General features: G+C 57.5%; 44 protein-coding genes and 1 riboswitch. Of the genes, 21 read left to right on the forward strand and 23 right to left on the reverse strand.

Going from position 1 to position 50094, the window contains the following annotated elements:
- The first annotated feature begins 716 nt into the window (after positions 1-716).
- Positions 717-6923 (forward strand): PAS domain S-box protein, encoded by a 6207-nt coding sequence (locus ACQ4N7_RS25010; RefSeq protein ID WP_430714162.1) that lies wholly within the window; start codon positions 717-719, stop codon positions 6921-6923.
- Here ACQ4N7_RS25010 and ACQ4N7_RS25015 read toward each other — a convergent pair.
- Positions 6920-7912 carry an SDR family NAD(P)-dependent oxidoreductase gene (locus ACQ4N7_RS25015; protein ID WP_430714163.1) on the reverse strand — a complete coding sequence of 331 codons (993 nt, stop codon included), beginning with the start codon at positions 7910-7912 and terminating at the stop codon, positions 6920-6922. The genes ACQ4N7_RS25010 and ACQ4N7_RS25015 overlap by 4 nt on opposite strands.
- An 86-nt stretch (positions 7913-7998) precedes the next feature.
- On the opposite strand from ACQ4N7_RS25015, the gene ACQ4N7_RS25020 reads away from it, so the two are divergent.
- The 5 genes from ACQ4N7_RS25020 to ACQ4N7_RS25040 all read left to right on the forward strand — a co-directional run bounded on the left by ACQ4N7_RS25020 (position 7999) and on the right by ACQ4N7_RS25040 (position 15220).
- The gene (locus ACQ4N7_RS25020) at positions 7999-8700 is read left to right on the forward strand and encodes an SOS response-associated peptidase (RefSeq protein WP_430714164.1); all 702 of its coding nucleotides are present in this window, start codon (positions 7999-8001) and stop codon (positions 8698-8700) included.
- Positions 8701-9083: 383 nt separating this feature from the next.
- Positions 9084-10436: a FecR domain-containing protein gene (locus ACQ4N7_RS25025; protein WP_430714165.1), complete on the forward strand. Its 1353-nt coding sequence runs from the start codon at positions 9084-9086 to the stop codon at positions 10434-10436.
- A 137-nt stretch (positions 10437-10573) separates the two neighbouring features.
- Positions 10574-11758, forward strand: coding sequence for a M20 family metallopeptidase (locus ACQ4N7_RS25030; protein WP_430714166.1), 1185 nt, complete (start codon positions 10574-10576; stop codon positions 11756-11758).
- Between the two features lie 119 nt (positions 11759-11877).
- Positions 11878-13266: a leucyl aminopeptidase family protein gene (locus tag ACQ4N7_RS25035; protein WP_430714167.1), complete on the forward strand. Its 1389-nt coding sequence runs from the start codon at positions 11878-11880 to the stop codon at positions 13264-13266.
- Positions 13267-13915: 649 nt separating this feature from the next.
- The gene (locus ACQ4N7_RS25040; protein ID WP_430714168.1) at positions 13916-15220 is read left to right on the forward strand and encodes a glycosyltransferase family 4 protein; all 1305 of its coding nucleotides are present in this window, start codon (positions 13916-13918) and stop codon (positions 15218-15220) included.
- 73 nt (positions 15221-15293) lie between these two features.
- Here ACQ4N7_RS25040 and ACQ4N7_RS25045 read toward each other — a convergent pair whose 3' ends face one another.
- The 8 genes from ACQ4N7_RS25045 to ACQ4N7_RS25080 all read right to left on the reverse strand — a co-directional run bounded on the left by ACQ4N7_RS25045 (position 15294) and on the right by ACQ4N7_RS25080 (position 19701).
- Positions 15294-15917: a GNAT family N-acetyltransferase gene (locus ACQ4N7_RS25045; RefSeq protein WP_430714169.1), complete on the reverse strand. Its 624-nt coding sequence runs from the start codon at positions 15915-15917 to the stop codon at positions 15294-15296.
- 4 nt (positions 15918-15921) lie between these two features.
- Positions 15922-16128 carry a hypothetical protein gene (locus ACQ4N7_RS25050; protein ID WP_430714170.1) on the reverse strand — a complete coding sequence of 69 codons (207 nt, stop codon included), beginning with the start codon at positions 16126-16128 and terminating at the stop codon, positions 15922-15924.
- The gene (locus tag ACQ4N7_RS25055; protein ID WP_430714171.1) at positions 16125-16709 is read right to left on the reverse strand and encodes a TetR/AcrR family transcriptional regulator; all 585 of its coding nucleotides are present in this window, start codon (positions 16707-16709) and stop codon (positions 16125-16127) included. Before ACQ4N7_RS25055 ends, ACQ4N7_RS25050 begins: the two co-directional genes overlap by 4 nt.
- An 89-nt stretch (positions 16710-16798) precedes the next feature.
- A complete protein-coding gene (locus ACQ4N7_RS25060) occupies positions 16799-17470 on the reverse strand; it encodes a type I restriction endonuclease subunit R (protein ID WP_430714172.1) in 672 nt (223 codons plus the stop codon).
- Positions 17471-17489: 19 nt separating this feature from the next.
- Positions 17490-18305 carry a tetratricopeptide repeat protein gene (locus tag ACQ4N7_RS25065; RefSeq protein WP_430714173.1) on the reverse strand — a complete coding sequence of 272 codons (816 nt, stop codon included), beginning with the start codon at positions 18303-18305 and terminating at the stop codon, positions 17490-17492.
- Complete coding sequence (locus ACQ4N7_RS25070) at positions 18305-18712, reverse strand: helix-turn-helix domain-containing protein (RefSeq protein ID WP_430714174.1); 408 nt, start codon at positions 18710-18712, stop codon at positions 18305-18307. The genes ACQ4N7_RS25065 and ACQ4N7_RS25070 overlap by 1 nt, the downstream gene beginning before the upstream one ends.
- Before the next feature lie 82 nt (positions 18713-18794).
- Positions 18795-19097, reverse strand: coding sequence for a type II toxin-antitoxin system HigB family toxin (locus ACQ4N7_RS25075; RefSeq protein ID WP_430714175.1), 303 nt, complete (start codon positions 19095-19097; stop codon positions 18795-18797).
- A gap of 76 nt (positions 19098-19173) precedes the next feature.
- Complete coding sequence (locus tag ACQ4N7_RS25080) at positions 19174-19701, reverse strand: gamma carbonic anhydrase family protein (protein ID WP_430714176.1); 528 nt, start codon at positions 19699-19701, stop codon at positions 19174-19176.
- A 178-nt stretch (positions 19702-19879) separates the two neighbouring features.
- On the opposite strand from ACQ4N7_RS25080, the gene ACQ4N7_RS25085 reads away from it, so the two are divergent.
- Genes ACQ4N7_RS25085 through ACQ4N7_RS25095 form a run of 3 tightly spaced genes read left to right on the forward strand, consistent with a single transcriptional unit; the run spans position 19880 to position 22302 of the window.
- The gene (locus ACQ4N7_RS25085) at positions 19880-20392 is read left to right on the forward strand and encodes a TIGR02652 family protein (protein WP_106873192.1); all 513 of its coding nucleotides are present in this window, start codon (positions 19880-19882) and stop codon (positions 20390-20392) included.
- A gap of 16 nt (positions 20393-20408) precedes the next feature.
- On the forward strand, positions 20409-20861 hold the full coding sequence (locus ACQ4N7_RS25090) for a VOC family protein (RefSeq protein WP_430714177.1): 453 nt from the start codon (positions 20409-20411) through the stop codon (positions 20859-20861).
- Complete coding sequence (locus tag ACQ4N7_RS25095) at positions 20848-22302, forward strand: AAA family ATPase (protein ID WP_430714178.1); 1455 nt, start codon at positions 20848-20850, stop codon at positions 22300-22302. Before ACQ4N7_RS25090 ends, ACQ4N7_RS25095 begins: the two co-directional genes overlap by 14 nt.
- A gap of 14 nt (positions 22303-22316) precedes the next feature.
- Here ACQ4N7_RS25095 and ACQ4N7_RS25100 read toward each other — a convergent pair whose 3' ends face one another.
- The 3 genes from ACQ4N7_RS25100 to pstB all read right to left on the reverse strand — a co-directional run bounded on the left by ACQ4N7_RS25100 (position 22317) and on the right by pstB (position 25577).
- On the reverse strand, positions 22317-23135 hold the full coding sequence (locus ACQ4N7_RS25100) for an inositol monophosphatase family protein (RefSeq protein ID WP_430714179.1): 819 nt from the start codon (positions 23133-23135) through the stop codon (positions 22317-22319).
- Positions 23136-23137: 2 nt separating this feature from the next.
- Positions 23138-24601: a BCD family MFS transporter gene (locus ACQ4N7_RS25105; RefSeq protein ID WP_430714180.1), complete on the reverse strand. Its 1464-nt coding sequence runs from the start codon at positions 24599-24601 to the stop codon at positions 23138-23140.
- A 172-nt stretch (positions 24602-24773) separates the two neighbouring features.
- Positions 24774-25577 (reverse strand): phosphate ABC transporter ATP-binding protein PstB, encoded by an 804-nt coding sequence (gene pstB, locus ACQ4N7_RS25110; RefSeq protein WP_430714181.1) that lies wholly within the window; start codon positions 25575-25577, stop codon positions 24774-24776.
- A 621-nt stretch (positions 25578-26198) separates the two neighbouring features.
- Here pstB and ACQ4N7_RS25115 point away from each other — a divergent pair.
- A complete protein-coding gene (locus ACQ4N7_RS25115; RefSeq protein WP_430714182.1) occupies positions 26199-28289 on the forward strand; it encodes a diguanylate cyclase domain-containing protein in 2091 nt (696 codons plus the stop codon).
- Between the two features lie 111 nt (positions 28290-28400).
- On the forward strand, positions 28401-29660 hold the full coding sequence (locus ACQ4N7_RS25120) for a glycosyltransferase family 4 protein (protein WP_430714183.1): 1260 nt from the start codon (positions 28401-28403) through the stop codon (positions 29658-29660).
- A 153-nt stretch (positions 29661-29813) separates the two neighbouring features.
- On the opposite strand, the gene ACQ4N7_RS25125 is transcribed toward ACQ4N7_RS25120, so the two are convergent.
- The gene (locus ACQ4N7_RS25125) at positions 29814-30056 is read right to left on the reverse strand and encodes a 2Fe-2S iron-sulfur cluster-binding protein (protein ID WP_430714184.1); all 243 of its coding nucleotides are present in this window, start codon (positions 30054-30056) and stop codon (positions 29814-29816) included.
- Positions 30057-30075: 19 nt separating this feature from the next.
- Complete coding sequence (locus ACQ4N7_RS25130) at positions 30076-30351, reverse strand: DUF2470 domain-containing protein (protein WP_430714185.1); 276 nt, start codon at positions 30349-30351, stop codon at positions 30076-30078.
- A gap of 49 nt (positions 30352-30400) precedes the next feature.
- On the opposite strand from ACQ4N7_RS25130, the gene ACQ4N7_RS25135 reads away from it, so the two are divergent.
- Genes ACQ4N7_RS25135 through ACQ4N7_RS25145 form a run of 3 tightly spaced genes read left to right on the forward strand, consistent with a single transcriptional unit; the run spans position 30401 to position 32481 of the window.
- A complete protein-coding gene (locus ACQ4N7_RS25135; protein WP_430714186.1) occupies positions 30401-30829 on the forward strand; it encodes a hypothetical protein in 429 nt (142 codons plus the stop codon).
- 42 nt (positions 30830-30871) lie between these two features.
- Complete coding sequence (gene psaI / locus ACQ4N7_RS25140; RefSeq protein ID WP_430714187.1) at positions 30872-30982, forward strand: photosystem I reaction center subunit VIII; 111 nt, start codon at positions 30872-30874, stop codon at positions 30980-30982.
- 29 nt (positions 30983-31011) lie between these two features.
- Positions 31012-32481: a glycosyltransferase gene (locus tag ACQ4N7_RS25145; protein WP_430714204.1), complete on the forward strand. Its 1470-nt coding sequence runs from the start codon at positions 31012-31014 to the stop codon at positions 32479-32481.
- Positions 32482-32512: 31 nt separating this feature from the next.
- Here the strand turns inward: ACQ4N7_RS25145 and ACQ4N7_RS25150 are convergent, their stop codons facing one another.
- Positions 32513-33433 (reverse strand): tetratricopeptide repeat protein, encoded by a 921-nt coding sequence (locus tag ACQ4N7_RS25150; protein WP_430714188.1) that lies wholly within the window; start codon positions 33431-33433, stop codon positions 32513-32515.
- A 422-nt stretch (positions 33434-33855) separates the two neighbouring features.
- On the opposite strand from ACQ4N7_RS25150, the gene ACQ4N7_RS25155 reads away from it, so the two are divergent.
- Positions 33856-34464 carry a helix-turn-helix transcriptional regulator gene (locus ACQ4N7_RS25155; protein WP_430714189.1) on the forward strand — a complete coding sequence of 203 codons (609 nt, stop codon included), beginning with the start codon at positions 33856-33858 and terminating at the stop codon, positions 34462-34464.
- Positions 34465-34653: 189 nt separating this feature from the next.
- Positions 34654-35433: a photosystem II S4 domain protein gene (locus ACQ4N7_RS25160; RefSeq protein ID WP_430714190.1), complete on the forward strand. Its 780-nt coding sequence runs from the start codon at positions 34654-34656 to the stop codon at positions 35431-35433.
- Positions 35434-35635: 202 nt separating this feature from the next.
- On the opposite strand, the gene ACQ4N7_RS25165 is transcribed toward ACQ4N7_RS25160, so the two are convergent.
- The 8 genes from ACQ4N7_RS25165 to ACQ4N7_RS25200 all read right to left on the reverse strand — a co-directional run bounded on the left by ACQ4N7_RS25165 (position 35636) and on the right by ACQ4N7_RS25200 (position 44616).
- Positions 35636-36994, reverse strand: a complete 1359-nt coding sequence (locus ACQ4N7_RS25165; RefSeq protein ID WP_430714191.1) for an NAD(P)H-dependent oxidoreductase — start codon at positions 36992-36994, stop codon at positions 35636-35638.
- Positions 36995-37092: 98 nt separating this feature from the next.
- Entirely contained in the window at positions 37093-37623 is a 531-nt protein-coding gene (rfbC, locus tag ACQ4N7_RS25170; RefSeq protein ID WP_430714192.1) for a dTDP-4-dehydrorhamnose 3,5-epimerase, read from the reverse strand.
- A gap of 2 nt (positions 37624-37625) precedes the next feature.
- Positions 37626-38651 (reverse strand): NAD-dependent epimerase/dehydratase family protein, encoded by a 1026-nt coding sequence (locus ACQ4N7_RS25175; RefSeq protein ID WP_430714193.1) that lies wholly within the window; start codon positions 38649-38651, stop codon positions 37626-37628.
- A 39-nt stretch (positions 38652-38690) separates the two neighbouring features.
- Positions 38691-39911: an L-2-hydroxyglutarate oxidase gene (gene lhgO / locus ACQ4N7_RS25180; RefSeq protein WP_430714194.1), complete on the reverse strand. Its 1221-nt coding sequence runs from the start codon at positions 39909-39911 to the stop codon at positions 38691-38693.
- Positions 39912-39960: 49 nt separating this feature from the next.
- Entirely contained in the window at positions 39961-40734 is a 774-nt protein-coding gene (gene rfbF / locus ACQ4N7_RS25185; RefSeq protein ID WP_430714195.1) for a glucose-1-phosphate cytidylyltransferase, read from the reverse strand.
- A 630-nt stretch (positions 40735-41364) separates the two neighbouring features.
- Complete coding sequence (gene lepB, locus ACQ4N7_RS25190) at positions 41365-42435, reverse strand: signal peptidase I (protein ID WP_430714196.1); 1071 nt, start codon at positions 42433-42435, stop codon at positions 41365-41367.
- Positions 42436-42447: 12 nt separating this feature from the next.
- Entirely contained in the window at positions 42448-43239 is a 792-nt protein-coding gene (locus ACQ4N7_RS25195; protein WP_430714197.1) for a type 1 glutamine amidotransferase, read from the reverse strand.
- 60 nt (positions 43240-43299) lie between these two features.
- On the reverse strand, positions 43300-44616 hold the full coding sequence (locus ACQ4N7_RS25200; protein ID WP_430714198.1) for a MurT ligase domain-containing protein: 1317 nt from the start codon (positions 44614-44616) through the stop codon (positions 43300-43302).
- 219 nt (positions 44617-44835) lie between these two features.
- Between ACQ4N7_RS25200 and ACQ4N7_RS25205 the strand changes: the two genes are divergently transcribed.
- From ACQ4N7_RS25205 to ACQ4N7_RS25225, 5 genes are all read left to right on the forward strand, one after another.
- Positions 44836-45633, forward strand: a complete 798-nt coding sequence (locus ACQ4N7_RS25205) for a cobalt-precorrin-6A reductase (protein ID WP_430714199.1) — start codon at positions 44836-44838, stop codon at positions 45631-45633.
- Positions 45634-46017: 384 nt separating this feature from the next.
- A complete protein-coding gene (locus ACQ4N7_RS25210; RefSeq protein ID WP_430714200.1) occupies positions 46018-47472 on the forward strand; it encodes a PP2C family protein-serine/threonine phosphatase in 1455 nt (484 codons plus the stop codon).
- Between the two features lie 158 nt (positions 47473-47630).
- Positions 47631-48215, forward strand: coding sequence for a DUF2808 domain-containing protein (locus ACQ4N7_RS25215; RefSeq protein WP_430714201.1), 585 nt, complete (start codon positions 47631-47633; stop codon positions 48213-48215).
- 45 nt (positions 48216-48260) lie between these two features.
- Positions 48261-48827, forward strand: a complete 567-nt coding sequence (locus tag ACQ4N7_RS25220; RefSeq protein WP_430714202.1) for a 2'-5' RNA ligase family protein — start codon at positions 48261-48263, stop codon at positions 48825-48827.
- A gap of 98 nt (positions 48828-48925) precedes the next feature.
- A riboswitch (Glutamine riboswitch) is annotated at positions 48926-49000 on the forward strand.
- 43 nt (positions 49001-49043) lie between these two features.
- Positions 49044-49514: a DUF4278 domain-containing protein gene (locus ACQ4N7_RS25225; RefSeq protein ID WP_430714203.1), complete on the forward strand. Its 471-nt coding sequence runs from the start codon at positions 49044-49046 to the stop codon at positions 49512-49514.
- Positions 49515-50094: the final 580 nt, after the last annotated feature.

Consider the following 50094-nt stretch of genomic DNA (forward strand, 5'->3'; position numbering starts at 1 on the left):
AGCGTTCATGGTTTTGAGTGGTATCTAAGCTTAGAACGCTGGCTCCCCCTTCTCCCTTCCAATCTCCGAAACTACCGCACAGTAGGGCACCCAGCGACCTGGACTCAGCTTTTGTCAGTCAACCAGGATGCAGCGTGGTGCAGGTGTCTTGCCAATCATCGAGCGATAGTTCTGGCCATCGGTTGGGCATAGCGTTTCCAAAACACGATTAGGGCAGCGATAGTGTCTCTACTCATACTCACTAAAGCCCGCCCTAATACTTAGTTTATGCGCTGCTTGTGACCTTGCTGAGGCGCAATTACTTGCTAAGGCGCAATTAAATGACAACGGGCAGACAGCTACTTTATTTCTCTCCAGGCTTATCTCTCTCCAGGCAGATTCCTGTTTTTTTAGTTAGGTTGAAAATTGTTTCGGTACAATAAGCATCCTCATCAATTGAAGGATATTGAGATGACGTGCTGCGAGCCGTTTTGCGCCTAGAGCAACTGGAGGTAGAGTTGGGCCAGCTCTACCTTTGCTTTCTTAGCTAGACCTGGCCTAGACACTGGCTTCAAAACCTATCTGGGTCTTTGCCGCTCCCGGCAAATCAGTCAGGAAAAGCATTTAGTTAGCTATGGCCTATTGATAGTTTTGCCTCTATTCTTCAAGTCGATTAACTATTAATAAACTTTATGCTTAGAGCTCATAGGTGGGTGAAGAAGGGAGAAAGCAGATAGATGACGCAGCATCAGGTGGCTGACCCGCTGTTTGGCGGCGGGGGCGAGATGGGGGCGCTGATGCGTGCCTACGATTGGTCAAAAACACCCTTTGGTGCGGTTGAGCAATGGCCTCAAAGTCTGCGATCGACCCTGAGTATTTGCCTAAACTCTCGCTTCCCCATGGCAATTTACTGGGGGCCAGACTGCCTGCTGCTCTACAACGATGCCTGGCGACCGATCGTGGGCGACAAGCACCCCTGGTCGCTGGGGCGAGCTGGGCAGGAGGTCTGGCCCGAAATTTGGGACGACATTGGGCCTGAGTTTGCCCATGTTTTTGCCACTGGAGACGGCATTTTTCACAGCGACGAGCTGCTGGCCATGCATCGGTTTGGCTATACCGAAGAGTGCTTTTTTGACTACACGTTTAACCCCATTCAGGGGGAGAGCGGGCGGGTGGAGGGGATCTTAAACGTCGTCAGTGAGACCACATACCGAGTATTGAATGATCGCCGCGCCCAGCTGCTGCGCGAGCTTGCCGCCAAGACCGCCGCCGCCAAAACCGTCGAGGAAACCTGCGCCCTGGTAGCCGAAACCCTGAGCTTCGATCCGGCGGATATTCCCCTGGCGCTGCTCTATATGGTCAATGCTGACGAAAAAACGGCCTGCCTCTGCAAGGGCACTGCCTCTGCCTCAGCGGTGCCTTTTGTCCCCAGCCGGGTCAGCCTGGAGCCATCCAGCGCCGCCGATGACTCGGGTGGCTGGCCGATCGCCGTGGCAATTCGCACAGGGCAGCCCCAGGTTATTGATCATTTGGCCAGCCGCTTTGGCCATATTCCTGGTAGTCCCTGGCCCGAGCCCCCCCAGGAGGCGATGATTTTGCCGATTGTTGTGCCTGGGCAGGCCAGCGTGTCTGGGGTGCTGGTGGCGGTGGCCAGCCCTCGTCGTCGCCTAGACAACAACTACAGCGACTTTTTCAAGCAGGTGGCGGCCCAGTTGTCGACCGCGATCGCCAACGCCCGCGCCCACGAAGAAGAGCGCCAGCGGGCGGAGCAACTGGCCGAACTCGATCGCGCCAAAACAGTCTTTTTCTCCAACGTCAGCCACGAGTTTCGCACCCCGCTGACCCTGATGCTGGGGCCGGTGGAAGACGCCATTGCCGCCGCCCAGGACAACGAACAGCGCGATCGCCTAGAGATGGTGCACCGCAACGCCCTGCGCCTGCAAAAGCTGGTCAACACCCTGCTCGACTTCTCCCGCATTGAGGCGGGGCGCATTGAGGCCGTCTACGAACCTACCGACCTGGCCCTGCTGACGACCGATCTGGCCGGGGGCTTTCGGGCCGCAATCGAGCAGGCCGGGCTGCGGCTGGTGGTCAACTGTGCCCCCCTGGGTGCACCCGCCTACGTCGATCGGGGCATGTGGGAGAAAATTGTGCTGAATTTGCTCTCCAACGCCTTTAAGTTCACCTTTGAGGGCGAGATCGAAGTCGCCCTGCGCCCAGAACAGGACCACGTTTTGCTGACGGTGCGCGATACCGGCATTGGCATTGCCGCCGCCGAGCTGCCCCACATTTTTGAGCGCTTTCACCAGGTGCAGGGAGCCCCAGGCCGCACCCACGAGGGCTCAGGCATTGGCCTGTCGCTGGTGCAGGAACTCGTCAGCCTGCACGGCGGCACCCTGGAAGTGACCAGCGCCGTCGGCCAGGGCACCCAGTTCACGGTCACGTTGCCCCTGGGCTCGGCCCATCTCCCCGCCGAGCGCATTGGCGCGCCCCGCACCCAAATCTCCACCGCGACTGGCCCTACACCCTACCTAGAAGACGCCCTCACCTGGCCCCAGCTCTCACCTCCCTCACCCGCTTCACCCTCCTCACCCGCTTCCCCTTCCCCCCCACTCCCCGCCGCCGCCCGCATTCTCCTCGTCGATGACAACGCCGACATGCTCGACTACGTCAGGCGGCTGCTGAGCCAGCAGTATGGGGTCGAAACCGTGCGCGATGGCGAAGCGGCGCTGGCGGCCATTCGACAGCAGCCCCCCGATCTGGTGCTCAGCGATGTCATGATGCCCAAGCTCGATGGCTTTGAGCTGCTGCGACGGCTGCGGGCCGACCCGCGCACCCGAGAGTTGCCGATTATTTTGCTGTCGGCGCGGGCCGGAGAAGAAGCTCGCCTGGAGGGGCTGGCGGCGGGTGCCGACGACTACTTAACCAAGCCCTTTTCGGCCCGCGAGCTGCTGGCTCGGGTAGAGGCCACCCTCAAGCTGGCAGCGCTGCGGCAGGAAACCAAGATTGCCCTACAGCGCAGCGAAGAGCGATCGCGCCTGGCGGTGCAGGTGGCTCAGCTGGGCACCTGGCGCTACAACCTGCGCACCAATCTAGTCGAACTAGATCAGCGCATGCAGGATATTTGGGGCCAGACAGCGGCCCAGTTGGCCCTGCACCAGCTGGTCGAACACATTCACCCCGACGATCGCGCCCGGGTGGCCAGCGCGGTGAGTGCGGCCCTGGAGCCGGGGGCGTCAGGAGCCTACGTGATTGAATACAGAATTCGACGCAGCGATGGCACCGAACGATGGATCGCGGCCAATGGGCAAGCCTTCTTTGCGGCTAGGGGTGGCGGGGCACGCCGCACCATGGAGCTGCTCGGCACCGTCCACGATATTACCGAGCGCAAGCATACCGAACTTCTGCTGGCCGAGCAGACGCGCCTGCTAGAGCTAATTGCTTCAGGCTATTCGCTAGATGACTGCCTGACGGCCATCTGCACCACTATCGCTCAGCTCAATCCCCACATTCGGGCCAGCTTTCTGCTGTGTGATGCCGAACGTCAGCAGTTCTCGCGAGCGATTACGCCGGACTGGCCCCCCGCCTTTGGGGCCGGCCTCAAAGAGGCTCCCATCAATGAACCCTGCATAGGCACCTGTGGCGAGGCCGCATATTCGGCTCAGCCCGTCACCTGTGTCGATATAGCCAACGACGATCGTTGGTCGCCCGAGTGGCGTGAGCTGTTGCTGGCCCACGGCGTTTTGGCCTGCCACTCTGTACCGATTGTGGGGATAGAGGGGCTGCCCTTTGCCTCGCTAATGCTGTGCTTTGACCAGGCCCGACGGCCTACCCCCTGGGAGTATCAGCTGGCCGATTTTGGGGCTCAGGTGGCCAGCATTGCCTTTGAGCGCGATCGCGCCACCCGAGCCCTGCGCGACAGCGAGCACCGCTACCGCACTCTGTTTGAGTCGATGGAAGAGGGCTTTGGCATCTGTGAAATGCTGTTTGATGCCAGCGGCGCGCCGGTTGACTACCGCTTTTTGGAGATTAACCCGGCCTTTGAGACCCTCAGCGGTATGCAGCAGATGGCGGGCAAAACGGCCAAAGAACTGGTGCCCAATCTGGAAGAGGTTTGGGTCGAGACCTATAGCCGAGTGCTGGCAACCGGGGAGCCCTATCGGTTTGAGCATGAGGCGGCGGCTCTGGGCCGCTGGTTTAGCGTCAGCGCCTTTGCGCTCAACGATCCTCAGCATCGCAGGTTTGCGATTCTGTTTACCGATATTACCGATCGCCGCCGAGCGGAGCGCGATCGCGAGCGGTTTCTGGCGGTGGGCTCAGACTTGCAGGTGGTCAGCGGCAGCGATGGCTACTTTAAGTGGGTCAGCCCGACTCTAGAGCGCATTCTGGGCTGGACCCCGGCTGAGATGATCGCCCGACCCTGGATTGAGTTTGTCCACCCCGACGATCTGTCTAAAACCATAACCGAAGACGCCAGCCTGTTCTCGGCGGGCCGCGAAACGCTTTCCTTCGAAAACCGCTACCGCCACAAAGACGGCTCCTACCGCTGGTTTCTCTGGAATGCCCAACCCTACCCCGACGAGCAGCTGCTCTACGCTGCGGCCATTGACATCACCGAACTCAAGCGCACCGAGTCTAACCTGCGCGAGAGCGAGACCCGCTTTCGGCAGATGACCGATGCCGCCCCGATGATGGTGTGGCTTTCTGGCCTCGACCGGCGCTGTACCTATTTCAACCAGTCGTGGCTGGCCTTTACGGGCCGCACCCTGGAGCAAGAAATCGGCGACGGCTGGACGGAGGGCATTCACCCTGACGATTTTCAGCACTGCCTGAGCACCTACACCAATGCCTTTAACGCCCGCACCCCATTTCAGATGGAGTATCGGCTCAGGCACGTTAGCGGTGAGTACCGCTGGATTTTTGACGTCGGCGAACCCCGCTTTGCGCCCGATGGCACTTTTTTGGGCTATATCGGCTCCGGTTTTGATGTGCACGATCGCAAGCAGGCCGAAGAAGCCCTGCGCCAGCGCGAAACCGAGCTGCGGCTGGTCACCAACGCCGTGCCCGCCCTGATTGCCTTTGTCGATGCTGAGCAGCGCTACCGCTACAACAACCAGGGCTACGAGGACTGGTTTGGCCAGTCGGCCGCCGAGCTTTACGGCAAGCCCATTCGAGATGTGGTGGGTGACGCCGATTATGAACGGATTCGCCCCTATGTGGAGCAGGTTTTGACCGGGCAGCAGGTTACCTTCGAGCGCTCCGTCGAGTTTCAAAATGGCCGTATTCACTACCTGACCGCCACCTACGTGCCCCGCGTGAACGATTGGGGAGAGGTGGAGGGGTTTGTGGCGCTAATCACCGATTTGAGCGATCGCAAACAGGCCGAAATAGCCCTTCGCCAGAGCGAAGAGCGCTACCGCTACCTGGTCGAGTCGATTCCGCAGCTGGTGTGGACGGCCAGTACCGAGGGGGTGATTGTCGATGCCAACCAGCGCTGGTTGACCTTCACCGGGCTGAGCCTGGAGCAGGTGCGCACCGAGGGCTGGCAGACGGCGGTTCACCCCGACGATGTGCCGGTGCTGGCGCAAAACTGGGCGATCGCCCAGCAGCTGGGCACCAACTACCAGGCCGAAGGCCGCATGCGCCGAGCCGACGGGGTCTATCGCTGGCACCTGCACCAGGCCGTACCCATGAAAGACAGCCAGGGGCAGGTGATCAAGTGGTTTGGCACCGCCACCGATATCGAAGACCAAAAACAGCTCGAAAACCAGCGCAGCCAGCTGCTTCTGCAGGAAAAAGCGGCCCGCGCCGCCGCCGAGGCCGCCAGCCGCACCAAGGACGAGTTTTTGGCCGTCGTCTCCCACGAGCTGAGGTCACCGCTCAACCCCATTTTGGGCTGGGCTACCCTGCTGCAAAACGGCACCCTGAGCGAAGCCAAAACCAAGCAGGCCCTCGCCGTCATTGAGCGCAATGCCAAGCTGCAAACCGAGCTGATCGACGACCTGCTCGACGTGTCGCGCATGCTGCGGGGCAAGCTTGAGATCAACGCCACCACGGTCAATCTGGCCGCCACCATTCGCGCCGCCATTGAGACCGTGCGGCTGGCGGCAGAGGCCAAGTCAATTCACATAGACGTTCACCTCGATGACCAGATTGGCCTGGTCTCGGGCGACGCCACTCGCCTGCAGCAGGTGGTGTGGAATTTGCTGTCTAACGCGGTCAAGTTCACCCCCGCCGGGGGGCAGATTGTGGTGCGGCTGGCCCGAGATGACGCCAACCAGGCCGAAATTACCGTCACCGACACCGGCAAGGGCATCGCGCCCGACTTTTTGCCCCTCATTTTTGACTACTTTCGCCAGGCCGACAGCGCTACGACGCGGCAGTTTGGCGGACTGGGCCTGGGGCTTGCGATCGTGCGTCACCTGGTCGAACTGCACGGCGGCACCATTCGGGCCGATAGCGCTGGCGAAGGGCTGGGGGCAACCTTTACCGTCACCCTGCCGACTCTGGTCAGCCAGCCCGATGCCGACCGCAGTGCCCGATTTAGCGAACCCGCGCTAGATCTGCGCGGCAGCCAGATTTTGGTGGTTGATGATGATGCCGATACGCGCAATTTTGTTGTCTTTCTGCTGGAGCAGGCTGGGGCCACGGTGAGCTCAGCCACTAGCGCCAGTGCCGCCCTCGATGCTTTCAAGCAGGCTCAGCCCCAGATTTTGATCAGCGATATTGGTATGCCCGAGATGGATGGCTACATGCTGATGCGCCAAATCCGGGCGCTACCCGCCAGTCAGGGCGGTCAGGTTCCGGCGATCGCCCTGACCGCCTACGCCCGCGAGTCAGATCAAGAGCAGGCCCTGGCCGCCGGATTTCAGCGCCACATTCCCAAGCCGGTGCAGCCCGCCGCCCTGATTCAGGCGCTGGTGGAGCTGCTGCGGTCAGCTTAGACTTTTGGCGAACCCAGCGGCCCCAGCAGCAAAAACGGCCAGGGCAGTTCGACATCGGGCACCAGGTCGGCGTGAGGTTGCAGCCCCGGCACCGCCGAGGGCAGCACAAACCGCAGCGATCGCAGCGAGGCCGGTCGGTGCCCGTCGGCATCAACTACGCCGTACTCGCGGGCCAGTTCAGCCACGATCTGCACCTGCCCGGTGCGGCGCATCACCTCAGGGTCTGCCGCCAGGGCGGCAATCACGCGGCCCGTCAGCAGGGGCGTTTCCCAGTTGTAGTTAGTCTTGTTCGAGTCGGCCTGAGGCCCGCCGCCAGAGTTTGCCCCCAGGCCCATCTCGGCGGCAAACTGGGTCATCAGCTCGGTGCCGACAATGCCGGGCCAGACCGAGAGCGAGGTGACCTGATATTTTTTTAGCTCTACGGCCATATCGGCGGCCATGCGATCGCAGGCGGCCTTGCCCATCCCATAGGGCACGCCAAAAATGTACGACAGCCCGCCCCACGACGACAGCGTGCAGATCAGCCCCCGCCGCTGCGGCACCATCAGGCGGGCTGCGTAGACGCTGGCGACGTAGTGGCTGCGCAACCCCACCTGGTTGCAGGCATCCCAAAAGTCGGGCTCAGACTCCCAGAAAGGTTTGCCGTAGGCGGCTTTGAGCGCCGATACCCCAGCGTAGGCATTGTTGACCAGCAGGTCGAGCCGCCCCGCCTGCTCGGTTTCAATGCGCTCAAACAGAGCGCGCACCTGGTCATCGTCGCTGTGGTCAACCTGCACTGGTCGGGCTACCCCACCCGCCTCGGTGACCGCCGCTGCGGTTTCTTCTAGCGAGCCCACCGACTCAGCCGTGGCCGTGGCGGTGCGCCCGGTCAGATAGACCGTGGCTCCGGCCTCTGCCAGGCCGATGGCAATTCCCTTGCCCAGACCTCGGGTGGCCCCGGTAACCAGGGCAATGGTTCCCGTCAGCGGTTTCTCAAAGTGGTTTCTCAAGATAGTCTCCCCCAGGGGGTTTCCCAGAGACGCTTGCTACACTTTGATAATAAGGAGATGGTCGGGGTTTGTGGAGGGAAAAGCCCATGTGTGGACGGTTTAGCCTCAATCAAACCGGGGAAGATCTGGCGGCGGCCTTTCACCTCAAGGCCGTTCCACCGGTGGCTCCTCGCTACAATGTCGCCCCCACCCAGCCCGTGGCCACGGTGGTTGCCACCCCAGAGCAGCCAGAGCCGCATTTTCACCTCTTGCAGTGGGGTCTGGTGCCAAGCTGGGCCAAAGATGCGGCGATCGGCAGTCGAATGATCAACGCTCGGGCCGAAACCGTGGCCGAAAAGCCCTCGTTCAGGGCGGCGTTTAAGCGGCGGCGCTGTCTGATCTTGGCCGATGGCTTCTACGAGTGGCAGCGACAGGGCGACGGGCAACCCAAGCAGCCCCACTATATTTTTCTCAAAGATCACCAGCCCTTTGCCTTTGCCGGGCTTTGGGAGCACTGGCATGACCCAGTCAGCGGTGGTGAGCTGCAAACCTGCACCATCTTAACCACCGACCCCAACGAACTGATGGAGCCCATCCACAACCGCATGCCGGTTATTTTGCCCGCCGAAGACTATGCGACCTGGCTAGACCCTAGCTACTACCAGCCCCAAACCCTCCAGGCCATGCTGCGCCCCTACGAGGCCGAGGCCATGGAGCGCTATCCGGTATCAAAAGCAGTCAACAAACCGCAGCACGACGCCCCAGACTGCATCGAACCCCTTGCGGCTGAGGACAGCGATTTAGGTTGAGAACCATCGGCTGAATCGCGCTGCCACAGAAGGCGATCGGCTTCTCTACCCAAGCTCTAGCGGCCCAGCTTCAGCCGACCGAGGTTAAGCCACCCTGCTGAATTTCACGGGCCAGACTGGCCAGAAAAAGTGTAAATAGTTACATACAACCACTGAGCGGCATGTATATGAAGATGAAGTAAAATTCTGATCAGGAACTTTATGCCATTCTTACGGATCTGTTATTAATGCACTAGTAGATATACGTAGAGTTTCTACTAATAAAGGCCGAAGGGGTTGTGTCTCTAGCGTCGTCCACAGCGATTTTCTCCGGTGCGATCGCGTCTAAATCAGATCCGGCAGAGGGCGCTGAGAATTTAACAAGCTGTTACTGCGGGTATGCCATGCTGAACATCAGCCAATTTGTCCGACGAGGCCCCAACCACCTTGCCTCTAGCGTGACTGGGTTAGCCTCCCTCTTGGCGCTGGTGCTGGTTAGCCTGCCCGCCCAGGCTAGCGTCACCCTAACTCGGGCCGATGTTGAGGCGCTGCGCAACCGAGTCGAGTTTATTCCCCGCGGTCGGCAGCCCCGCTCGGCCAGAATGTCAGATGTTCTAGCGGTAGGCGATGCCCTGCGTACCGCCTCCGCATCCCAGGCCGACCTGCGCTTCAACGATGGCTCCCTGGCCCGCGTGGGCGAACGAGCCACCTTTCGCTTTGTGCCCAACACCCGCAATTTTCGGCTCAGCAACGGCACCGTACTGCTGCTGATTCCGCCCGGACGGGGCCGCACCAACATTCAAACTCCCAGTGCTGTAACCGGCATTCAGGGTTCAGCGGTGGTCGTGCGCTACATTCCAGACAGCGATTTGACCGTTGTCATGGCCCTCACCAATAACCCCGCCGGGCCAATGACCATTACGGCCAACAGCTGCGGCGGCGACAGCACCGCCTGCGGCGCTACTGAATACTCCCTCTATGGCGGGCAGATGGCCCTGATTCAAAACAATCAGGTGCAGGTGGTCGAGTTCGACCTCCCCATGTTCTACCAGACCAGCCCCTTGGTAGAAGGGCTGGAGTTAGACAACCCCGACGCCGACTCTCCCCTCGGCCCTGACCTTGAAGCCGTGCGTCAAGAAACTTTGGAAGCGCTAGAAACGCAGTCTCCCTTTACCGACGCCGTTACCCTCAACCCTGCTCTGATTGGCATCGACAGCACCAATCAAATCGCCGGTGAACAGCCCTGGGTCCTGTCTCCCGCCAACTCAGGTGTTGCTCCTGTCTCTATTCTGCGGGGGTTGCTCACCCCTGGGGATGGTCTGATTACAACTGCTCCTACCCAGCCAGTGATCTCATCGCCTGGTCCTGTTGGCAATCCTGGCCCTGTTGGCAATCCTGGTCCCGTGACTGGCAATCCTGGCCCTGTTGGCAATCCTGGTCCCGTGACTGGTAACCCTGGTCCCGTTGGCAATCCTGGTCCCGTGACTGGTAACCCTGGTCCCGTTGGCAATCCTGGTCCTGTGACTGGTAATCCTGGCCCTGTTGGCAATCCTGGTCCCGTGACTGGTAACCCTGGCCCTGTTGGCAATCCTGGTCCCGTGACTGGCAATCCTGGTACCGGTCCTGGCAACGCCAATCCGCCGCCGTTTAACGGTGAGGTACCTGCTAATCCACCCGCTGAGCCGCCGCCGTTTAACGGTGGAGTACCCGTTGGCCCACCTACCGAACCGGCTCCCTTTATCCCCCCTGATAAGTAGAGGCTAGCTGAGCTGGGTTAGTGGTTAAGCTAGGAGTCTGGGCTAATAGGCCGTCGGCAAACCAGGTTGGTGTGGTGTTATACATCAACTCTGGTCTGCTTTAGGCTAAACGTGGCCATTACTGACAGTACTAACCCATGCTGAGCCAGATAAAGTCTATTGTTGAGGCAATTTCGCCTCGCCTAGTTGAGATTCGTCGCCACATTCATAGCCACCCCGAACTCAGCGGGCAGGAGTATAAAACGGCGGCCTACGTAGCGGGGGTGCTTTCCTCCTGCGGGCTGCGGGTGCAAGAACTGGTGGGCAAAACCGGCGTGGTGGCCGAGCTGCCGGGGGGTGAAGATCCTAGAATTTTAGCCATTCGGGCCGATATGGATGGGTTGCCCATTGCCGAGCGGGTAGACCTGCCGTTTGCCTCAAGCCAGTCGGGCATTATGCACGCCTGCGGCCACGACGTGCACACCACCGTCGGGCTGGGTGTGGCCATGGTGCTGGCCCAGCTAAATCTGCCGCTGCCGGGCACCACGCGTTTTTTGTTTCAGCCCGCCGAAGAAACCGCCCAGGGCGCTCGCTGGATGATTGAAGATGGCGTGATGGAGGGGGTTTCGGCGGTGCTGGGGCTGCACGTCTACCCCTCAGTACCCGCCCGCGCCATTGGCATTCGCTACGGCGCGCTCACCGCTGCCGCCGATGATTTGGAAATTTTAATTGTGGGTGAGTCGGGCCACGGAGCCCGTCCCCACGAGGCCATTGACGCCATCTGGATTGCGTCTCAGGTGGTTACCACCCTTCAGCAAGCCATTAGCCGCACCCAAAACCCGCTGCACCCGATTGTTTTGACCATTGGGCAAATTCAGGGCGGACGCGCCCCCAACGTGATTGCCGATACGGTCAGGCTGCTGGGCACGGTGCGATCGCTGCATCCCGACACCCGCAACCACCTGCCCCAGTGGATCGAGTCGGTTGTGGCGGGGGTGTGCCAAGCCTACGGGGCTAAGTACGAGGTTCACTACCGCCGAGGGGTGCCCTCGGTGCTCAACGACCCCACCCTAACTGAACTCACCGCTCGTTGTGCCAGCGAGGCCTTGGGTAGCGAATATCTACAAATTATCCACGAGCCATCGCTGGGGGCCGAAGACTTTTCGCTCTACCTGGAGCACGCTCCTGGTACCATGTTTCGCCTGGGGGTAGGCTTTACCGATCGCGCCATCAACTACCCACTCCACCACCCCAAGTTTGAAGTCGACGAATCGGCACTTGTGGCCGGGGTGCTAACCATGGCCTACACCAGCTATCGCTACTGGCAGCTGCCCGGAACCTGACGAGGCCCACGGGCGACCTGTCTACGCTACTCCGTAAAGCCGTTCTGCCTTGGACCTACGCCCCAGGCTAAAACTCCGATAGACTGATTGATTTGGGTGCCATTCCCGGAGGATAACCGTTGTCAACGCCGATTTCCACACCAGTTCCTATCTACCTGGTCAGCCAGACCGATTTTGCCAAAGACCACGCCGACAGCCAGGCCTGGGCCCAGGTTACCGGATTTAAGGCTGAACCCAATACGGTTTGTCTGGTGCCCGGTGCCGAGGGCAGCCTGGCTAAGGTTTTAGTCGGCAGGCCTGACCCAGTGGATACCTGGACTCTGGGCAACCTGCCTAAAACCCTGCCGCCCCATACCTACACTCTGGCCGACGAGTGGCCAGCAGACCTGGCCACAAAGCTCTGGCTGGGCTGGAACCTGGGCCGCTACAGCTTTTCTCAGTACAAGCGTCAGCCTGGGCCTGCGATCGCCGAGCTGGTGCCGCCGCCTGGGGCCGATGCCGCCTACGTCAATACCACCAGCCGCGCGACTACCCTGGTGCGCGACCTGATTACCACCCCCGCTGGCGATATGGGGCCAGAGCAGCTAGAAGCGGCGGCTCAAAAACTGTGCGATCGCCATTCTGCCAATCTGAGCGTCACTGTCGGCGACGACCTGCTCACCCAAAACTACCCCCTGATCCACGCCGTGGGCCGAGCCTGCGCCCAGGCCCCACGGCTGCTCGACATCAGCTGGGGCAGCCCCGATGCGCCTAAAGTAACCGTAGTGGGCAAGGGCGTTTGCTTCGACACAGGCGGCCTCGATATTAAGCCCGCTGCCGGCATGAAGCTGATGAAAAAAGACATGGGCGGTGCCGCTAACGCCTTGGGACTAACTGAAATGATCATGGGCCTACAGCTGCCCGTGCGCCTGCGGGTGCTAATTCCTGCCGTTGAAAACAGCATTGCCGGCAACGCCCTTCACCCCCTCGATGTAGTGCCCTCACGCCGAGGGCTCACGGTAGAGGTAGGCAACACCGACGCCGAAGGCCGCCTCGTGCTAGCCGATGCCCTTTGGGAAGCCGTCTGCGAAGAACCGGCTCCCCAGCTGGTCGTTGACTTTGCCACCCTCACCGGAGCCGCCCGCATTGCCCTGGGCACCGAGCTACCAGCTTGCTTTAGCAACCGGCCCGAGCTAGCCCATGACCTGCTCGCCTGCGGGCTAACTGTAGATGACCCGCTGTGGCAACTGCCTCTACACCAGCCCTACCGAACTATGCTCGACAGTGCTGTGGCCGACCTCTCGAATATTTCTAACAGTTCCTTTGGTGGCTCGATCACCGCCGCCCTGTTCCTACAGGAGTTTACCCGCCCCGAAATTCCCTGGGTGCACCTCGACCTGATGGCCTGGAACGTGCGCACCCTGCCCGGTCGCCCCGAAGGAGGTGAAGCGATGGGGATACGGGCCGTGTTTGAGCTGATTCGGCAAAAGGTGGCAAAGGGCGCGCCTGAAACGTTAGTCGTACAGTAAAAGCCAAAGAATGCAGGAGAGCTGGGCAGCTGACCTAAAACAGCTCAGCAATTTCATCGCTATAAGCCCCTACCCTGTCCTAAACGTAGGGGCTGCTTAAGCCCAGAATAAATTTTGATTAATCAATGGCATTGATAGACAACGATCAATATTCACGAAATATTTACTTAAAGCTAAAGGTACTGTAAAGTGAAAAGTGTGCTCAGACTTTTTCTCCTCAATGGTCGTCACTAGGCTCAACACGTGGAGTCTGATTTTAGAAGCCAGGAAGCTAGACAAACCCAGTAACTAAAGCGATCTAGTTCAACCTAGTCACTTCAGTGCAGTTGTCTTTGTCCTCATCCTGATAGAAGTAGCGGTAGAAGGTTTTTAGTCAGATTCAAAGCCCTGTCTAAAGGTATAGGGTGCTTCTAAAGGCTTTGTATATTATTAGACATAGCTGATAGTAACTCTGGCTAGGTTAGCCCTACGTTAATGTTGCGTTTGGCTAAAATTGGAACTTCTAAACCGAGCTTTTAGATGGATCAGCCTGATTAAATTGCTAATCTACAAGCCACTCTTAGCCCTGAGTGTTGTGTGGCTAACACATTTGATCTTGTGTCAGTAGTAGCATAAAAGTCCTTCAGAAAACATTTGCCCCATTGCCCCTATGAACTCCGCTAAACAGTTGAGAATACTATATTCTTCGGGACCTGTAGACGCTACTAGCGTTTACATGCATTGGGTTTTGGGTCAGGATGATCCCTCCCACTTTGCGATTACCTATGCACAGCACTTTTATGAACTAGCCAGCAAGCTTGATGCAAAATCATGGCTTATTTCGTCAAGAGATAAGCAAGGTCTCATCGAAGATAACAACTTTAGGATTGAATTTAGATCATTAAGGCATCATTTCAGAAGTAGTATTGCTTATTTTGCTGGACAGCTTTGGTCAGGCTTTAGGCTGATTGTGTCAGCAATCTTATTCAAAGCCGATATTTTGATTGCTACTCAAGATAGAACCTTTTGGTTTCTTCTAGGCATTCTGCCTTTGTTCGGTATTAAAATCGTCCCCACAATTCACTGTACGCTGTGGCCTAAGTATAAGCGACCCACTACCATACAGCGAATGATTCACAAGCTGAACAGCTGGTTCTTTCAGTATGGTTGTGTGGAAATTTGCGTCGTTTCCGAAGACATCAAGGACCAAATCATTAAGATTACCAATGGTAGAAGCCGTCCTATTCGGACATTTGTTCCTACCTACAGAGAAAACTTTCTCAAAAATATCAAGGTCCAAAGCTTCAATGCTAAAGCCGATACGTTTAGAGTTTTATTCGCTGGCAGAGTGGAAACGAGTAAGGGCGTTTACCTGCTTCTAGAAGTCGCGAAGAAATTTATAGCGGTCAATCCCAACTGCGTCTTCAACGTCTGCGGCACTGGTGGTGAGGTAGACAACCTCAAAGCTGCCGCATTGAAAGCTGGCATTGCTAAGCAGTTTGTTGTGCATGGTCACTGTAAGCGAGATAAGCTACGCAACATGTACGAAACATCTCACGTAGTGGTGGTACCAACCACGACAGACTTTGTTGAAGGGTTCAATAAAGTTGTGGCTGAGGGCGTGATTGTGGGGCGACCAATTGTTACCTCGTCTGTTTGCCCGGCCCTGTCTGTAGTTAGAGATGCCGCAGTGGAAGTTACGCCTGACGACGTGGACGGATACTTCAACGCTATTTTGAGGCTGGCAACAGACAACGATTTTTATGAGCAAAAGCAGAAAAACGCAATGGCTCTCAGAAAGCAGTTTTTCTCATATTCCAAGAGCTGGCAGGCCCAGGTTGAAAGTGTTGTTCACAAAATTTGTAGAGACAGTTCAGACTCTCAGGAGACCCTAAATTTTAGTAACTATAAACAAGAGGTGGCTCATCGGACCTCATTGACCGCCGATTCAGAACCGGTTTTACCCCGAAGGTAATCAATTAGGATTTGCTGCTTCTTCCACCCACTTACCCATATCCTGCCGGAAGCGGCTCCCTGCCACCTATTTCTTATACTCTAATACTCCGTCGCATTGTCCAGAACGACGGTGCCTGCTCGGCAAAGGAGCCAGTTTTGACAATCTCAAAGCCGTGGCGCTGGTAGAAGCGCACTGCGCCTTCGGTTGAGGTTTCGAGGTAGCAGGGTTGGCCAGTGCGATCGCAGCCTTCCAGTCCGGGCTGCATCAGCTGGTGACCCACCCCCTGTCGCTGGTAGCGGGGGCCAACAGCTAGCAGCATCAGGTACCAGTGGGGCATGGCCATGGCCTGATGATGGTAGCGATCGAGGGCAAGGGCCGCCTGCCAGCGGGGCAGATAGTGCAAAGGCAGGCGAAAGGGCAACTCGTATAGCCCGGCCAGCAGCAGGTCGACCAGATCGACCGATCGGCCTGGCGGCATCCAAATGGCAATGCCTTTCAGGGTTTGACCATTGGTGTCGGTGAGGCCGTAGCCGTGGTCGCCGCCGCAGAGCAGCAGCATGCGAAACAGATAGGTCATCAAGCCCTGGCGATCGCCTACATCAGCAGGTACTAGATAGTTAAACAGGGGGTCGTCGGCAAAGGCGGCACAGAGCAACTCAGTGGCGGCATCGAACTGGGTCGGTTGCAGAACGGCTAGCGGCGATAGGGTTTCCATGGGTTCACCAGATTAAGTCGTTGAAAAATTCCGTCAATTTAACGCCGTCGATCTTGACCAGGGTGGCCATCCAACGAATGGCGGCGCGGTCCCGAGACTGGCCGCACTCAACCAGCAGTTGCCAACCCGCGATCGCCAAAACCAGCCAGGGGTAAAGCTGGCGACGGCCATAGCGGAGCCAAACCCAGAACGAACGCAAACGCAGCGTCATCGCTGTCCTCCCGGAAATTTCTCCAGATAGGCGGTGAGCAAATCAGCTAACAGCTCAGCCTGCTGGCGGTAAGACACCATCGCCGGGTTAATCATGCGCTCAGAAATCAGCCCGTCGATTAAGCAGAGAATGTGGGTGGCAATCAGGGGATTGTCGATCTGTAGAGCGGCCATGATTTCGTCGCGCGATCGCAGGCTTACCCGCTGCACGGCCTCATTCACCCGCGACGGCCCCATCCCCGCCTGCTGGTAAAAATCCATCATTAGCAAAGTCTGCTTCGCAAAGTAGTCTTCATTGGCTTCTAGAAAATCGCCCAGAGCGAGAATGCGCTCCCGCAGGCTGCTTAACCCTTCGATCTTGGCGCTGGCCTGCAGTAGATCCTGAGTCGTCAATTCCTCAATCAGCTGCATGAACAAATCCTCTTTGCTGGGGAAGTAGTAGTACAGCGTGCCGGTTGAAACGCCCAGCGCCTTGGCAATTTGTCGGGTGGTTAGGCTGGCGTAGCCGTGCTCGGCAAACAGGTCAAAGCACTGCTCTAATAACGCTTTGCGGTACTGGTCGTGGTCGACAACCTTGGGCATTCTTTTTTAACTGAGCGCTCGTTATTTTTAAGGGTAGCACAGGTTTTTGGAGCGTCAACACTGCCGGACAGATGGGCTGATTAGTGAGCTTAATTAAAGGCCGGGGATGCGATCGCCCTGCCGATGCCCTTGAGAATTTGTAGAACGGCTTGCAGTTCTTCAGGCAGGGTATATAGCGAGAAAACGCGCGACAAGCTATATTGCTTCGCAGGCTGATGACTCAGTTTTACGAATAAAACGTCATCGCCATTAGTTAGTAGGCCAAAGGTAGGTTTGTCGATCTGAGTATTGGCCATCATATAGGCCAAGGCCTGAGGCAGGGCAGGGCGGGTAGAAATTGTCGTTTTCTTCGCTTCTAGCACCAGCACCCAAAAGGTTTGTTGCGCACTCTGCTGCTCACTCTGCTGCAAGACCAGTGCGTCAATGCGCCCTCGGAGAACTTCTTCGCCATCGTCTACGGCAACTTCTACTGCGGCCTCGGCCTTGAGTTTAAAGGGCGGGTCATAGAACCCGGCTAGCTCTAGCAGCGGGGATGCCACCAGCAGCATGACAGAGCCCTCTAGTAAATCGCCGTCGGCCCTGTGATACAGCAGTCGCTGCCGCATCACCTCCAGACGATCGCTTTCTACGCCGCTAAGGCCGGGTAGGGGGGCGCGCCACTCTGGGAAGAAGGCTACATCTTCGCTGCGGCTCAAACCCAGGCGAGTCTCTACCTCTGCCAGGGTTTTAAATGCTTCGGTAATGGCAACAACTTTAGCCATGGTCTCCCCAATAAACCCACTATAGGTTCAAAAACTTTTCTAGAGCGGCGACCATTGCCGGGGGCCAGCGGCGTACCGTACTCAGCCAGTCGAGGTCTCTGTAGCGGCGATCGAGGCCCATGACAGCCACCCAGTTGCTCTCGGCTTCACCCCTCTGGCCCTGGCCCCAGAGGGCAGCGGTGAGGGCGGCGCGGGCATCGGCAAAGTTGGGGTAGCGGCGGGTGAGGCTGCGAAACTGGCGAATGGCTTCGTCGGCATTGCCCAGCTGGTACTCGGCCAGGGCGGCGTTGACGCGGGCAAAGGCAAATTTGGGGTCGAGATTGGCGGCTTTCTGGTAGTCGGCCAGAGCAACTTCCCAATGGCCCAGACCCGCCTGGGCGTTGCCCCGGTTATTATAGGCGGCGGCATCGTCGGGGTTGAGGGCGAGCACCTGGCTGTAGTCAGCGATCGCATCCTCCCACCGCCCCAGCCCTTCTAGGGCCGCTCCCCGGTTGAGGTAGGGGTCGGGCTGCTCAGGGGCTAAAGCGATCGCCCGGTTGTAGTCCTCTAACGCCTCTTCCAGCTTGTTTTGGCTCACCCGCACGTTGCCCCGGTTGCTCCACAGGGCAGCTTCGTCGGGCAGGTAGTCGATCAGCTGGCTCCAGTAGGTTTCGGCCTCGGTAAACTGGCCCTTTTGCGAGGCGGCAAAGGCTTTTTGGCGCAGATCAGAGATGTCTTGCACCACCTGGGGCGATAGCTCGGAAAGATCAGATTGCGCTTGGGCAGGCAATCCCCTACCCGTAATGCAGAGCACGCAGAGCAGAGCTATTACTAGAGGCCGAAAAACCAGATTCATCACGATGTTCGAGGAAAGAATGCGGCAGGAGAAATATGAAAAAATTCAGCCAGCTTTTCAATGTGCTCAACGGTAAAGTTACGCTGGCCATTGAGAATAGCCGAAACAATAGACTCGGTTTTAAAGATAGGAACCAGATCTTTTTGCTTGAGGCCAAACTCATTCATCAGCGCCCGCAGCAAATCGATTCCGCTCAGGTCTGGTATCAATACATGCTTCTCCTCGTAGTCATGAACAAGCATGCCTAGAAGATTGAGATAGTCTTGTTTTTCTGAGGTTAGTTCTTCAGCATCTATCAAGCTGTCAATGACGCTTTGCACAGCTAAAAGCTGCTCTTCGGATCTAATTGGCCGAGGCGGAAATTTTTGCAGAAGCTGAAGATAGCCTTCTGGTTCAGTGGCAAACATGGTGAAATCCTCTGCTGCTTTCGATCGCTAACTGCTCAATAAGATTTTCTGTGCCCAGACCACACGAAGCTTGCCTGTTAGATCACTCATACCAATTGTCTTTCTTCCAGTTGTTTTTGTCATACTCGGCGTGGGTCAGCACGTTGCGGATAAACACTTTTTGATAGGTATAGTCGATCAACGTGATTAGGCGATACTTATTGCCGCCTATATTAAAAACGGTCAGGTTGCCAACTGGGTCGGCGGTCGGAAATACCCGACGTACTTCAGTCAAATTTTGCCATCTGACTGTCAATGTCAGCTTATACCAAAGTAGCAAGCTGGTTTTTGAGTCAGGATGTTTTTCCCAAAACGCTGCTAGACGAGCACGGGTAATGATGTGCATGGGCTTGGGTAAGTCACTCTAAATCTTAGCAAATTGCGAAGTTTGCCGCTGGCCCAGTAGCCTAAATGTGTCATGTTCAGACAAATCCCAGGTCGTTGCTGTGGCCGGCGTGGGCCAGGGCGAGCTGGTGGTACTTCTGGGCGTGCTCTAGCAGTTCGAGGGCCTGCTGGTCAGAGACCTGGCGCACGACTTTGCCCGGTACGCCCATCACCAGCGATCGCGGCGGCACAGCTTTAGTCACCACCGCTCCGGCCCCCACCATGCTGCCCGTACCCACGCGTACCCCGTTGAGCACGATCGCCCCAATGCCAATCAGGCAGCCCCGCTCGACATGGGCGCTGTGGATGACGGCCCGGTGGCCCACGGTGACATAGTCTTCGAGCACCGTGGGCTGGCCGGGGTCGCCGTGGAGAATGGCTCCATCCTGCACATTGCTATAGGCCCCTACTTCAATCGATTCCACATCGCCGCGCAGCACGGCCCCGTACCAAATGCTGCAGCCCTCATGGAGCGTAATTTGACCCATAATTGTGGCAGTGGGGGCGACAAAAGCGGCCTGAGACAGGTCAGGTCGAGGCCAGAGCGAGGTGGAAGCAGCATCCATAGAAGTGAGTTCTCCGGTAAAGTTCCTAAAAAAATTAGCGGATTCCATCAACGGGATGCCTCAGCTACAGGGAGAGCCGAGTTCCCAACGGTATAATACGGCTACGGATACAGCACAAACTGCCCGTCTACCTGCTCACCCCATGCCCGCCCCTGAGGACACGTCTGGTTTCAGCCCAATGGTCAACTCCGCCTTGCAGTATCCCATCTATGGCCCAGAAATCCAGTGCCCTCACTGTCGTCAGACGATTCCGGCCCTGACGCTGACCGACACGTACCTGTGCACGCGCCACGGGGCCTTTGAGGCCAACCCCGACTCGAAAGAGCTGGTGCATCTGCAGTCAGGGCGGCACTGGCGGCAGTGGGAGGGCGAGTGGTATCGCCAGCACACCCACCCCGACGGCATTCGCTTTGAGATTCACGAGGCGCTCGATCGCCTCTACACCCAGGGCTACCGGGCCACGCGGGTAATTATCGCCGAGCGCTACCAGGAGTTGGTCAACGCCTACCTGGAGCGCAATTCGCCCTGGCGCGGGCAGGTTGAAACCTCAACCGCCCCCAAGCTCTACGGCCTGCCGGTGGAGTTTAGCCCCCCCGCCGAGGTGGACCCCCGCTGGGCGGTGATTAACTTTAGCCTCGAAAAAGAGCCGGGTGTGCCGGTGCGCTATCCTTATTTTCGTCTCTTTGAATAGCCAGGCCGCCCGCCCGATGCTCCACCACGCATCAATTCGCACCCAGGATATTCACCGCGCGATCGCGTTTTACGAAGCCCTGGGGTTTACCGTCCACGAGCGCTTTACCGCTGGCATTACCCTGGCCTGCTGGATGGAGGGGCTGGGGGGACGAATTGAATTAATTCAGGTACCCGAGCCGCGCCACGCCGCCGACGCCTTTAGCGACGAGCATTACACCGGCTACTATCACCTATCCTTTGATTTGACTGAGACAACCCCCAGCCTGCCCGCCTGGTTGAAGGAGCTGCGCCAGCGGTTTGACCCCGATCCTAACGCTGCCGATCATCCTGGCTCCAGCAGCCTGAAGGTTTTGCTGGAGCCGCAGCAGCAGATTATCGGCGATCGCGTCTACGAGGTCGCCTTCTTAGCCGATGCCGACGGGCTGCCTCTGGAGTTTATTCGAGTGCTGGGCAATGTCCAATCCTGATGGCCCTAACCCTGACAAACTGGCCCCCTTTGCCGACAACTGGGCCTACCTCAAAACCGAGCTGGCCTGGCTCGATCGCCTGCTGATGGTGGCCGTGTCGCGGCAAAAGCGCGAGTTGCAGGAGCTAGACGACTTTGCCCTCTCCGACCAAGACCGGGTCACCCGCCACTGGTGGAAGGGCATCATTCACCTCACCGGGCAGCCCAACTACGACCATGCCCGTCCGCCCAAAGCGCCGCGCACGGGCGGCAACTATGCCCAGCAGCTGGAGGCCCGCATTGTCGCCAGCCAGCGGCAGGGGGTGGTGCTGGCCCTGCCGCAGCTGCGCGATCGCCTGCAGCTCACCCTGTTTGAAAAAAACGTGCTGCTGCTGGCCCTGGCCCCCGAGGTCAACCAGCGGTTTGGGCGGCTCTACAGCTACCTGCACTACCAGCACGACGAGGCCGACTGGGATTTACCCACCGTCGATCTGTGCCTGCGACTGCTGTGCCGCAACGACCTGGAGTGGCGGCGATCGCGCCCCCTGATTGCCCCCAACAGCCGCCTGGCCAGCCTCGGCCTGGTCGAGTGGCTGAATGCCGACGACACCACCCTGCTCAGCCGCCACCTGCGCCTCACCGAAGACCTGGCCACCTACCTGCTCTCCGAAGACCCCGATCCCACCAGCGTCGATACCTGGGCGATCGCCCCCATGGCCGAAGCCAGTGAGTCGTCTGAAGTTCCCGCCGAAAGCTGGAATAGCCTGGTGCTGCCCGACTCCCAGCTGGCGCAGCTCAAAACCGTCGCCGCTGCCGCCCGCGCCACCGACGGCACCATGGTGCTGCTGGCTGGCCCCAGCGGCACCGGCAAAACCCTGGCCGCCAAGGTGTTGGCCGCCGAGCTAGAGCTGCTGCTGGTAATCGTCGATCTGGCCGCGATCGCTCCCGACGACGACGGCACCATTCCCGAACTCGACGACCTGGCCAACCTGCCCCCCTGCGTGCTGCTGCTCAAAAACGCGCCCCACTGGTTTGGCCGCGCCCCCACCACCGAAGCCGCTCTGGTGCAGTCGTGGGTGATTCAGCGCCGCCGCCAGCCGGGGCTCACCCTGCTGGCCAGCCCCTATCTGCAAAGCATCAAACCCTCTTGGCGGCAGGCGATGACCGGCGTTGTCGAGTTTCCCCTGCCCGATGCCCCCGCCCGCGAGCTGCTGTGGAAGCGGGCCATTCCCCAGGGCACCAAAAAAGACCGCAATCTGCGCTGGCCCTACGTAGCTCAGCATTTGGCGCTCAGCGGTGGCAACATTAACACCCTGGCCCAGACCGCCGTCGCCCTGGCTCAGCAGAACGACCCGCCAACGCTGACGCTGGACTGTCTGCACCAGGCCCTGGCCCTGCACCACCCCGGCCTAAAGCTGCCCAAACCCTCGCGCACCAAGCGGCTCAAGCCAAAGCGCTCCTGATCCTCAGCCGGAGCTTACGACCGATCGGCTACCTGCTGCACCAAAGGCCGAAACGTCTCCACCAGAGACGTTTGGGCTACAGCCAGGGTTGGATAGGGCTGACGGCTGTAGTCCTTCCCCGCTTGCAGCGGGAACGGCTCAATGTCATTCAGCGGCACCCAGGTGGCCCCGGCAGCCTGCACGATCGCCCACACTGCCGCAATATCCCAAATTTTTGGCGTTGCCTCGACCGCACCGACAGCCCAGCCCGCCCCCACCAGCAGCAGGTTGTAGGCGGCAGACCCCAGCATGCGAATTTTGCAGGGAAAGGGGCGTTCCAGTACCGAGGTGCTGCGGGCGCAGAGGCTAAAGAACTGAGTTTTATTAGGAGCCGCATCGCTGGCGTGGACAGGGCGACCATTGCAGTAGGCCCCGCTGGGCATCTCCAGGCCGCTTTCCCCAGGCCAGTAGCCGTAGAAGGCTTGGTGGAGCGGCGGCATCGCCACGTAGCCAAACACGGGCGTACCCCGGTACAGCAGTCCCAGCGAAATGCCCCAGACCGGAATGCCACGGGTAAAGTTGGTGGTGCCGTCGATGGGGTCAATAATCCAGCACCAGTCGGTGGCGGGAAAGATGTGCTCGACCTCCTCGCTGAGCACGCCGTGGTCGGGAAATTGCGCTTTGATCGCCTGGCGCAGGGTATCGTCTGACCAGCGATCGCACCGCGTCACCAAACTGCCATCGGCCTTCAGATCGGCCTGCACCTGACCGAAGTCTTCGAGCAGCTTTTGCCCCACGGTTTTGGTCGTGGCCTCGGCAAAAGCCAGCACCTGTTCCCAAAAGTTTTCTGCCATGCCTAGTCCATATCGCTTTCCAAGGCGGCGGTGATCGCCGCCCTGGCGTTGGCCTGAAATTCTTGAATATCGACCCGGCTGAGCAGCAGAATCGCCACCATCATCCCCACCGCCTGGAGGGTAAACACCAGCCCGTAGGCCAGAAAAGCCTGGGGCTGCCCCACGTCCCCGGTGCTGCCAAAGGCTCTGAGAATGGCGCGGCCCAGGTCGAGTACGCCACCGCCCAGTACCGTGGCGCTACCGCGGGCGATCGCCTGAGCCAGCCCCCAGGCCCCAATAAAGGTGCCCGCCGTTTCGGCCACGGTCAAGTCCAGCATCAGCACGATCGCCCCCAGGGTGAGAATGCCCGAGGCAATGCCAAAGCAAAATACCGCCGTCAGCAGCACCGTTGGGTTGCCCGTCAACCCCGACAGGGTAATGCCCATTAAACACAATGCCGCCCAGCCGCAGCCCGCCACCACGGTGCGCTTTTTGCCGATGCGGGGCACTACCAGCCAGCCGGTGGTGATAATGCCCAGCAGCGTGCCCATGCCAAAGGCGGCGTTGAGCTGAGTGGTTTCGGCAATGGTCATGCCAAAGACTTCGCCGCCGTAGGGCTCTAGCACCGCATCCTGCATGAACAGGCTGAGGCTGAGCACCAGCAAAAAGGTGAAAAACAGCCCCGTCTGACGGCTAGCGGTGAGAATTTTGAGGGCGCGGCCCAGGGTAAGGCTGTCTTCGCGATCCCTGAGGGAGGAGCGACTCTTGAGCCGAGAGTACTTTTTCTCGATGCCTGCCGTGCTGAGAAAAGCCAGCACGCAGACTACCGCCGGGGCAATTACAAACAGCCGGTTCACCAGCGACTGCACCTGCTCGATCGGCGCATCCAGCTCAATCGGCTTCAGCACAATCGAGGTGATAATCACCCCGGTGATGATGCCGACCATCAGCATGGCCCAGCCGATGCCCACCAGGCGCGATCGCGAGTCTTCGTCCGAAACATCCACCAGCAGCGCCGTAAACGGGGTCGAGGTGGCGCTCAGGGCCAGCCCGTAGAGCGCAAACAAGAGCCCCAGCAGCCCCACCCAGGGGTATACCGCTGGCCCCCAGCCAGTCTCGGCGATGCGATCGCCGATCTGCCACACCACCTGCAGGGCGCAAAAGGCCGTCACCGCCACCGTTCCAATGCCCAGCCAGATATAGCCGCTGCGGTGGTAGCCAAAAATAGGCCGCGAGTCCGACATTTGGCCAAACCACACGCGGGCCGGGGCCATAAACTGGTGCACCGCGATCGCGCCTGCCGCCACCAGGGCCGGCACCCGCAGTTCTTCAATCATCACCCGGTTGAGCACTCCCAGGGTGAGCAGCGACATAATGCCCAGGCCCATGTTAAAAACCCCCAGGCGCAGCATCGTCAAAATGCTGAGGTTGGGCTTAGCGGTGGCCGATGAGCCAGAAGCCGAAGGCGAGACATCGGGGCTAGTCATAGGAAATTTAAAAGGCGTTGAGCGCAATCTTTGAGGAATAGTAATACCTTAGACCAGCACTGACCCAGCGTAGACAACAGCCGAAAAAAGAACCCAGGCTAGGCCTGGGTAGTCGAGTGCAAGCTTATTTTGTTGCTGAATATGACAGGTTTGCCAGACCTCAGCGATCGCCCTAGCCAAAGCGGCCCGATACGTAGTCGCGGGTGAACTGTTCGCGAGGGTTGTTGAAGATCACCTCGGTTCGGTCGTACTCCACCAGGTAGCCCACCTTGCCGCCCCGGTCGGTGGCCTCGGCGTTATAAAAAGCCGTGCGGTCAGACACCCGCGAGGCCTGCTGCATATTGTGGGTCACGATGATAATTGTGTAGTCTTCCTTGAGCTGCTTCATGGTTTCCTCAACTTTGATGGTCGAGATCGGGTCGAGGGCCGAGCAGGGCTCATCCATCAGAATGATGTCGGGCTGAATCGCAATCGTGCGGGCGATACAGAGGCGCTGCTGCTGCCCCCCCGACAATGAAAGGCCGCTCTGCTTGAGCTTGTCTTTCACTTCATCCCACACGGCGGCTTTGCGCAGCGAGGTTTCGACCAGCTCATCCATATCGCCCCTGTAGCCGTTAATGCGGGCTCCCCAGGCAATATTTTCGTAAATCGACTTGGGGAATGGGTTGGGCTTTTGGAAAACCATGCCAATTTTGCGGCGTAGCTCCACCGCATCGACGCCCTTGGCGTAGATATCGCTGCCGTGGAAGGTAATTTTGCCCTCCACCCGACAGGATGAGATCAGGTCGTTCATGCGGTTAAAGCAGCGCAGCACCGTGCTCTTGCCGCAGCCGGAGGGGCCAATGAAGGCAACCACTTCATTGCGGGGAATGTCTAGGTCAACGTCGCGCACGGCCAGGCTGGAGCCATAGTAAACGCTAAGGTTCTGAGTCCTTAGGGCAACGTCTGCGGAGGGTGGAGCATAGGTGTTAGACATTTGGGCACCAGGGTTGCGCTACAGTCGGAGCCAAGACTCCCACCACAACTATCGCAGGCGGCGGCCAGTTTTGGGGTTAAGGGAAGGCTAAGGGACCAGTTACAGGCCGGTACTTCAAACAAGACGTCACGTCCCGACAGCCGAGCCAGCCAGCCTTGGCCCAGAAGCCACAACCACCAAGTCATCTACATTTCCACAGCCCGTTTCTACAACTAGATCGCGGCCCCCGCGGCCCCGACAGAAGAGCCATTGGAATGCCCCGCCGGATGAGGTTCCAAGCTGAGAGCCATAGCCACCGGGGAGCTGAAACTAGCTGCTGTAGGGCCGCAACCGAACCAGGTACCAGATTAGAACCCCTAATTTTTTTCCACAGCTGCTTTAAATCACCGAATGAGTCTCTCTAAAGTGCTGAGATAGCTGCTTAAGATCACGGGCTAACGCCCCTTCAAGCTCCTAGGATAGGCCCATAAGCCAAATCCTGCCCTTTCTGTAAACATGTGCACAGCATGTATTTCAGGGCTGTTTAGGCGCTTTATTCTAGAAAGGTAGGGTGTTTTGCTCAACTTAATACTGCCGCTCAATCCAGTGCCAAAACTCCCTTTCTACCGTCCATTAAGCCGTTTGCTTAGGCCCTTTTCCCTCAGCACGGTGCTGACAGCGGTGTTTGTTCTACAAACCATCTTTGCCGTAGGGCTGCTGGGGTTTTTGAGCTTTTATCTGGGCAATTGGGCGATCGCGCTGCTGAGCATTGGGGCGATCGGGAGCTCAGTGGTGGTGGGGCTGGCGGTGGTCAACCGGGTGCTGCAGCCCCTTACCCAACTGCGCCACGCCATCCAGGCTACAGCCCAGGGCAACTGGCAAACCCCGCTGCCGGTCGAGAGTATGGATGAGCTCGGCCAGCTGGCCTGGGCGTTTAACGCGATGGCGGCCAAGCTCCAAGATTCGTTTACCGAACTGGAGCACCTCAACCGCGAAATGCAGCGCAGCGAGCGGCGCTGGCGGCAGTTTTTAGACGGCATTCCGCTGGGCATCGCCGTGTACAATCGCGAAGGAACGATGGTGTTTGCCAGTCAGCAGGCCCGCGTTTTGCTCTGTCTTGAAGACATGCCCTCGGTCCCTTCGCTCAGCCTCGAAGCGACCTGCATTGCCTACCGCTCCAGTACGGGGCAGCGCTACCCCACCCAAGATCTGCCCATTACCCAGGCGCTGCAGGGGCAGCCCGGCTGGGCCGACGATATCGAACTGCGACCCGGCAACCAGCCAATTCCCATTGAAATGGCCACGACCCCGATCTTTGACCAGGCGGGGCGGGTCGAGTATGCGATCGCCGCCTTTCAAGACATCACGACGCGCAAACAGGCCCAAGCCCTGCTGGCCGACTACAACCAGACCCTAGAGCGTCAGGTGGCCGATCGCACGGCCGCCCTGCGCCAGGCCGAAGCCACCCAGCGCATCATTCTAGAGGCCATTCCTGACCTGCTGGTGCGGTTCTCGGGTGAGGGCATTTGCCTTGATGTCATGAACGCTGGTGCGGTAAATCTAATTGCCCAGCCCAGCGAACAAATCGGCAAGCCCCTGTCTGAGACGCTGCCCGCCGATATGGCCGCCGAGCGCATGCACTACATCCAGCTGGCGCTGCAAACCGGTCAGCCCCAGGTCTACGAGTATCGCTTTTACGTCGACGGTAGCTGGCACTACGAGGAGGCCCGCGTTGTCCCCAGCGGTCCCAATCAGGTGCTGGCGATCGTGCGCGACATTACCGAGCGCAAGCAGGCTGAGGCTGAGATCGCCCGCCAGCGGCAGTTTTTGCAAAACGTGATTGACAGCATTCCAAGCATCATTGTGGTCAAAGACCGCGAAGACCGTGTGCAGATGGCCAACCGGGCCAGCGCTGCCCTGCACGGCATTACCCCCACCGATATGGTGGGCAAGTTTGATACCGACTTTAATCCCAATGTTTCAATTTTTGAGGCCAGTCAGCAGCGCCGCATTCACCAGCAGGTAATTGATACTCAAAAGCCCTACCAGGGCGAGCAGGAAATTATCGACCGGGCTGGCGCTCGCCGCTGGTATCAGGTGGTGATCAGCCCCTTTCAAGACGCCAGCGGCATCGTCAACGGCGTGATTACAAACTGCATCGACATCACCGACCGCAAGGGCATGGAAACCGCCCTCAAGGGAGCAAACGAAAAGCTAGAGCGCCTGGCTACCCTGGACGGGCTCACCCACATTCCCAACCGCCGCCGGTTCGACCAATACCTGAGCCAGGAGTGGCAGCGCATGGTGCGCGAGCAGCAGCCTCTGTCGCTGATTATGTTCGATGTTGACTATTTCAAGCCCTACAACGACAGCCTGGGCCACCAGCAGGGCGACGAAGCCCTGATCGCCATTGCCGCCGCCGCCACCCGCGCCGTCAAGCGGGCGGCCGACCTGCTGGCCCGCTACGGCGGCGAAGAGTTTGCGGTGGTGCTGCCTAACACCCGCCGCACCGGGGCCGAAATTGTCGCCAAGGCCCTGCAAAAGGAAATTGCCGACCTCCAGCTAGCCCACCCCCAGTCGCCGATTAGCGACTACCTCACCATCAGCATTGGTATCGCCAGCGTGGTGCCCACCGCCGAGCAATCCCCCGAAGACCTGATCGCCGCCGCCGATGCCGCGCTGTATCAGGCGAAACGGAGGGGGCGCGATCGCTACTGGATCCGCCTGATTTAGGCTGTACCAAAATGGCGGCCCAGCTGCTAATGGTTAACAGCATCAGCAGCTGGGCACTCTAGGGACAGTCGCTGAGAGGGTTGAGTTAGCCATAGCTCAACCCTTATTCATATGAAGATTGCCTACGCTACCACCTACGATGTGCGCGATCGCGCCGCCTGGCCCCGCCGCCACCTGGGCCTCTACGGGGCTGGGCAAAAAATTGCTGAGGTCTTGCAGAGTGCCGGGGCCGAGCTAGCGTTTTTAGGTCCGCTGCACCAGCGCAAAATTCCGATCACTCGGCTCAAGTGGCTGTACTACCGTCGCTGGGGGCAGAGCTACTACAGCCCGGTCGAGCCCTGGGTTGCGCCCTACTATGCCCGCCAGATTCACGCCAAGCTGGCCCAAACTGGGGCTGACCTGCTGCTTTGCCCCGAGAATGCCATTCCCCTGGCGCAGGTGCGCACTACCCTGCCCACGGTGCTGTGGACCGATGCTCTGCTGGGCAGCCTGGTCGATTTTTACCCTCACCTGACCAATCTGTGCGCCGAAACTCGGCGACGGCTACACGCTGTAGAGCAGGCGGCGCTAGAACGATGCGATCGCGTCATTCTTACCTCCGAGTGGGCGGCCCAGTCGGCGATGGCGCTCTACAATCTCCCCGCCGACAAACTGCGGATTATTCCCCGTGGGGCCAGCCGCGCCCAGGATTGGTCTGAGGTTGAGGTAGAAGCCCTTATTGCCCAGCGTCCCCCAGGCCCCTGTCGGCTGCTGTTTTTGGGCGTCGACTGGCAGCGCAAGGGCGGCCCTCTGGCGCTGGAGGTAGCCCAAGCCCTCAACCAGCAGGGCGTGGAAACCGAGCTATGGGTGGTAGGTTGTCAGCCCCAGAGCGAGGGCAATTTACCCTATTTTGTGAAGCCCTACGGCTTTATCGATCGCGCTACCCCAGCAGGTGAAGCCCAATTTGCCCACCTGTTAAGCAATGCCCACTTTTTGATTTTTCCAACTCAAGCTGACACCTTTGGCGTGGCGATTAGCGAGGCCAATGCCGCCGGGGTACCCTGTGTCGCCGCTGCTGTAGGGGGCATTCCCACGGTGCTGAAGGCGGGTGCCAATGGCAAAGCATTCGCTGCCGGTGCCAGCGCCAACGACTACGCTCAGTACATTGCGGCGGCCATGGCCGACTACCCTGGCTACCAAAACCTGGCGCTGACATCGTGGCGGCACTACCGACAGCACTTGAGCTGGGCGGCGGCGCAGCAGCAGGTCTGGGGAAATTTGCGGGAGCTGGTGGCCGATCGCGATCGCCTCTCAGTATCCCCACCAGAAAGGGCTCATTCAATCCGTTCTATCCATCCTCTATCGGCCCTGGGGCAAAAGTTTCGAGCTTAGCGCAGCTAGAGAATTCAAAGCCTTGTGGGATAACCGTCTTGACTGTCCCAAGGTAAGTAGGAGGCTCATTCCACAGGTCATACAAGGATCTTTGGCGGCCCCGTGGGTGAAAATTCACAAAAACTCTAGCCAATCCCGGCCAGGGCGAACCCTTCACCAGGTAGGGTCTACGTACAGATTAATCACCAGCGTCTTATGCCCTGGCGGCACGGCTGAAATGCAGGCGCAGATCGGGTCTGCTTGCCCCTCTAGTTCCACCTCGCAGGCGTGGCACGACCCCATCAGACAGCCGGTGGGAATGCTCACCCCGGCGCGATCGGCGACTGCCAGCAGAGGTTCCCCTACTTCGGCTTCAACGGTAACGCCGTCGGGCAAAAACTGAACTGAAACGCTCATGGCGGTGCGACTAAATGGCTTAGGCTTGGACCTGTTTGAGCATGGCAACCAGGGTGTGGTGGGCATCTTCGGCCCCCTCCAGGGTGTGGTCGAAGGGCACCCGCACCGGGGTCTGGGCCCCGTCTACCGTCACCGCCAGAGTCATGCCCTCAGCATCAATAGATTCCATTTGGGCGGCGGTGGCGGCGGGCTGGTTGCCGTAGGCGGTGGCATAGAACAGCACCGCTTCGGCGTGGTCTTTGTTCATGTGCTTGCAGATGCGATCGCTCACCGCTGGAGTAATTGGCTCAGCCATAAAAAATCCCGTAGACTACTTCAACATTGGCCATCTGTTACATGCTGTTATGATACCGCCCCTGCCCCCCTCCTCAGAGCACCCCTGGCCCACGGGCCACATTTTTCAAAGCCCTGGGGCGCACCTCACCTACCGGGTGGTAGGCCCCTGCTGCCGTCTGTTCGATCGCGATCAGCTGCCCTGGCCCTGCTGTCGCCTGCAGTGGCGGGGCAAAGAACCCAGCTGGCGGCGGATTGGCAAGCGGCTAGTGCCCGATATGGCCACGCGCAAATCGCCCTCCTACTGTGTTGAAATTGTGGGCCAGGGCTATGGGGCGCAGTCGTTTGTCACCACCCTGTACACCGCTAAGCTCGATCGGGCAACCCAAGCCTGGTGGCACACCCGGCGACAGCGGGACGAGACCGAAACCGCCGAGGGCGACCTACCGAGTGAGAAAGTTTGTAACGAAACAGACATACAGATCGCCCATTCGCAGTAGTCTTATGCTCAATGCTGTGATGTTGCTATTGAGGTAAATCCCATGCCAGCTGCCTTTTTACCCTCGATCCTGGTTCCTGTAGTGGGCCTTGTTTTTCCCGCCGTGGCGATGGCCTTTCTGTTCCTTTACATTGAGCGGGAAGACGCTGCCTAGGCCCTATCTAAAAAACTAAAACGTTCGTGCTGCAAGCCCCTTTTTCTAATTTGCTTGAGGCCCCCAAGCAAGACTTCAAGCAAGACATTCGGGCCTACTTTGACCGCATTGCTCCCGAGCTAGACCGCTGGAGTAGCCGCAACCGCTACTACTACAGCGATCTGGCTCGGCTTCATCAGTTTTTGATTCCGCCCGGCAGCCGCGTGCTTGAAGTTGGCTGCGGCACGGGCGATCTCCTCCAGGCCACCGCTCCAGCCTTGGGGGTTGGCCTAGATTTTGCTCCAGCCGTCGTGGCGATCGCGCGCCAAAAGTATCCCCACCTCAGCTTCTACAACCTGGATGCCGAAACCCTAGATGCCGCCCAGCTAGCTCCTGAGCATCGCCAGTTTGACTACATTGTGCTGTCGGGCGTGCTGGGCTACCTGGGCGATGTTCAGGCGGTTTTACAGCGCCTACAGCCTTTCTGCCAGCCTCAGACTCGCCTCATTCTGACGTTTCACAACCACCTGTGGGAGCCGCTGCTGGGGCTAGCCGAGCGCGTGGGTCAGCGTCGGCCCCAGCCGCCTCAAAACTGGCTGAGCACCGACGATATGGCCAACCTGCTGACGGTCACGGGCTATCGTCCGCTCAAGCGCGGCAGTCGGTTTCTGTGGCCCAAGTTTGTACCCGGCGTGGCGGGTTTAGTCAACCGCTACCTGGCTCCACTGCCCCTGGTCAAGCACCTGTGTCTAACGACGTTTATCGTCGCCCGCCCCCAGGCAGCCCCAACCCAGGCTAAGCCCACCTGCTCGGTCATCGTTCCGGCCCGCAACGAGGCAGGCAATATTGCCGCCGCCGTGGCTCGCCTGCCGCAGCTGGGCGAGCACACCGAAGTTATTTTTGTTGAAGGTCACTCTCGCGATCGCACCTGGGCCACTATTCAAGAGCTCGTGCAGACCTATCAGGGGCCGTTTACCCTCAAGGCCTTTCAGCAGACGGGTCGAGGCAAAGCCGATGCGGTGCGCCTGGGGTTTGAGCAGGCCAGTGGCGACATCCTGCTCATTCTCGATGCCGATTTAACCGTACCCCCCGAAGACTTGCCCCACTTTGTGGAAGTGCTAGCCGCAGGGTATGGCGAGTTTGCCAATGGCTCACGGCTGGTTTACCCTCGCTCTAAAACCGCCATGCCCTGGCTTAACACCGTAGCCAACAAAATCTTTGCGCTGCTGTTCTCGTTTCTGCTAGAGCAGCCCCTCAAAGACACTCTGTGCGGCACCAAGGTACTGTGGCGGCGCGACTACCAGCGCATTGCCGCCGGACGCAGCTACTTTGGCGACTTCGACCCCTTTGGCGACTTTGACCTGCTGTTTGGGGCAGCCAAGCTCAACCTGCACATTGTCGAAGTGCCCATTCGCTACCAGCCGCGCACCTACGGCAGCTCAAACATCGCCCACGTTAAAGAAGGCATGATTTTGCTGCAAATGTGCCTGTATGCTTCGCGCAAGCTCAAGTTCTGGTAGTGGCCCAGCTTGAGCCCGGCGTGCCGCTAACTTAACCTCCCGACAGCTGGCTGAGGTGGTTTTGAGCTTTGGCGGCCCAGGTGGGGTTACCCATGGTGATATAAAGGTTTTTGGCGTACTCCAGCACGGTACGAGCTTCGTCAAGCCGCCCCAGCTGAATAAACGCCAGCCCGGCGCTGTAGTAGGCGTCGGCATAGCCCCCGTCAATTTGAGTAGCGGTACGAAATGAGTCGAGGGCGGCTTCGGTTTGGCCCTGGTTAAAACGCGCGATGCCCAAGTTGTAGTGAGCCTGAGCGTAGCGGGGGTTAAGGGCCAGAGCCTGCTGCAGCACCGCCTCAGCCTCAGCATTTTGCTCGCTTTGGAGGTAAATAATGCCTCGCTGTAAAAAGGATTCGGGGGCCTGGGGGCTGTACTGCCCGGCCTTCTCCAGGGCGGCCAGCGCCTCAGGAAATCGCCCCTGAGACTGGTAGACCAATCCCAGGTTGTAGTGGGCATTGCCCAGGGTTGGTTCGATCGCGATCGCCCGCTGCAGGTAGGCTTCGGCCTGGTCCAGGTTGTTGCCCTCAATCAGAGCACCGCCCAGATTAGCGTAGGCCAGGGCAAACTGTGGGTCAGCTCGAATGGCGGCCCAGAAGGCAGAGGCAGCATCCTGAAGCTGTCCTTTCTGGCGCAGGGCTAGCCCAATGTTGTAGTGAGCTGCGGCCAGGTTAGGGTCTAAGGCCGCTGCCTGCTGAAACTGAGTGAGTGCATTATCAACATCACCCTGCAAAATTAGCGCTAGGCCCTGATTGAGGGCCGCCTCTGCTGCCACCCCACTGGATGAGGACGGGGACGCTGACTGGGCGTAAGTCAGCAGCGGACGCATCGAGACAGACAGAAGAGGAAGCGCGATCGCAGCGGCAACCACACTCCTTTGCACGTACCGCAACAGCTGTAGATTAGCTCGTGTCATGGCGTACTGCTGTGCCCTTAGCCCGATAGAACGCCCATAACAATATAGACAAGCGCTCATTTTTTCAACTGCTCCCTCTGGTTTGCCCAACGGCACCGCTAACGTTTGGCGATCGCTTTACCCCAGCTCATTCGGTTTCAGGAACTTCACCCGTAAATTTACGTAAAAAAATTCCAAATTTTCCAGACTGACGCTTCATCTACGTGAAGTATCTGTCAGTTTGAGAGGCTCCGACGCAGCGAATATCTACCTCCTGCTGCATCGGCGCGCTAAGAACCAGTTAGAAAACTGTCCTACGTATACGGAGATTCCACTCTTAAAAGTGAGGTTCTCTTTACCGTAAGTTCATAAGAACACCATTTTACAAGCTGTGTTTCCGGATGACTCCCCTAACTCTGTTGTGTCTTAAACCAGGTAGCCCCATGGTCACTATGAGTTCATCCACCACCCTCCCTGATTTCGATTTTGTTGCCCCCTCGATCACCCAGGAGACGGCTAACCTTCCCTTGCTCAGTGCTGTACTTGAGGGCTTTGTAGACGGCATTCTGGTGCTGTCTGAAGCTGGCACCTGTGTGCACAGCAACCAAAAGGGCAGAGCCCTTTGCCGCGACCTAAGCGACGATGATAGTTCTATGTCGCTGCCCGCCTGCCTCAGAACGATGAGCAGGCATCTCCTAGAAAGTCGCGAGATCTACCCCGACAGTCCTCTAGTGCTCACCCATGAGCTAATATCCCAGTCGGGATACCAAATTCGGGTTCGCGTGCAGTGGCTCGATTTTCCGGCTAAGTCCGGCTCTTACCTACTCGTTTCTCTAGAGAATAAAACTCGCTCGGCTCACTCGTCTGCCCTACTGGAGGCAGTGCAGTACAACCTGACCCCCCGTGAGCGAGCCGTGTGGGTTCTACGGCGAGCCAACCGTAGCTACGAAGATATCGCCAAGGAGCTATACATCACCGTCAATACGGTAAAGCGCCACCTAAAAAGCATCTACGCCAAGCGTAGAGAGGTTACTGAGGCCATAGCCAACTAGCTGAGGCCCCAGCCCCTAGGGTAGGCAGAATATCCATCGGCCCTGCATATCTCCAAAACTAGGGTTTTAGAGATATGCCATTGGTGCGGCAACTCGGTAAGGTAAAGTCAGACACGGCTCCAACGACCTGAAGATGGTCAAAAATATTTTGGGTCACTGGAGCCTACTTATTTTCCCCAACTACCACCCATGTTGCCCAAGGATGACCTGCTCAAATCAGCTGAAAACCGCGATCGCCTGGCCCGTATTCTAGACCAGGCCGATCAGGCTGTTAAAACCTGGGAGATTGTTGTTACCGACTTTTTGTCGCCCCCAGAGCAGGTTGAAGCTAACGAAATGCTCCAGCGACTCAGCGATGTACACGGCCTCGCCTGGGGTGGTTATCCCCAGGCCGAGCGGCAGCGACTGGCGATCGCCCGCACCGATATTCCCCTCGATCAAAGCCAAATCCCCCTATCGTTGCTGACCATCAGCGGCAACTTCATGTTCGACCCCGCCAACCACGGCGACTTTTTAGGGTCGCTGCTGGGCACAGGTCTCGACCGAAGCAAGGTGGGCGATATTATCGTGCTCGGCGAGCGCGGTGCCCAGGCGATTGTTGTGCCAGAACTGGCAGAATTTTTGGTTCAGTCGCTGACCCAGGTGCGCTCTGTGCCCGTTAAGACTCAGCCTCTAGATTGGGACCAGCTGCGGGTGCGTCCACCCCAGAAGAAAGACCTCACCACTGTAGAGGCCTCTCTGCGCCTCGATGCCGTCGCCTCAGCTGGGTTTGGCATGTCGCGCAGCAAAATGGCCGACTTGATCAACAGCGGCGATGTGCGAGTGAACTGGAAGCCAGTCACCCAGGCCAGCCATACCCTCTCGACCGGAGATCTAGTGGCGATTCGAGGCAAGGGAAGGCTTGAAATTGGCGACATCGCCGTCACCAAAAAAGAACGGTATCGGGTCGGGCTGACCCGCTATGTCTAATCACTCTTGAATGCAAATTAGCCCAGCCGTAGCTGTTCCCTGAGCGGAGTCGAAGGGACGGCTACGACCGGGCTGCTCCATGGGTTGCCGCGCTAGCGGTACGGACAACCAGCATAAAAAGGGGAAACACAGTGATGTGTTTCCCCTTTCGGGATTAGATTGAGCTGGATCAGATTAATCTAGCCCTACAATTCGACCTGACCTACGCGACCCCGGCCAAGGATTTTTGAGGGGCAAACATAGCGTTTTGCTCAGCCCGCAGCTTATCGCAAAGTCGGCCTGGGGGTAGTTCGACATCGTCATAGGTCAACGCCTGATCTTTCGCGACATCCCGCTTTAGCTTGCAACCCTCAGCTAGCCCCACCGGAAGCAGGTTTTCCGCCGCGGTAATTTCAGCGGTTTCGCACTCGCCATAAGTCATATAGCCACCAATGCAGTCGATAGTCTCACCAGCCTTCAGGTCAATTTTGGCGGTAGTTATCACATCGACCTTTGGCCCAGCCAGAGGAGTCATAACCGGGTCGCCAAACAGCACAACACGAGCTACCGACAGCGGCACTTCAAAGTGGCACAGATGGTAGGGAGTGTAGAAGCTATACAGCGGCCCCTCACCCAGCTTGTATAGGTTCAGGTAATGGCGCTGCTTAGGATCGTCGTGGGTGCCAAAAACATAGACCCCAGGGCCGGGTTTTACCGCCACGACATAATCGACAATACCGCCAAGCTCCTTGAGTTGGTCAACATCGTACAGCTTGGTCAGGTCATCGATGTGACCGGTGTAGTTGAGGTCGTACTGCTTGACCAGCTCGTCCTGGTGAAGCCTGAAGTCGTGCCCCATCATGCCGCGCTTGGCGACGGTCATGCCGGTGGCGTTAGCCACAATGGCCTGCTCAAAGGAAATTTTGGTGCCATCGGCAAAGCTCGTGACCATGTGCACGTTTTGGCCCCACTGCTCCGCAAATCCCTTTTGGGTGGTGGGGTTGCGGTAGGGATCCTGCAAACCCTTGATGTTGCCGCACACCAGCGGGGTAACGCCGATGCTCTTAACAAAGCGGTAAAGGTTCATCTCAACGCCGGGCTGGTCGCCGTCGCAGGCCGACAAAATCACCCCTGCCTTATCAGCGTAGGTCTTGAGAATGGGGCCAATGGTGCCGTCTAGCTCAGCATTCATGAGCACAACGTGCTTCTTGTGGGCGATCGCCTCCATCACCACATGGGCACCAAACTCCACCGCACCGGTCACCTCAATCAGGGCATCAATGCCCTCAGCCCGGCACAGCAGCATCGGGTCATCGGTGACGGCGTAACCACCCGCCGCAATGCTTGCTTCCAGGTCGGTCACAGTGGAGACAACGTTAATGTCTTCAACGCCAGCTTCTTGATAAGCCCGCTTAGCGGTATCCACATTGCGGTTTGAAATGGCCACCAGCTCCATGCCCGGCACAGAGTTCAGCATTTGATTAGCAACTCCGCGCCCCATGAACCCCGCGCCGATCATTCCTACGCGAACCGGGTTGCCAGCTTCCTGTCTGGCCTTCAATGCCGTATCAACGATAAACATAGTGTCTAAACCTAAGCGATAAATCAGGTTGAAATAGTTAAAGAAAAGCCAGTTCTTTGCCAAGCAAAGCCTGGGCGAAAGAACTGGCAACCCATTGTCTAGCCCTTAAACGCGGGCCACTTAGCGTCTTTTTCGGAGATGACCGTCACCGGAATTGGCCATTCAATGCCAAAGGTAGGGTCATCATACCGAATGCCCTGCTCATAACCAGGCGAGTAAAATTCACCAACCTGGTAGATCACTTCGGCATCGTCGGTCAGAGCTTGATAACCGTGGGCAAACAGCTCAGGTACGTACAGCGCCTTGCGATTGTCAGCGGTTAGCTCAATGCCAAAGTGCTGCATGTAGGTGGGAGAGTCGGGACGGATATCAATAATGACATCGTAGATAGCCCCGCGAGTACAGCGCACCAGCTTGGTCTCCGCAGCCGGAGCAAGCTGATAGTGCATGCCGCGCAGTGTGCCCTTCTTGTAGTTGAAAGACATGTTGCACTGAGCCACCATGGGCTTGAGCCCGTGCTCTTCAAACTCTTTGGCGCAGAAGGTCCGAGCAAAGCCACCGCGATCGTCGCTACGAATTTCGAGATCGATGACGAAGGCATCTTTAAGATTAGTCGCTTCAAAGATCATGGTTAGCTCCAGAAGAAGTCTTTATCGATTTGCTGGGTACGAATGAGGTACTCCAGCTGCTTGAGACGGGTAAACCCGCGAGAAGTAAACATTTCCTCGGTCATATCAATCTGCTGGAACACCTTCAGCAGCTGCTCGGCACCGCGCTTGGCATCCCAGTCGCACTTAAAGCCGGGGAGTACGCTGTTGATTTTCTCAAAGGAAACGCGATAGCTGCGATTGTCGGTATCGGGCTGACCAAAGCTCAGCTGACAATCGGGGAAGGTATCGGCAACAATCGTGGCGATTTCGCGCACCTGGTAGTTATGGTTGGTGTCGCCAACGTTGAACACCTGGTTGTGAACGATGTCGCGGGGAGCTTCGAGGGCACAGATAATGGACTTAGCAATATCTAAGCCGTGCACTAGAGGACGCCAGGGGGTGCCATCGCTGGTCATGCGAATTTCCTTGGTTGTCCAGGCCAACCCCGAAAGGTTGTTCAGCACAATATCGAATCGCATACGAGGAGAGGCCCCGTAGGCGGTGGCGTTACGCATGTAGGTAGGCGAGAAGTCATCGTCCGCCATAGGCCGCAGGTCCTGCTCGACTAGAGTCTTGCACTTGGCGTAAGCGGTCTGAGGGTTGACTTCAGACTCTTCGGTGACGTAGTCATCACCCTCGGCCACCCCATAAACGCTACAGGAAGACATGTAAACAAACCGACGGACGCCAGCAGCCTTGGCTAGCTGTGCCAAACGCACAGATCCTTTGTGGTTGATGTCGTAGGTAATGTTAGGGGCCAGCTTACCCAAAGGATCGTTGGACAGCTCAGCCATGTGAACAATTGCTTCTACGCCCTCAAGGTCAGCAGCTTCAATATGGCGAATATCTTTGTTGAGGGTTTTAGCCGAGGCATCAATGCCGTTGTACAGCCAGCCTGCTTTGTAGAACCCGGTGTCAACCCCAACTACATCGTGACCTTTTTGCAGCAGCAGGGGTGCTAGCAAACAGCCGAGATAGCCTTCTGTACCAGTAACTAATACTTTCATGGATGAGATACCTGTTTGGGTGTAATTTGTGAATTGTGACTACAGTGCAACCGAGGTCGGAGCCGTGGCGTTGACGACTTGGGAGGCAACCTCTTTACCGATTTCCAGAGATGACGTCGCCGCTGGGGAAGGGGCATTCAAAACATGAATTGACCGCTCCCCATTGACGATGAGAAAATCGTCAACTAGGCTGCCATTGTTCATCAGCGCCTGTGCCCTTACTCCAGCATGGGTTGGGATTACGTCTTCGCTGCGAACGTCTGGAATTAGACGCTGCAGGCTCTTGACGAAGGCTGCTTTGCTGAAGGAGCGAACGATTTCGCGCAAACCTTCATCGGCATGCTTTGAGGCCAACTTCCAGAAGCCCGGGTAGGCCATCACCTCGGCAAAGTCTTTGAGGTCAAAATCGGTCTTTTTATAGCCTTCCCGTTTGAGGCTAAGAACGGCGTTGGGGCCAGCGTGAACGCTGCCGTCAATCATTTTGGTAAAGTGCACTCCCAAGAAGGGGAAGCTGGGGTTGGGCACCGGATAAATAAGAGTATTTACCAAATGTCGTTTTTCGGGTATCAGCTCGTAGTATTCGCCTCGGAAGGGCACAATTTTTGCCGAGGGCTTGAGGTTAGCCAACTGCGCTACTCGATCCGAAAATAGACCAGCACAGTTGATTAAGAACTTGGCTTTGATAGTGCCTTTGTTGGTTTCTAGAACTACATGCTGTGGGTCTAGAGAAATGCCTAAAACTTTTGTATTTAGGCGAAGATCGTTATCGAATTCTTGAATGATCTCAATATATTTTTGGCAGACCGCTTTGTAGTTAACAATGCCGGTCGTATCCACCTTAATGGCTGCTATGCAATTAACGTAGGGCTCAATATCTTTGACCTGCTCCGGCGTAATCATAGAGACAGGTATTTGATTTTGAAGCCCGCGCTGAAACAGGTTGTCCAACAGAGGCAGCTCTTTCTCTTCGGTCGCGACAATGACTTTGCCGCAGACTTCGTGGGGAATGTCATGCTGACGGCAAAACTCTACCATTGACTGGCAGCCGGCTCGGCTAAACTTGGCCTTAAAGCTGCCCGGTTTGTAATAGACACCTGAGTGAATGACTCCGCTGTTATTACCGGTTTGGTGGTAGGCCCAGGAAGACTCTTTTTCAATGACGGTGATTTTGGCGCTCGGCAGCATTTGGCTCAGCTTCATAGCCGTAGCCAAGCCCACAATTCCACCGCCGACAATGGCGTAGTCGTAGGTATTGGACATTATATTTGCTCTAGATTGCAGTTAAACGTAGTGATCGGCAGGATTGGGGCTACCAAACTTTCCAGGGAGCTTCCCCAGATTTCCACAGTCCCTCAAGATTGTTTTTGTCTCGCAGGGTATCCATGGGTTGCCAGAACCCTTCGTGGCGGTAGGCTGACAGCTGGCCCATCTCAGCCAGTTTGGTCAGCGGCTCATGCTCCCACATGACGCTGTCATCGGCAATAAAGTCAATTACCTGGGGGTCTAAGACAAAATAGCCACCGTTGACGTAGGCTTCGTCACCATCAGCTTTTTCAGCGAAGGATGAGATGGTTGTTTGTCCTTCGTGGAGGGCGATCGCCCCAAAGCGTCCAGGGGGTTTGACCGCAGTCAGCGTAGCCAGAGTGCCCTGCTCTTTATGAAATTCAATTAGCTCGGTAATATTGACGTCGCTGACTCCGTCTCCATAGGTAAAGCAAAAGGGCTCTGAGCCAATGTATTCGCGAACCCGCTTGAGACGACCACCGGTCATGGTTGAAGCGCCGGTGTCAATTAGCGTTACCTTCCAGGGTTCAGCATTGCCGTTGTGAACATTCATCTGGTTATAACGCAGATCGAAGGTTACATCTGACATGTGCAAGAAATAGTTGGCAAAATATTCCTTGATGACATAACCTTTGTAACCACAACAAACGACAAAGTCGTTAATGCCGTGGGCAGAATAAATTTTCATAATGTGCCAGAGGATGGGATAGCCTCCAACTTCAACCATCGGCTTAGGTTTAATACTGGTCTCTTCGCTCAAACGAGTGCCTAGTCCACCGGCCAATATAACTGCTTTCATAAATCCTCTAAGAAATTAATGTATTGGGAAATTTTGCCCAATCAAACTAACAGGCTTAATTCACAAAGGAAGCTACGTAGGCTGAGTTGAGCTAGCTCAACTACTCGCAGTCAGTCAGATGCTACTATATCCAATTCAGCAGTCCTTAAATGTCTTGATCAGATCTACCTGGGGGCAAAACAGAAAATTTAGTTGAAACCCAACGTTTCCCGTTTCAAGTAATCTTACTGAAGTTTAGGTCAGACTATTGTTCTTTCTGGATGGCTCAAACTGTATTAACAAGCTTTTAACTTAATTGTGAAGTTGCGCACCTAGGGCTGCTAAAAATACTATTAATCTGGAATAACTGCTTGTCAAACTGACGTAAGATCTCTGTATTGAAGATGATTGCGATCGCGCTCCTTTGACTTTACCTAGAGGCTAGCTTAGCCCTGACCTGGGCTATCATTATGAGCAATCGGTGAAGTCAACTCGTGGGCATGTGAAAACCCTATAAATATAGCTGGAGTGATTCTGATGCATCTTCTAAAGGCCGGATCAGTGCTAAGGTGCCCCGATGGCAGATTGCTCTAACGCCCAAAGACCTGAAACGGGACATTTAAAGGTGCAGAGGTTGGCAAGCTGCTCTAACTACAGCAAAGGCTGCACTCGCTGAGGCGGCCAGTAGATTTTGTAGGCATGGCCAACAACGTGGGGGCGGGGAAGAAACCCCCAAACGTGGGAATCGCGGCTGTTGTTGCGATTGTCTCCCAGTACAAACAGGTGGCCATCGGGAACGGTCTCTGGCCCCCATTCGTAAAGGATGGGCTCTGGGCGGTAAGGCTCCGTTAGGAGGGTGCCGTCTACCCACACTTGGCCCAGGCGAACCTCGACCCGCTGCCCCGGCAGGGCAATGACGCGTTTTACCATCAGGTTGTAAAGTTCTCCGGCTTGCTCAAGGGGCGTGCGTTCGGGGTTAGAGAAGACAATTATCTCCCCGACCGACAGGGGATGATCTAAAGACTGAGGGCGAACAAAGATGCGATCGCGCACTTCTAGCGTAGGCAGCATTGACTCGCTGGGCACGATGCACTGCACCACCTGCTGCGGCACCACAAAGGGTATAGAGCTAATGACAAAGCGCGTGGCAATGACTGCCGCCAGAAGCAACCCTAGCCAGGCCCACTGGCGCTGTCGAGCGGGGGCAGCGCGGTAGGCCAGCCCGCAGCCTGCGGCCCAAATTACGGTCGTAAGCGGCAGCAGGGCTGGGTTAAAGTTAGCCAAATAGGCGGTTAAAATTCCCGATATCAGCAGCGTGCCCCCGATCGCGGCCTTCTGCAAAAATAAATGCCCCAGCCCCGGCAGCACCTGGGAGAGAAAGACCGGATACCAGGGGTCGCTGGATTGATAGGTCAGCGGGCTAAACTCATTGAGGGTAATGCCGCGCTTAGCGGCATGGTGGCTATCCCACAGGTTAAATATATAGAGACTGAGCAGGGGCACCAGGGTAATCAGCCCCCGCAGCGTATTGCCCTCCGGCGCAAAGATGGACCAGAGCACAAAGGCAATCAGCCCTACGTGGGCGATCGCGATGACCAGACCACGGGCGATCGCGCCGTCGTACATTTGCCCCGCACCGGGGAGGGCCGCCGACAGGTTGACGGCCAGCCAGGGGCTTTTGGGCGATCGCTGGCCGACCAGCACCGTGGGGGTTGCCTTCATGGCCGTGCCACCCTAGCCGTAGCGCTGCACGGCATAGGTGTGGGCCGCCCATTCTTCGGTGTCGGGTAGAACTGGCAGGGTAACGAAATCCTCTGGGTACCGTCGGCGCAAAGCCAACCCGATCAGATAGTCAGCAAAATGGGGATTTTTGGGCAGAAGTGAACCGTGCATGTAGCTGCCAAATACGTTTTTATAGCGCGCCCCCTCGTGTTCAGCGGCAGCGTTGTTGCCGAACCCGGCGATCGTAGTGGCGAGAGGTTCAACGCCATCGCCCAGATAGGTTTGGCCCGAGTGATTTTCAAACCCGACTAGAGTTTTAGGGATATCTCTGTGGGGCGCGTATAGCGTCTGCATGTCGGCGTAGGTGGCGGGGGTGAGTTCAGCGACCAAATTACCGATGCACCGCTGCTTAACGTCGGTACCGGGCGCACGGGTGTTGACGTTGATAATGCCCAAACCGCGAGTTTCTTCACCATTGCCCATCAAGAAGGTGTTGCCCATCAGCTGGTAGCCGCCGCACACGCCCAAAAACACAACGCCAACTTCGGTATCGGCTTTAATAGCGTCGTACTTGAGCTGGTGAAAGTCGTTGACAACGGCAACCTGGTCATTGTCTTGCCCACCGCCCATAAAGTAGAGGTCGGTGCAACCAGCCTGGGCCGCTTCCCCCATCGACAACGCGTTTACGGTGCAGTCGATGCCCATCCACTGGCAGCGGCGACGCAGCACGATTAGGTTGCCGGTATCGCCGTAGAGGTTGAGGTAGTCGGGGTAGAGGTGGGTGAGGCTGAGGGCGTAGGGCATAAGGCGGGGGGTGGATGGGTGGGCAGGTGGATGGGTAGGAGGGTGGGCGAGTGGTGAGGGTTAGACGATGTCGAGGGTTTTGCCCATGAGCTTGCGAAATTCCAGCATGGCGGTGTAGGTGGGTAGCACAAACACTGTGTTGCCGGAGTGGGCTTTCTCAAAGGATAAATCAAGGGCCTGGCGGATAGATTCGGCGGTCGGGATAGGACCAGGGGGGGCATCGAAGGCGTACTTGAGCCGCACGGCCATGTCCTTAGCGCGAATGCCGGTGCAAAGAATCCAGTCGATTTGGGCCTGGTTGAGTCGCTCTAGCTCGCTATCCCATAGCCAGGAAACGTCTTTGCCGTCGGCGGTGTTGTCGTTGATAGCCAGAATGAGCTTGAGATTAGGAATATTGCGCAGCAGCTCCAGGCTGAGGCTAAAGCTGGCCGGATTTTTGATCAGCAGCAGGCGGTAGTTGACCTGTTTGCTGCCCTGCTGCTGTACCAAAATCTCGCCCCGACCAAAGGCGGGTTTGAAGGTTTTGAGCCCGGCGACGGCGGTCTCGCCATTGACTCCGAGCAGGTTGGCGATCGCGATCGCTGTCAGGGCGTTATAGACATGAAAAAAACCCGGCGACACAGTTCTGGCCTGGGGAATTTGCACGGCACTGCCATTCATCTGACCCTGGATGGCGAAGTCGGTAGTCAGGTCTTCGTTGATGTGAATTTGGGTCGCTTCTAGGCCCTGGCCGTTGACATCGCGCGGGTTGAGCTTGCCCTCGTAGGGTAAAAATCGGGCGTACTCGGGGGCCAGCGACACAAAATAGGTGACATTGCCTAAGCCCTGCGTCAGCCTGGCGGTGCGGGGGTCGTCGCCGTTTACCACCACGGCAGCGGTGGGGCACTGGGCGATGCCGTCGCGAATTAGCTTTTCGGTGCGATCGATCTCGCCGTAGGCGTCAAGCTGGTCGCGGTAGAGGTTGGTAACGGCGATAATGCTGGGCCGGAGCAGGGCGGCGATGCGAGGCAGGGTGGCCTCTTCTACCTCCAGCACAGCATGGGTAAAATCGAGGCGACCCAGGGCGTTGCTCTGCTTCAGCAGCTCTGACAAAATGCCCTGGCTGAGGTTGGCCCCGGCCTTGTTGCGCAATACCTTAACCCCCGGCACCTGGCTAATCATGGCGCTAAGCATGGTCTGGCTGGTGGTTTTGCCGTTGGTGCCAGTGATCGCAACTACGGTAGAAATTTGGCTGATCAGCGCTTCCAGAACGAAGGGAAAGTAGCGCCCGACTAAGTAGCCCGGTAGAGCAGTACCCGACCCCCGACCCGATGCCCGCAGGGCTAGAGTGAGCAGTTTGGCGAAGGCAACAATAGGAATCAGCAGCAGTTGGTTCATAGCCGGGGGAGGCAGGGGATGAGGGAAAGGGTAGCAGAAGTGTGCGTAGGAGTGGGAGTGGGTGCGTGCGTAGGAGCGTGGGTGCGTGAGGGGTGGGGGGATTTGGAGGTGGAGGTGGAGCGATCGCCCCTAGGGTGGAGGGGGAAGTGGTGGAGTGAGTTCCTCTAGAGTTGGGGTGAGATTTGTAGAATGGGGGATTTTGTGGGGAGGCAGAGAGGGGTGCTGTGGATAATCGGGGGGACGGGAGAGGCGGTGCAGCTGGCGTCGGCTCTAGCGGCGATGCAGATTTCCTGCTTGGTAACGGTGACGACTGAGGCGGCGCGGCGGCGCTATCCAACCAGGTCTAACTTGACTGTATGGGTGGGGAGTTTGGATGCGGCAGAACTAGGGGTATTTATAGGAGGGCGGGGGGTAGGGGCGGTGCTAGATGCCTCGCACCCGTTTGCGGTGGCAATTTCAAAGGGGGCGATCGCCGCTGCTCAATCCCTTAATATTCCCTACTGGCGCTACGAACGTCCGGCTCTGATGCGATCGCCCTCGTCTGAGTTGATTCACTGTGTTTCCGGGCTAGAGGCGATTTTAACTCCAGAGGTTTTGAGCGGAGAGCGAGTACTGCTGACCCTTGGCTACCGCTGGCTACCGCAGTTTGCCCCCTGGCAGACCCAGGCGACGCTGTTTGCCCGCATTCTGCCATCACCCGTCGCCCTAAATGCAGCCTTGAAAGCTGGGTTCACGCCAGAACGCCTGATCGCTCTGCGCCCCCCTATTAGTAGGGAGCTAGAAAAAGCGCTCTGGCAGCAGTGGCGCATCACCCGAGTCATTACCAAAGCCTCTGGCGCACCCGGTGGTGAAGACACCAAGCGGGCCGTAGCCAAGCAGTTGGGCATTTCTTTATTTATATTGAACCGGCCCCAGCTCGACTATCCAGCAGTTTGCCACAGTCAAGAGGAAATATTAGCTCTCTGCCTAGCCTGGTGGTCATCGAACCCCACCACCCCTAAGCCGTCCTTATCTTGATCCACGCCGCTCTAGAGCCTTCAACACCTTGCTACGACCAAAGTGAAAGCCTGCCGCCCCCGCACCTCCCTCATTCCCTCACGCACCCACGCCCCTACGCACCCCCATCCCCACTCTGCCTAAAAAGCCAAAATCTTCTCCTCCTCCAGGGGTGGTCAAGTTCTACCAGGAATGCTATCCTTGGCCTTCAATTTGTGCGCTACTATGGGCTATCCCCTAGTGCTGCTGCTAGGAGTGCCTTTGCAAAAGCCGCTGTATACCGCCAAAAATAGGGATTTTTTACGGTCACGATTAATCACCTGCACCAAATTTTGATTTAGCCCCTATATTTAGTTGGTCGTTCCGTTCGCTGACTTTCATACAAGCGTTTTGCCCAGGTCGTCCATGACAGCTTTACCTATGCCATCAGGGCCATCCCCTTCGTTTGAGAGCGCTAGCAGTAGCGCTCTACCCGATACGCCGCCAGTCTTTGCTTTAAAGGAACTGGTGGCTCGGCTACAGCGCGAGCAGTACAAAATTCAAGACTTACTCAGCTCGCTGGGGTTTGCCCTGCGCAGCCTCAACAACCTGAATCAGTTCCTAGAGCTGATTCCGATGATTGCCAGCCGGGTGACCGATGCCAGCGGTGGGGCTCTAGTGCTGTTTCGCGCCGATGGGCAGGTGCGGCTGGAGCGGCTGCACTGCCAGAGCGAAGACCAGTGCCAGGATGTGCGATCGGCCCTAGAGGCCGCTACTCGTCAGGTAACGGCTAGCTTTCAGGCGGCTCCTGAGAGCAGCATGATGTCGATGGCGCGCAACGCCATGCTGGCCCTCGATCGCCAGGTCAACCGCTATCTGGGCAACGATTTTCAGCTGTTCGGCACCGCCATCATTGTGCAAAATGTGGAGCGTGGGCGACTGTACGTGTTTAGCCGCGACCCCGACTACGCCTGGACAGAAACCCGCCAAAAGCTGGTGCGACTGGTGGCCGACCAGACTTCGGTGGCGATTGAAAACAACGAGCTAACGGCGGCTTTGCGCAAGAAAGAACGTCTAGACCGCGAGCTAGAAATTGGGGCCGAGATTCAGCTCCAGCTGCTGCCGCGCGAGTGTCCTGCCATTCAGGGGATGGATTTGGCGGCCCGCTGCAAGACCGCCCATCGAGTGGGCGGCGACTATTACGACTTTATTCCTACCACCTTTGACCAGCTGCGCCAGACCGATTCGCAGCAGTCTGCCACTGCCCCCTGGAGCTTTGCCATTGGCGATGTGATGGGTAAAGGCGTACCGGCAGGGCTAATCATGACCATGATGCGGGGCATGCTGCGCACGGAGGTGCTCAACGGCCATTCGCCCGCCCGCATTTTGCAAGATTTGAACTTTGTCATGCACAGCGACTTGGAAAGTTCCAACCGCTTTGTGACGCTGTTTTATGCCGAGTACAACCCTAAAACCCGGCGGTTGGCCTACGGCAATGCGGCCCACAACCCACCGCTGCTGTGGCAGGCTTCCACCAACACCATTACGCGGCTGGATACGCCGGGTATGCTGCTGGGGCTCGACATGAACACTCAGTACTGTGAGGCGGAGGTGCAGCTACAGCCCGGCGATACGGTAGTGTTTTACACCGATGGCTTTACGGAGGCGGCTAATTCCCGGGGCGATCGCTTTGAAGAAGAGAACCTCGAGCGCGCCCTGCAGTGGGCCTGCCGCAACTGCACGTCGGCAGAGGCGATTTTAGACTATACCTTTGATCTGCTCGATCGCTTTATTGGCGGCGATCGCGGCAACGACGACGACATGACCCTGGTAGTCATGCGAGTCAAGCCCGAATTACAGCTCAACCTGTTTGACAACTAGACCCATCGTCGTCCTTAGCTCAATCACCAGTGTCGCCGACGGCTGGTAGACGGCGCTAGACTTTAAATATCTCAGCACGTAGGCATGTCGCTATGCCTAACCCTAAGTTCCTGAACCTGAGGCTCTGTTCTGAGACACTGTATCGCGCAGGTCTAGCTATGCCGAAATTTCTTTTTTCGCGGCCCCTGGGTGCTGCTTTGATAGGCACTGTACTGGCTCTAGGTTCTGCTGGGGGAGTGTTGCCCCCTGCGCCAGCCATTCAGTACTCCGATGGCACCGTAGGGTTTTCCTACCCTCCCCGCCTGACCGACAGCTACGCCACCCGCAGCCTGGTCAGCGACAGCAACGTTACCTACTACCTCACCTTCGACTTCCCCGCTGCCGCTGTCGAACCCCTCGATCGCGTCGTGGTCAACCTTAACGAAGGCTACGATCCCATTTTTCGCTATCGCCTCAGCGCCACCGAAGCCTTTGCCAACACCCCTGAGGGGCGCGTGCCTTTGCCTCTGGGCCAGGTCACCGAAGACCGCGATAGTCGAGCGCTGACCATCACCTTCGACCCGCCCGTTCAGCCTGGGGTGCCGATTACGCTGGCGCTGCGCCCTGTTCGCAATCCTCGCTTTGGTGGGGTGTACCTGTTTGGGGTCAATGCTTACCCTGTCGGCGATACCGTCGAACCGACCTTTTTGGGCTATGCGCGGCTGAGCTTCTACGAGCGCGATCGCGGCGATCGCTGGCCCTAAGGGTAGATGAGTGGGTGGGGTGACTGCGTTGATTGAGGACTGCCTATGGCTGAAACGACCTCCGATCGCTTTTTTGTCGCCCTGCTGCCATCCCAGGTGTTGCAGGATGAAATTACAGCCATAAAGCATGAGATTTGGCAGCGGTTTGGCAGCAAAGCCGCTCTCAGGTCGCCCCCTCACATTACCCTCCAGCCGCCCTTCCTTTGGCCACTGGCAGAGGTAAATCAGCTAGAGCACCACCTGGAAGCCTTTGCCCGCGCTCAGCCCGCTGTACCCATTCAGCTAAAGGGGTATAGCGCCTTTGCGCCCCGGGTCATTTACATTGACGTGGTAAAAACTCCAGGGCTGATGGCGGTGCAGGCTGCGATCGCGGCCTATCTCGAAAAAAACTGCGGCATTGTAGATCGCGTCGGCAAAACTCGCTCGTTTACTCCCCACGTTACCGTCGGCTTTCGCGACCTCAGCCCCGCTACCTTTCGCCGAGCCTGGCCTGAGTTTGAGCTGCGCCCCTTCGCAGCCGAGTTTGTGGCCCAATCCCTCACGCTGCTGCGCCACGATGGCCACATTTGGCAGATTTTTTCAAAGTTTCCGTTAAAGTCCTCAACGCCTTAATTTACAAGGAGTTCGCGATTGTGTAGAAGCTTATACAGAATCGCGAACTCCTTGACATCACCTCAAACCGTAGCTTATGATACAGAAGTAATCAGAAATTCGTTCATCTCGCTTTGACCGTCATGGAAAAGCGAGACGGAAGTAGGGGTTAATAGCCCCCGAAGGAACGCGCCCCAATGTTCTGATCAAACCCTTGATCTTTTTGGAGGCGACCCCATGAAACTCACCTATCGCGGCGTTAGCTACGACTACACCCCCCCCACCGTACAGTCCGACATCACCGATGACGCTGGCAAATTTCGCGGCGTAGATATTCGGTTCCGCACCGTCAAGAAAGCTCCGGTTCAGCAGCCCACCCTAGACTTGGTCTATCGCGGCGTGGCTTACCAAACCGGTACCCCTGAGATGACTCCCGCGGTCGAAGCGGCTCCTGTAGCTGAAGTAGTTACCGTAGAAGCTCCCGCTGCCCCTGTTGCAGCCGCCACCTTCAACACTGAAGACAGAGCCCGCATGAGCATGATGAACCGTCATCGCTCTGTGAAGCAGCGTCAGCAATCAATGCTGGCCCGTCTGGCAACCGAAGCCGGACTTCCCGAAGACGCTGCCCACTACTGGAACCACATTCAGGGCAAGGTGCACCCCAGCTTTTGGGCCACCTACAGCCGCAGCGGTGCCGCCGCTAGCTAAGCGCTGAATTTGCTAATCTTAACGCCCCGGCTAGAGATCTCTAGCCGGGGCGTTTTTTGTAAGTGTGATTCTTTTGTGTTCGAATTACGGGTTATTTAGCGATTACCTAATACCAAATCCAAATCACACAATCCCGACTGTAAACGAGCAGCTTGCGTAGGAGCAAACGGTGTTTGCCTAGCCTAAACAGGGTTAGTCAAAACAGATTCCACATAAGGTGTTATTAGAGTCAGTATACGTCAGTCTTTGTGGCCAAAGAGCCTGTTTTTCTGAGGCTGATGTTAAAGAATTTCTGCTTAGCAAGCTATCGACAGCATTGCTTTGTCAAGTCTCGAATTTCAAGCCTTGTTTTAGTTCAACACTGGATTCTCCCAGGCGATAGAGCAATGAAATTAAGTTGGCTTTCTTTTTCAAAGCCCGTAAACCTGGATTTATGAATAAAGACGCTACCTGTTCATACTAAATCCGGATAACATACCCCCGAAAGGATCGGGCTCTTCATGCGGGCCACCAGTGATAGTTGGTCAAGGCTTTAATCTCGGATTGCATTGACAGCAAGGTGCGGCAGCGAGCCTCAAGG

It is taken from the genome of Nodosilinea sp. AN01ver1 (genome assembly GCF_050565655.1).
Lineage (GTDB): Bacteria > Cyanobacteriota > Cyanobacteriia > Phormidesmidales > Phormidesmidaceae > Nodosilinea.

Excerpts from the sequence above, each read along its gene's own strand:
- ACQ4N7_RS25060 (WP_430714172.1), bottom strand. The coding sequence starts at position 17,470 with ATGGCTAAAGTTGTTGCCATTACCGAAGCATTTAAAACCCTGGCAGAG.
- psaI (WP_430714187.1), top strand. The coding sequence starts at position 30,872 with ATGCCAGCTGCCTTTTTACCCTCGATCCTGGTTCCTGTAGTGGGCCTT.
- ACQ4N7_RS25220 (WP_430714202.1), top strand. The coding sequence starts at position 48,261 with ATGGCTGAAACGACCTCCGATCGCTTTTTTGTCGCCCTGCTGCCATCC.
- ACQ4N7_RS25105 (WP_430714180.1), bottom strand. The coding sequence starts at position 24,601 with ATGACTAGCCCCGATGTCTCGCCTTCGGCTTCTGGCTCATCGGCCACC.
- ACQ4N7_RS25095 (WP_430714178.1), top strand. The coding sequence starts at position 20,848 with ATGTCCAATCCTGATGGCCCTAACCCTGACAAACTGGCCCCCTTTGCC.
- ACQ4N7_RS25080 (WP_430714176.1), bottom strand. The coding sequence starts at position 19,701 with ATGGATGCTGCTTCCACCTCGCTCTGGCCTCGACCTGACCTGTCTCAG.
- rfbF (WP_430714195.1), bottom strand. The coding sequence starts at position 40,734 with ATGAAAGCAGTTATATTGGCCGGTGGACTAGGCACTCGTTTGAGCGAA.
- ACQ4N7_RS25030 (WP_430714166.1), top strand. The coding sequence starts at position 10,574 with ATGCTGAGCCAGATAAAGTCTATTGTTGAGGCAATTTCGCCTCGCCTA.
- ACQ4N7_RS25120 (WP_430714183.1), top strand. The coding sequence starts at position 28,401 with ATGAAGATTGCCTACGCTACCACCTACGATGTGCGCGATCGCGCCGCC.
- ACQ4N7_RS25195 (WP_430714197.1), bottom strand. The coding sequence starts at position 43,239 with ATGCCCTACGCCCTCAGCCTCACCCACCTCTACCCCGACTACCTCAAC.
- ACQ4N7_RS25135 (WP_430714186.1), top strand. The coding sequence starts at position 30,401 with ATGATACCGCCCCTGCCCCCCTCCTCAGAGCACCCCTGGCCCACGGGC.
- ACQ4N7_RS25065 (WP_430714173.1), bottom strand. The coding sequence starts at position 18,305 with ATGAATCTGGTTTTTCGGCCTCTAGTAATAGCTCTGCTCTGCGTGCTC.
- ACQ4N7_RS25100 (WP_430714179.1), bottom strand. The coding sequence starts at position 23,135 with ATGGCAGAAAACTTTTGGGAACAGGTGCTGGCTTTTGCCGAGGCCACG.
- ACQ4N7_RS25175 (WP_430714193.1), bottom strand. The coding sequence starts at position 38,651 with ATGAAAGTATTAGTTACTGGTACAGAAGGCTATCTCGGCTGTTTGCTA.
- ACQ4N7_RS25040 (WP_430714168.1), top strand. The coding sequence starts at position 13,916 with ATGAACTCCGCTAAACAGTTGAGAATACTATATTCTTCGGGACCTGTA.
- ACQ4N7_RS25200 (WP_430714198.1), bottom strand. The coding sequence starts at position 44,616 with ATGAACCAACTGCTGCTGATTCCTATTGTTGCCTTCGCCAAACTGCTC.
- ACQ4N7_RS25150 (WP_430714188.1), bottom strand. The coding sequence starts at position 33,433 with ATGACACGAGCTAATCTACAGCTGTTGCGGTACGTGCAAAGGAGTGTG.
- ACQ4N7_RS25045 (WP_430714169.1), bottom strand. The coding sequence starts at position 15,917 with ATGGAAACCCTATCGCCGCTAGCCGTTCTGCAACCGACCCAGTTCGAT.
- ACQ4N7_RS25055 (WP_430714171.1), bottom strand. The coding sequence starts at position 16,709 with ATGCCCAAGGTTGTCGACCACGACCAGTACCGCAAAGCGTTATTAGAG.
- ACQ4N7_RS25010 (WP_430714162.1), top strand. The coding sequence starts at position 717 with ATGACGCAGCATCAGGTGGCTGACCCGCTGTTTGGCGGCGGGGGCGAG.
- ACQ4N7_RS25130 (WP_430714185.1), bottom strand. The coding sequence starts at position 30,351 with ATGGCTGAGCCAATTACTCCAGCGGTGAGCGATCGCATCTGCAAGCAC.
- ACQ4N7_RS25215 (WP_430714201.1), top strand. The coding sequence starts at position 47,631 with ATGCCGAAATTTCTTTTTTCGCGGCCCCTGGGTGCTGCTTTGATAGGC.
- ACQ4N7_RS25020 (WP_430714164.1), top strand. The coding sequence starts at position 7,999 with ATGTGTGGACGGTTTAGCCTCAATCAAACCGGGGAAGATCTGGCGGCG.
- ACQ4N7_RS25025 (WP_430714165.1), top strand. The coding sequence starts at position 9,084 with ATGCTGAACATCAGCCAATTTGTCCGACGAGGCCCCAACCACCTTGCC.
- lepB (WP_430714196.1), bottom strand. The coding sequence starts at position 42,435 with ATGAAGGCAACCCCCACGGTGCTGGTCGGCCAGCGATCGCCCAAAAGC.
- ACQ4N7_RS25050 (WP_430714170.1), bottom strand. The coding sequence starts at position 16,128 with ATGACGCTGCGTTTGCGTTCGTTCTGGGTTTGGCTCCGCTATGGCCGT.
- rfbC (WP_430714192.1), bottom strand. The coding sequence starts at position 37,623 with ATGATCTTTGAAGCGACTAATCTTAAAGATGCCTTCGTCATCGATCTC.
- ACQ4N7_RS25090 (WP_430714177.1), top strand. The coding sequence starts at position 20,409 with ATGCTCCACCACGCATCAATTCGCACCCAGGATATTCACCGCGCGATC.
- pstB (WP_430714181.1), bottom strand. The coding sequence starts at position 25,577 with ATGTCTAACACCTATGCTCCACCCTCCGCAGACGTTGCCCTAAGGACT.
- ACQ4N7_RS25125 (WP_430714184.1), bottom strand. The coding sequence starts at position 30,056 with ATGAGCGTTTCAGTTCAGTTTTTGCCCGACGGCGTTACCGTTGAAGCC.
- ACQ4N7_RS25070 (WP_430714174.1), bottom strand. The coding sequence starts at position 18,712 with ATGTTTGCCACTGAACCAGAAGGCTATCTTCAGCTTCTGCAAAAATTT.
- ACQ4N7_RS25160 (WP_430714190.1), top strand. The coding sequence starts at position 34,654 with ATGTTGCCCAAGGATGACCTGCTCAAATCAGCTGAAAACCGCGATCGC.
- ACQ4N7_RS25210 (WP_430714200.1), top strand. The coding sequence starts at position 46,018 with ATGACAGCTTTACCTATGCCATCAGGGCCATCCCCTTCGTTTGAGAGC.
- ACQ4N7_RS25085 (WP_106873192.1), top strand. The coding sequence starts at position 19,880 with ATGGTCAACTCCGCCTTGCAGTATCCCATCTATGGCCCAGAAATCCAG.
- lhgO (WP_430714194.1), bottom strand. The coding sequence starts at position 39,911 with ATGTCCAATACCTACGACTACGCCATTGTCGGCGGTGGAATTGTGGGC.
- ACQ4N7_RS25155 (WP_430714189.1), top strand. The coding sequence starts at position 33,856 with ATGGTCACTATGAGTTCATCCACCACCCTCCCTGATTTCGATTTTGTT.
- ACQ4N7_RS25225 (WP_430714203.1), top strand. The coding sequence starts at position 49,044 with ATGAAACTCACCTATCGCGGCGTTAGCTACGACTACACCCCCCCCACC.
- ACQ4N7_RS25075 (WP_430714175.1), bottom strand. The coding sequence starts at position 19,097 with ATGCACATCATTACCCGTGCTCGTCTAGCAGCGTTTTGGGAAAAACAT.
- ACQ4N7_RS25165 (WP_430714191.1), bottom strand. The coding sequence starts at position 36,994 with ATGTTTATCGTTGATACGGCATTGAAGGCCAGACAGGAAGCTGGCAAC.